We start from the raw sequence: 55,193 nt of genomic DNA, 5'->3' as shown, positions 1-55,193 counted from the left end.
TATGAAGGCCGCTCGCTGGTGATCATCGGCGGGTCAGGTACGGGCAAGTCCGTCACCATCAAGACGGCCCTGGGGCTGATCCGTCCTCTATCAGGCACGGTCGAGATTGACGGCGTCGCCGTTCAGGCCGGCCATGAAGATGATCCCGGCGTCGCCCAGATCGGCATGCTCTTTCAATCGGGCGCCCTGTTTGACTCCCTACCCGTCTGGAAGAACGTTGCGTTCCGCTTGCTGCATGCCGAGCATGTGGACGCCGATGAAGCGCGCACCCGCGCCATCGAGGCGCTCGAGCAGGTGGATCTGGACGCCCAGGTCGCCGATCAGCGGCCCGGCTCGCTCTCGGGCGGCATGTTAAAGCGCGCAGCGCTGGCCCGCGCCATCGTCGCGCGACCGAAAATCCTGTTCTTTGACGAGCCCACCACGGGTCTTGATCCCGTGACCGCAGACGTCATCAACAAGCTGATTGTGCGGCAGGTGAAAAATCTCGGCGCCACGGCGGTGTCGATCACCCATGACATGACCTCGATGCGCCATATCGCCGATGATGTGGCCATGGTCAAAGACGGCCAGATCCTGTGGCGCGGCGCGCTCGACGGCGTTGAAAGCTGCGCCAATGACGAGGTGTGCCGGTTCGTGCGGGGCGAAAGTTAAACCCCTGCCACTTGAATGACTCTCCGTATTAGGCGACTTTTTTGCGTCGGATTCAACGAGGCAAATATGAGCTACCTAATTACAGAGTTTCCCATCACCCCCATCGCGGACAAAGCCAGTTTCATGGCCGAAGCTGTAAGGTGGATAAGGGGAATGAAAGGGAGTCAAATTCTAGATAAATACAACACATTCGAAAAAGGTGACGATTACACTCATGTAGAAAATGAGAACGGGGAATCCCTTACCTTTAGAATAACAGAAAAAGGGCACAGCACCATGATTGGCTTTGTTCACTCAAGGCCAGATGATGAAAAAAGAATATGGAGGACGGAGTCCGTTTTAACCACATCACCCAGCGAAGAGGGCTTTGATGTAATAACCATTAAAAGCCAATGCTTAGCAGCAGGCCATGGCGCAATTCTTCAAACTCCGAATAAACCATATTTCATTAAAAACATAATAGTCGAAGGATGGCCCCTAAAAGACAAACTGCTTGCAATTCAAGACTTACCCCATTATCTCAAAGATGAAAAGCCATCAATCGAATTAGCAACTAAAATAATAAATGGTAGCGCTTCCAACTCCTTACCTGTTGTATATATTTCATCAATCAGGAACAAAGTACTAAACTCGAAACAAATTGAAAACTTGGCTTTTAAACTAGGTGGCATTGCGCATGTTGTAGTTGAACCCTCAACCGCTTTCTCATCGGAACTACAAGCAGCAACTAAATCTACCAACCCATACATGGGAACGATAGGCCTCTGCGCGCCCACTTCTGGGATTGTTGCTAAATTTTATCTAGGCGGCTTCATTACAAACTCGAACCAACTTCTAGAAATTGTCCAAAACCAAGCTATAAAACTAAGAAGCAATACTCCACTCCAGTATCCAGACTGGAACACTCTTCAAGAAACGTCTCTCAAATCCAAAACACCAGAAAAAAGCGGGGACTTGGAGGAGTACGTTAAACTACTCGAAGAAGAAAACTCTCAACTCAGAGACAGCAACAAAGACCTATTGAGCAGAACAAAGAGCCAAAGCTATACATATCACAGAAGCGAAAGATCACCTGACGTAAATCTTGATGCGCTCTCTTCTGTGGAATTGTACTCAGGCGAACTAGCTGACAGGATACACCACACCCTTAATTTGGCACTTAAGAATGCGGAATCCATAGGTATGGATGAAAGAACCGCATTATTCTGCAACATGTTTATGGAAACATACGAAAGAAACAATGAGCTAGACACACTTCGCGACAGGCTAAAAAAGTCCGTAAATGGAAACGGATACCCAAAAGAAATAATATCAACACTCAACGACTACAACTATACACTAGAGAGCGAAAAGAAACACATAAAATTAGCACCATCAATTATTCGCAATGGATTGGAAAGCATTACGCTCTCAAAAACCCCTAGCGATCACAGGTCTTTGTTGAATGCAGTTCGTGATATTGAGAAAGCTATGAAAATCAATAACATGAAGTAAGTTTTTACCCTCGCCAGTTTCTGGGAGCCCGCATGGCCCGTTCCGACACCGTCTATGTCTGCCAGTCCTGTGGCGGGGTTCACGCCAAATGGGCGGGGCGGTGTGATGCGTGCGGATCGTGGAACACGCTGGTGGAAGAAAGCGGCGCCAGCGCGCCTTTGGGGTCAAGCGCCAAAGCGCCCAGCCGGTCCACTCGCCGCTCGCGGCTGGAGTTGGTGGATCTGGGCAGCGCCACCGAAGACCCCAAACGCTTTGAAACCGGGTTGCGCGAGCTTGATCGCGTGGCGGGCGGCGGGCTGGTGCCCGGCTCGGCCGTGCTGGTGGGCGGTGATCCGGGGATCGGCAAATCCACGCTCCTGTTGCAAGCGGTCGCCCTTCTGGCCAAGGCAGGCGCGACAGCGGTTTACATCTCCGGCGAGGAAGCCGCCGATCAGGTGCGTCGCCGGGCCAGGCGCCTCGGCCTCGCCGACGCCCCGGTGGCGCTGGCGGCTGAAACCAGCCTTGAGGTCATCCTCGACGGGCTGAAAAAAGAAACACCCGACATCGCCGTCATCGATTCCGTGCAGACCTTGTGGTCGGACCAGCTGGCTGCGGCGCCCGGCACAGTGGCCCAGGTGCGCGCCTGCGCGCAGGAGCTGGTCCGGTTCGCCAAGAAGAAAAACACCATCATCATCCTGGTCGGTCACGTCACCAAGGACGGCCAGATCGCCGGCCCGCGCGTGGTCGAGCACATGGTGGACGCGGTGTTGTATTTTGAAGGCGAGCGCAGCCATCAGTTCCGTATCCTGCGCGCGGTGAAGAACCGGTTTGGCCCGACTGATGAAATCGGCGTGTTCGAGATGGTCGACGCTGGTTTGCAGGAAGTGGCCAACCCGTCCGCACTTTTTCTTGATGGACGCGGTGAAGCCGCCTCTGGCGCGGCCGTTTTCGCCGGCATGGAAGGCACGCGCCCGGTTCTGACGGAAATTCAGGCGCTTGTGGCCCCGGCGGCGTTTGGCACGCCACGACGTGCGGTTGTGGGCTGGGATTCAGGACGCCTCGCCATGGTGCTGGCGGTGCTTGAGGCGAGATGCGGCCTTGGATTCGGCGGGCGTGACGTTTATTTGAACGTCGCAGGCGGGTTGAAGATCAACGAACCCGCCGCAGATTTGGCGGTGGCTGCAGCCTTGATCTCTTCGTTCCTGGATACTCCCCTGCCCGCCGAGGGCGTGGCGTTTGGCGAGATTTCCCTGTCTGGCGATGTGCGCCCGGTCGGCCGCGCAGATGCGCGCCTGAAAGAAGCCGCAAAACTGGGATTTAACCGCGCGCTCGCCCCCGAAGGCGTTGAAGGCGCGGGCGTGAAGGTGGACAGCGTTTCCACTGTTCAGGCGCTTGTGCGCCGATTAGGCCAGGACGCCGTCTAGGGCGCACGAGAGAGGGACAAGATGAACGCAGCACTCGCCGGATTTGACCTCTTCGCCCTCGTCATCCTGTTTGCGTCTGGAATCATGGCGCTGATGCGCGGTTTCGTGCGCGAAGCGCTGACCGTGACCGCCCTTGTGGCCGCCGCGCTCGCCGCGCTGTGGACCCGGCCCGTCTTCGCGCCCCTGACCCAGTCGGTGATCGGATCGGCGCTGTTCGCCAACCTGATCTCAATGGGTGTTGTGTTCTTGCTGGTCTATCTGGCGGTCAGCTTCGTGACCGGGCCGTTGACCCATAACGTCAAACAAGGCGAGGACGTGCCGGTTCTGGACCGGGCTTTAGGGTTTGTCTTCGGCCTGGCGCGCGGCCTGGTGCTGCTGGGCCTTCTGGTTCTGGTGTTCAAGAACACCCTGCCCGGCGCCACGCCGAACTGGCTGACGGGCTCTCGCGTCTATCCGCTGGCCGAGGCCAGCGCCAATCTTTTGCAGTCGCTTGCCCCTGAATCCAGCTGGGTCAACGCCAAGAAGGCTGCAGACCAACCGCAACAGAGCGTTGACGAAGACCCCATCGGTCGGCTTATCGAGCGCACAAACGAGGACGAGGACGGATGAGCTTTCCCAGCCTGACCTATGATCCCGCCACCGACCGGCCGCAGGAAGAATGCGGCGTGTTCGGCGTGCGTCGCGTGGCCGATGCGTCGGTCCTGGCCGCCTTCGGCCTTCACGCCCTGCAGCACCGCGGGCAGGAAGCGTGCGGCATCACCAGCTATGACCGTGAAAAAGGCCGCTTCACCACCGAGCGCCATCTGGGGCTGGTGGGCGAGCATTTCACAGAACCCAAGCGGCTTGAGCGCCTGACCGGCGACATGGCGATCGGCCATGTGCGCTATTCCACTTCCGGCGGGTCGAGCATGCGCAATGTGCAGCCGCTCTACGCCGATGTGCGCGGCGGCGGCATCGCGCTGGCGCATAACGGCAATCTGACAAACGCCCGCATGCTGCGTGAAGAGCTGGTCGCCGGCGGCGCCATCTTCCAGTCCACCTCGGATTCCGAAGTGATCCTGCAGCTCGCCGCCCGCTCCAAACAACCGGACTCGGTCGAGCGTCTGATTTCCGCCTTCACCCAGATTGAAGGCGCCTTCGCCCTGGTGGCGATGACCAATGATCTCTTGATCGGCGCACGTGACCCGCTGGGCATTCGTCCGCTGGTGATGGGCGTGCTGGACGGCGCGACGATCTTCGCGTCAGAGACCTGCGCGCTGGACATGATCGGCGCGCGCTATATCCGCGATATTGAACCGGGTGAAGTGGTGATCGTCTCAGACGAAGGCCTCGAAACGCGGCGTTACGCCCCGGCGCGTCCGGCGAAGACCTGCGCGTTCGAATACATCTATTTCGCGCGTCCCGATTCCGTGATCGACGGCATTTCCGTCTATGAGGCGCGCAAGCGCATGGGCATTCGCCTGGCCCAGGAATGCCCCGCCGACATTGACGTCGTCGTGCCTGTGCCCGATTCGGGCATGGCCGCGGCCTTGGGGTTCTCGGAAGAACTCGGCAAGCCTTTTGATCTGGGGATCATTCGCGCCCACTTCGCCGGCCGGACTTTCATCCAGCCCACCCAGGCCAAGCGCGATCTGGGCGTGCGGCGCAAGCACTCCGCCAACGCCTCCGTCCTGCGCGGCAAGAGAGTGCTGTTGGTGGACGATTCCATCGTGCGTGGCACCACGTCGAAAAAGATCGTGCGCATGGTGCGCGAAGCCGGCGCCACGGAAGTGCATTTCCGCTCCGCCTGCCCGCCCATCACCCATCCCGACTTTTACGGCATCGACATGCCCATGCGCGAAGAGCTGATGGCGGCCAGCCATGAGCCCGACAAGATGATCGAGATGCTGGAATGTGATTCCCTGGGCTTCCTCTCGGTTGAAGGGCTTTATTGGGCCGTCCACGGCGAAGCGCGCAATCCTGAAAGCCCCCAGCTGGCTGACCATTATTTCACCGGGGATTACCCCACCCGCCTTGTGGACCAAAATCGCGCTGCGTCCTCCAAGGATGAACAACTCTCGCTTCTGGTTGACGCATGACCGATACAAAACCGCTTGCAGGCCACGTGGCGCTGGTGACTGGCGCCTCACGGGGGCTGGGCTACGCCATTGCATTGAAACTGGCTGAGGCTGGCGCTGAAATCATCGCCACCGCCCGCACCCAGGCCGGCCTGGAAGAGCTGGACGACGCCATCAAGGCCATGGGCGGCAAGGCCACCCTGGTCCCGCTTGATCTCAACTCGCCTGACGGCATTGAAAAGCTGGCCGAAGCGGTCGCGGGCCGCTGGAAAAAGCTCGACATCATGGTGGCGAATGCGGGCGTTCTGGGCAATTTGACCCCTGCCGCGCAAATCCCGTCCAAGGTGTGGAATGAGGTTCTGGCGACCAATCTGATCGCCCCGGCGCGCATGATCCGCGCCTTTGAAGGGCTTCTGAAGGCCTCTGACGCCGGCCGCGCCGTGTTCATGACCTCAGGCGTCGGCAGCCGCCGCGCCAAGGCCTATTGGGCCGCATATGGCGCGTCCAAGGCCGGGCTCGACAATCTGGTGCAGTCCTGGGCGATCGAGCTGACCGATACGCCGCTGCGCGCGAACTTGCTCGATCCCGGCGCGACGCGCACCCGCATGCGCGCCAAGGCGGCGCCGGGTGAAGATCCTGACACCTTGCCGACGCCTGACGAGATCGCGCCGAAAGTCGTGGAGCTGTGCCTGCCAAGCGAAACCCGCAATGGCGAGATCGTCAGCGCACAAGGCTAGGCCTTAGTCACCTGACAGCAGATACGAAAAAGGCGGCCTGCAGGCCGCCTTTTTTATTTGTCTTTGGCGTAGGGATTTTTCTGCCCCTTCACGATCAGGCGGATCGGCACGCCGGGCAGATCAAACGCCTCGCGCAGGCCATTCATCAGATAGCGTTTATAGCTGTCGGGCAATTGCGACGCCCGGCTGGCCATAAGCACAAACGTGGGCGGCCTCGCCTTGGTCTGGCTCAGATAGCGCGGCTTGACCCGGCGGCCGTCCACGGCGGGCGGCGGGTGGCGCTGAACCATTTCGGCGAGCCAGTCATTGAGATCGCGGGTTTTCACCTTCACGTCCCAGTTCTTGTGCAGCTCGGTGACGGCCGGCATGATCTTGTCGAGACCCCGACCTGATATCGAGGAAATCGGGATCAGCGGCGCGCCCTTGATCTGCGGCAGAAGACGTTCGAACTCTTCGCGCAATTCAACCAGCTTGGCCTGTTTGTCCTCGATCAGATCCCATTTGGTGATCAGAACGACCAGGCCCCGGCCCTCAGTCACCACCTTGTCGGCGATGGTCAGGTCCTGTTTTTCGAACGGGCGTTCGGCGTCCACCAGCAGCAAGACGATCTCGGCGAACTTGATGGCGCGCAGCGTATCCGCCGCGCTCATCCGCTCCAGCCGGTCATCCACCTTGCCGCGTTTTCGAAGCCCCGCCGTATCGTGCAGGCGCACGCGGCGGCCATCCCATTCCCATTGCACCGCGATCGCGTCGCGGGTCAGTCCCGCTTCGGGGCCAGTGATGAGACGGTCTTCACCAATCAGGGCGTTGATGAGCGTGGATTTGCCCACATTCGGGCGACCAGCGACCGCCAGACGCAAAGGCGCGCCCTCTTCATCCTCTTCACCCGTCAGGCCTTGCGCTTCCAGTTCCGACCGGATGCGCGCGCGCACTTGTTTCAGGGCGCCGGTCAGACGGCTGTACAGATCGCCCATGCCTTCGCCGTGCGCAGCGGAAATGGGCACAGGCTCTTCCATGCCCAGCTTCCACGCTTCCATGGCGCCGTATTCGCCCTTGGAGCCTTCGCATTTGTTGACGGCGAGGATGACCGGGATGTGGTGGCGGCGCAGAATATCGGCGAAGCGCTCATCCATGGCCGTGACGCCTTCGCGTCCATCGATCAGGAAGATGCAGACATCGGCTTCATCCAAGGCGGCTTCGGTCTGGGCGCGCATGCGCGCTTCAATACCGGCCTTGTTATCTTCATAGCCGGCGGTGTCCACCAGACGCAGTTCGAGGTCGCCGATACGGCCACGCGCTTCGCGCCGGTCACGCGTAACGCCCGGACGATCGTCCACAATCGCCAGCGGTTTGCCGGCGAGACGATTAAACAGCGTGGACTTGCCCACATTGGGCCGTCCCACAATGGCGAGGGCAGGCAGGGTCGATTTCAAAGAATGGCTCCAGAGCCCCCTGAAATCAGCGTAAAGCGATCAGGCGGCCTTCATCGGTCAGCACGAGCACCGTTTCATCTGCGATCACAGGCGCAATGTAAACCGAATCTCCCAGATCGCGATCACCCGTTTGTTCGCCGGTGGCCGGGTCATAGAACCGCAAATCACCCTCAGACGACGCCACCACAAGGCGGCCGCCCGCCAGAATCGGCCCCGCCCAGGAGACGCGATTCTTGCGTTTGCGCTCATTGCGGAACTGCTGCAGCTGGGTCAGCCAGCGCACAGCGCCGGTATTGCGCTCAATCGCGACCAGCTCGGCGTTGACGGTGGTCAGGAACAGAAAATCGCCTGCGATAGTCGGTGCGTTCAAGCCCCCCGCCGGCTGCTCCCAGATGCGCTCGCCGCTGCGAATGTCGAACGCCGCCATCGAGCCTGAATGGCTCATGGCGTAAACCGCATCGCCCAGAATGACCGGGCTCGCAGCGATGTCGTTGATGGTGGAGAGCGGGGTCAGGCCGCCCGCACGGGTCAGGGAATCTGACCACAGCACGGTGCCGTTCTGCGCCCGAAGCGCCACGAGCTCGCCCGATGAATACGGGGCGATGACCACTTCACCCAGCACAGCCGGGCTCGGCGAAGTCAGGATGCGCGCGGTTTCAGCGATGGAGCGGTGGGTCCACAACACATCGCCCGTGCTCGCATCCAGCGCCAGCAATTCGTTGTCATCGGTCGACACGAACACGCGGCCATCCGCCACGGTGGGCGAGGAATGAAACGGGGTGAGCGAATGGGCGCGCCAGATTTCGTCGCCGGTCGCAGCGTCCAGCGCCACAAAGAAACCGCCGCCCGAATGGGCGTAAACCCGGCCGCTGTCAAAAGACAGGCCGCCACCAAAGGTCAGAACCTGATCGCCGCCCCGGAAGAAAGGCAGAAAGCCGTCGCCTTGCGCTTCATGCAGGCTGGGGTCGTCCAGACGCGTGCGCCAGATCTCTTCCCCGTCCGACAGGTTCAGCGCGGAGATGCGACCGCTGGCGTCGATCACATAGGTCACGCCGTCAGACACGACCGGGCGGGCATTGATGCGGGCGTTGCGGCTGGAGCCGGCGCCGATGCGAGAGCGCCAGACAATATTGAGATCGCCGCTGGCCTGGGTGTGCTGCATGGCGTGGGTCGGATAGCCGTCCGCCTGGGGCCAGGCCGTATTCACATAGGCGCGCGGCAGGGACACGACGCCCGCCTCATCCACGCGCAGCGTGTCGCCCAGCTCCAGCACAGACCGGCGTTCGGTCTCGGGCGGCGCATTGGGGTCATCGGTCTCTTCGCCCTGGAAAGGGTTCAGATTGCTCAGACGTTCGCCGGCTCCGCAGCCGGTCAGCACAAGGCTGGCGGCCATCAGGGCGTAAAGCGGCAGGGTGCGAGACAGGGTCACTGCCCGTCCTCCTCTTGCTCGGCGGTCTGACCCGCAGTCTCAGCCGGGACTTGCGCCGGCTCTTCAACGTCCGCAGCAGGCTCGGCTGCGGGTTGCTCGGTCATCTGGGCGGGCGCAGCGACAGGCGCGCGCTGATTGAGATAGGACTGCGCTTCCACCACGCGCTGGCTCATGCCTTCAGGCATATCCAGAGCGATGGACAGCAATTGATAGCGCTGGCGCGCATCATCCCAGCGTTCATCCCGCAAGGCTGCGGCGGCCATAAGCTCACGCGCCAGCAGCCCGACGGGCGCAGCGCCCTCGGTCAATGGCTCGAGCCGGTTGGCGAGATCGTCATAGGACAGAGCGTCAAACTGGGCCAGAGCCGCCTGATAGCGCGCCAGATCGCGGATCATCGGCTCAGGACTGATCTCGCCCGCCTGAGTGAACAGGCGCGCCGCCTCTTCACGATCGCCCTGGGAGAGCGCAATGTCGCCACGACGCATCAGCGCCAGGGTTTCATACCCACGCGGCGCAGACTCAGCGAGCGCCTGGAACTGGCTGTCGGCCTGGATGACATCGCCGGCCTCATACAGCTCCGCCGCCGCCTGGAAGGCGTCAGAAGCGCTGTCAGCGCGCTGCTTGGTCGACCATTCAATAAATTGATACGTCCCCACGCCCAGCACGATCGCGGCGACTCCGCCGCCAATCCACGGGCCCCATTTCTTGAGAAGGGCTTTGTACCGTTCCTGGCGCAGCTCTTCTTCAACTTCGTCGAAAACGTCGACCACCGGGGCGCTCCACTTATTTTAAATCTCTGTGCGGCGGACCCTAGCCGCGTGCATCGCGGCGGGCAATACGTGCTTGCGGTATCAGCGCTTCTTGGCGCCGTAGACATGATCGGGGCCCGGAAAGGCGCGCGACCGGACTTCGCTGGCGTAGTCCTTGAACGCCGCCTCGGCAAGCTCGCGTAAATTGCCGTATTTCTTGACGAATTTTGGCGCCCAATCGAACAGGCCTAACATGTCTTGCATCACCAGCACCTGACCATCGCATGCCGAAGAGGCGCCGATGCCGATGGTGGGGACAGACACCATCTGCGTCACCTCACGCGCCACATCCTCGGCGACGCCCTCCACCACCATGGCGAAGGCGCCCGCCTCGTCCATGGCGCGCGCTTCAGCCAGCACCTTGGCGCGGCTGTCGTCATCGCGGCCCTTGGCCTTGAAGCCGCCATCGGCCAGCGCCGCCTGGGGCCGCAGTCCCACATGCGCCACCACCGGAACGGCCCGATCCACCAGATAGCGTACGGTTTCCGCCATCTGCACGCTGGTTTCGAGCTTCACGGCGCCGGCGCCCGTCTCTTGCAAGACGCGCACGCAATTGGCGAAGGCCTGTTCCTTGGACTGTTCATAGCTGCCAAACGGCATGTCCACGACGACCAGCGCCTGTTTGGAGCCGCGCATCACCGCCTGACCGTGCAAGATCATCATCTCAAGCGTCACCGAAATGGTGTTGGGCAGGCCATGGACCACCATGCCCACCGAATCGCCCACCAGAATCAAATCCGTGTGCGGATCCATCACGGCGGCCATCGGCGCATCGTAGGCGGTCAGGGAGACGATGGGCTCATCGCCCTTGCGGGCGCTAATATCGGGCGGGGTGAGCCGCTTGATCGGCGCCTGGGTTTGAGCGGACATGGCGGGACTCCCTAGCAATCAGAGCCCGGCAGACTATCGCGCTTTCGCGGGCGCACAAGCGGCGCGTCTTCACCCTGTCGTGCGCGCGTCAGAGATAGCTGCGTGCGCCGGGCAGCACCCAGGCGAAGCCCAGCGCTACGAGCGCCAGGATCGCCGTCACGAATGCTTCTGGGCCGAAGAATCCGAGCGCCTGTCCCATCACGCCCGTCACCTGCTCAGACGGAACAAGCCCGACCAGGTTCTCCAGCTGGCTGCCGGCGACCGCCGAGCCTGTCGCACCCGCGCCGCCCAGCGCCAGAAAGCGCATCCGGTCAGGATTGGCGAGGCGTTTGGAGACATGCTCCACAAAGACCGGGTCGTCCTGCGGCGGCGCCACTTCGGCGAACATCGCCGACAGCTCCGCATCAAAGGCGTCGTCGTTCAGATGATCAAGTTCGTCCGTCATGCCGCCGCCTCCTTGCGCTCGAACCAGGCTTTCAGCTTACCCTTGCCGCGATTAACATGGCTCTTCACCGTGCCCAGCGGAAGGCCTGTCACCTCCGCCGCGTCAGAATGCGACAACCCTGACGCATAACATAAGACGACACAGACCCGCTCTTCCTCGCCCAGGGTGGCGAGCGCCCGGTCAAGATCCACCCGTGCGCCGCCATCAGAGGGCGCCTGGTGGGTCTCCATGGGCTGGGCCTTGAGCTTTTCCATCGTCTTGTCGATCGCTTTGCGCTTGCGTGCGCTCATCAGGAATTCGGTATAGGCGATCCGGCACAGCCAGGCCTTGAATGATCCTGCGCCTGAATAGGCGGAAATCTTGTTATAGGCCTTGATGAACGTCTCTTGCGCCAGATCGTCGGCCAGGGCGGCGTTGCGGCATAAGCGCATCAGCACGGCCCGCACAGCGGATTGGTGGCGGGTGACCAGAGAGGAAAACGCCCTCTGGTCCTTGCCCGCGATCACCATCGCTATCAGTTCGCCGTCGCTGGGCGTCATGCCGCTGCTCCCCCTCCCAAGACTGGATCAGTCTTGGTCTTTCTTGCGAGAGAACAGGCCGAACAGCATCAGAACCAGGCCGATGAATCCCGGGAAAGCCGAGATAGCCAGCATAATCGCAAACACCTCATCATCGGCTGTCGTCGTCTGGATCGTCCAGCCCATCACCACCAGGGCCGCCGCCACCGCGATCAAGATCGCACCGGCTTTCAGATCGCCGCCCTTGGGCTTTTCCTGTACGCCCAGCGCCTTGATGGTCTCAGGGCTGAGTTCCTGACCGCTACGCACCGCTTCGCGCACCGTCTCCAGCACGGCTTTACGCCGTGACGCCGATCCGATCACATTCAAGGCGACAATCGCCACGACCATGCCGAAAAGGCCCAGCGGAACCAGAACGTCTTCCATAATCAACCTCCAGATTTGGGACGCGCTCAAGGCGTCCTGTACCGCTTAGATGCCGGGTGCGGTGCGATTGGATGCAAACTCGACGACGGCGACGCCAAAAAGCTGCATGTGGAAATAAGCGATCAATGCGGACGCCAGCAAGCCAAGAAGCACAGCGGTGAGATCCGCCCATAACTGACCGGGCCGGGCGAAATGTCCACCGCTCCAATAGCCCTCGACCAGCAAGATCGCAGACCAGACAGCGAAAGCGCCGAATAAAACGATCGAGGCGAGCTCGCCATTGGCCAGAAGATGCGACCCCGACCAAAGGAAAACGCCCAGCGTCATCGGATGACGCGTGATCGAGCGGATATGGCTGGGCAGATAGGTCGCGATGATCAAAATGAGCGACAACGGCACCGCCACCAGCGCCAGCGTCCGCGTCCAGGCCGGCGGCCACCAGATATTGACCGAAGGGTGGGCCAGAATCTGACCATAGATGATCAAAGTCAGCCCGATCGTGCTGAGCACGGAATAGAAGATCGCAAACAGCGCTTCGCCGGTCACTTTGACCACCAGCGCCTTGATCCCCAAAACCCGCGTCAAATGCACGCCGATGAAAAACACCAGGCCTGTGATCAGCACGCCCATAAACCGCCCTCCCCTTGAGCAGCGCGAACCCTAAACCGACTCTGTCCTTGCTGGCGAGTGGCCTTCACCGTCTGCAGCGCTAAGTCCAAGTGTCCCGTGTCGGACAAACACCAGACTGGGGCATAGATCCGGAGGCCCTCATGACCGATCTCTTGCGCTTCTTGCTTCGCCACGCTGTTCTGGGCATGGCGATCGGCATCGCCTTCACGGCGGTGCTTCTGGTTCTCGATGTGGGTCATCTCAGACGTCTGACTGAAGGCAGTGTGAGCGGAACCGGTGTCCGGCTCCTGCTGGCTTTCTTCATCGGCTCCACCTTCGCCAGCCTGCAAATGGGAATCGCGGTGATGTACAACCCGCCTGGCGGCTCACAGTCAGACGATGACGATGACACGGCTGGCGAAGACTGATCGCCTTCCCCATCTGACTCATTCGTAATGCGCGCCTGCTGCGTGGACTGTTTCATGGCAAGGGTGCGATGCCCTATGGTGCGCGCAATCGAGCTATCATCCTTTGGGAGGGGATATCATGCGTTCACTTCTTCTCGCCGCCGCCAGCGGGCTGGCCCTCGCCGCCTGCAGCCAGCCGGCTGACACCACGACCAACACCGAATCTCAGACGGCGCCGCAAATGCAGGACGCGTCGATGACCGATCAGGCGCAAAGCGCCAATCCGCTGATCGCCGAGTGGGACGGCCCGTTCGGCGGCGTCCCCGCCTTTGACCAGATGGAGCTGTCCTATCTGCGCGACGCGCTGGAGACCGGCATGGACCGCTCTCGCGCCGAGATCGAGACGATCGCGAACAATCCCGACGCGCCGACCTTTGAAAACACCATCGTCGCCATGGAGCGCACCGGCTCCACGCTGGACCGTGTCTTCACCTATTACGGCATCTGGTCGTCCAATATGAGCTCGCCGGAATTTCGCGAGATCCAGCGTGAGATGGCCCCGGTCCTCTCTGCCTTCTCCTCGGAAATCACCCAGAACGAAGCGCTGTTCGAGCGTATCCGCGCCGTCTATGAAGGCGAAGAAATGGCGACGCTGCGCCCTGACCAGCAGCGCCTTGTCCAGCTCACCTATGACAGCTTCGCCCGCAATGGCGCGACGCTCGAGGGCGCTGAAGCCGAGCGCTACGCCGCGATCCAGTCGCGCCTGGCCGAGCTGCACACCCGCTTCGCCAACAATGTGCTGGCGGACGAAGAAAACTATGTCACCTATCTGAGCGACGACCAGCTGTCGGGCCTGCCGGACAGCTTCGTCACCGCCGCCGCCAATCTCGCCGCTCAGCGCGATCGTGACGGCGAGTACGCCGTCCTGAACACGCGGTCCTCCATGGATCCGTTCCTGACCTATTCAGATGAACGCGATCTGCGTGAAGAGGTCTGGCGCACCTATTACAATCGCGGCGACAATGGCGACGAATTCGACAACAACGCCATCATCGCCGAAATCCTGCAGCTGCGTGACGAGCGCGTCGAGCTTCTAGGCTATGACAATTACGCTCAATGGCGTCTGGAAAACCGCATGGCGGGCAATCCGGAAAACGCGCTGGAGCTGATGGAGACCGTCTGGCCGGCCGCCATCGCGCGCGTCGAGGAAGAAGTCGCCCAGATGCAGGCGCTCGCCGATGAGCGCGGCGACGACATCACCATCGAGCCGTGGGATTACCGCTACTACATGGAAAAGGTGCGTCAGGCCGAATACGACCTGAACTCCGAGGAAGTGAAGCAGTACTTCAACATCGAGAACCTGCGCGAAGCCATGTTCATGGTGTCGGGCGAGCTGTTCGGCTTCCAGTTTGAGGAAATCACCGACGGCTCCGTGCCGGTCTTCCACCCCGATGTGCGCGTCTGGGACGTGACCGATAACGAAAGCGGCGATCATATCGGCCTGTGGTATCTCGACCCGTATGCTCGTCAGGGCAAGCGCTCGGGCGCCTGGGCGACCAGCTATCGCGGTCACACCACCTTTGACGGCCAGGAAACCGTGCTGTCGTCCAACAACTCAAACTTCATCCAGGGCGCGCCCGGCGAGCCTGTGCTGATCAGCTTTGACGACGCGACGACCTTCTTCCACGAGATGGGGCACGCGCTGCATTCGCTGTCCTCGAATGTCGCCTACCCGTCTTTGAATGGCGGCGTGCGCGACTACACCGAGTTCCAGTCCCAGCTTCTTGAGCGTTGGGTGCTGACCGAGCCGGTGATCGAGAACTATCTGCGCCACGCCGAAACCGGCGAGCCGATGCCCGACGACCTGGTGGCTCGCATCCGCGCCGCCTCGACCTTCAACCAGGGCTTTGCGACCACCGAGTATCTCGCCTCGGCGCTGGTGGACATGTACTTCCACACCGCCGACCCTGAAGGCATTGATCCGGATGCGTTCGAGCGTGAAACGCTGGAGCGTCTGGGCATGCCCGACGAGCTGCCCATGCGTCACCGCACCCCGCACTTTGGCCACATCTTCTCCGGTGAAGGCTATTCGGCGGGCTATTACGGCTATATGTGGGCGGACGTTCTGACCTCTGACGCCACCGAAGCCTTCATCGAAGCCCCGGGCGGCTTCTATGATGCCGAGATGGCCGAACGCATGGTTCAGTACCTGTTCGCACCGCGCAACTCGATTGATCCGGCCGAGGCCTATCGCCAGTTCCGCGGCCGCGACGCCACTGTCGAGCCGTTGATGCGCGACCGGGGCTTCCCGGTGCCGGGCGAAGAGGAATAGACCTCTCCCCTTACGACCAAACAAGGCGGGCGGCTCGATGAGCCGCCCGTTTTGCATTCAGGGCTCAAAAAGGCAGTTCAGTCATATCGGGCAGCGGGGCCGTGATCTGTGCGCCATTCACACCTTCGCCCGCCATGAAGGCGTGCATGACGGCATGCACGTCAGGCGTCGTCATGTAGAGGTTGTGGCCGGCGTTCTCGACGATCACCCAGTCCAAATCGCTCATGCCGGCCAACGCCGCGCGCTGACTGTCCGGATAGGTGCGGCCGTCCAGCGTGCCGGACAGCAGCAGGATCGGCGTATCGCCCACTGGCGCGGCGCGGAAATCGTCGCCCAGATCCAGCCCGTCCCAGAGGCGGTTCAGCTGCGGCATGGGAAAGTTCAGATAGGCGCCCAGAAGCGCCGTTTGCGCTTCCGCCTCCACCTGCGCCAGACGCGCCTCAGTGATCCCGGACGCCAGGTCCATCGCAGTCGACATCGGGCTCAGGCTGATCGGCGCGCCCAGATCATAAAACCGTCCGATCAGGGCCGCTGCGAGGTTTGCGCTGCCCGCCTGATCCAGCTCGGCATACATCGCCAGTGCGATGGCGGCTGAACCCGGATCCGCGATCAGACCCGAGGTCATTTGCTGCAGGTCGCGGCGTTGCAAAAGATACGGGCGTGGCCCGCCTTCACGGTCAGCGACTTCGATCATCACAGGCTCGACCTCCAGACGCGCATGCACGCGCCGCATCATGCCAGCGACATCCGGATAGGCGGCTGCGGCTGCGGGTTGCGCATTCACGGCCCGCTGCAGCCTTTCGATGTAAGCCTCTGTCTGGAATGGAAGTTTGACGGTCTGGTCCAGCCCTTCGGCGCTGGCGAGGATTGCGCGATCGATCTCGTCAGGAATGGATTTGAGCGCCGCCATGGCCAGATGCGTGCCATAGGAAATGCCCCACAGCGTCATCTCATCGGCGCCCAGATGCGCACGCAAATCCGACAAATCCGCCACGCTCTGCTCGGTGGTGTAGCCCTCGATCGACACGCCCTGCGTGCGCCAGAAATCCCGGCACTCCAGAGCGGCTTGCCGGTAGGCGTCCGCATACTCCGCGTCGGTGGTTGGTTCAGTCTCAGACACCGCGACACTGGACACGCATTGCGGCAGATCATTGCGCGACAGCCCTGTGCCGCGCTGGTCAAAGGCGATGACGTCGCCATGGCGGCGCATCTGCATGAACAGATCAAAACGCTGACGGCGCGCGGTGCCCGTGCCGGACCCGCCCGGCCCGCCGGCGAGATATACGATGGGCGGACCGTTTGCGCCCTCCAGCGCCGGGAACCGCACATAGCCGATTTCAATCATCCGACTGTTCGGATCATTACGGTTTTCCGGCGCCTCGAACGCGCCTTGATACGCCTCGACGCTCTCGCCTGCATTGCTGGTGAAGGTGATGAGGTCTTCCGCCTGAGCGGCGCCTGTCAGCGCCAGAGTGGAGACGATTGCAAACAAGCCTGACCGCATGTGTTTCTCCTTTATGCCATCATCCCGCTCTTGCGGCGGGGCAAGGAGCATGGTTGGTCTAAACAGCGCCCTGCGTCAGGCGCGCTTCGGTCAGTGGCGCGGCCTGATCGGTGAACGGCGCCCGGTGGAGAGCCCAGTTGAAGACCCAAGCGCACACCCTGCTCCACCTTGCATTGGCGCTGCTGATTTGGCTCGCCGTACCGATTGGCGCACACGCTCGCCAGGCCATCAATCTCAGCGGCCTTCCCATGGTCGTCTGCCCTGTCGAGGCTCAACACCCCTCACCACCGGCTTTTGACGCGTCCAGATGCGAGCCCGGACAGTTTTACGCGCTTGATCCGCAAGGCCGGGACCTCTGGGCGCGTCTCACTTTCACGGTGGATCAGGATTGGATCGACACATCCGGGCCCAAAGGCGTCTTCATCTCGGGCCTTGCGGCCAGCGAATTGTATCTGAACGGGGTGATGATCGGCGCCAATGGCCAGCCAGGCGCAGACCGGGCGTCTGAAGTCCCTGGCCGCATCGATTTCGCCGCCCACGCCCCGCGCGATCTGTTTGTTGCAGGCGAGAACACGCTGGATCTGCGCCTGTCCGGCCATCACGGCTTTCTGACCCTGACAGCGCCGATGCAGGGCCTGTTTCTGGACGAGTATGGCTCACCCACCGCTGGTCTTCTGAGCTATTACTGGCCCGGCCTGATCATGCTTGGCGTGTTCATTCTGGGGGTGATGGTGTTTCTGGCCATGGCCGCGCGGTCAGAAGACCGCGAAGCGCCGATCATCTTGGCGGTTATGAGCGCCAGCCTGGGCGCGCAGCTCCTGATCGAGACGTCCCGCGGCCTCGTCTCCTATCCCTACCCGCTGCATGATGCGCGGTTGATCGGCATTGTTCTGGGCGCTTATCTCTTCTCGCTCAGCCTGATCGCCTATGGCTTGAAAGAGTTCTCCTCCCTCAATCTCAAGCGCCGCCTGTCAGGACTGGCCGGCGCCGCTCTGGTGCTGCTCGCGCCGGTCGCTCTGGCTCGCGGCTTTGACGGCAAAACCTGGGCCACGCTCGCTTTGACGTTTGGCCTCGTTGCGTTCGGCGCGGCATATGCGGCCCTGAAGGGAAAGCGTGACGCCTGGCCCTACGCCGCCGGGTTCAGCGTCGCCATGATCCTGGCGGTCTTCACCCAGAGCCGGTTCATCGACTTGCACCTGTACTGGCTGGGGGCGTTGTTCCTGATCGCGCTGTTTATCCGGCAGGCGCTGAGCCTGATCCGCGAACAGGCGCGCCGCCGCGCCGAAACCCGCCGGGCCGAAGCGCTGGACGCCGCTCTGGCTTTGGCGCAACAAGCGTCCGAGCCCGCTGTGCTGACGCTCGAAAGCGCGGGCCGCACCGATTATGTGCGCACCGAAGAGATCATTCGCATTCAGGGCGCCGGCGATTATGTAGACGTGGTGTTCGCCGATGGCCGCACCGTGCTCTACACGCTGACGCTCACGGCGCTAGAAGGCAAACTCCCTGCGGCCTTCTTGCGCGTGCACCGCTCTCATATCGTCAACACCGCCCATGTAGAGCGGCTGGAGCGCGAACCGGGCGGCGGCGGACATCTGGTGCTGACCACCGGCGCCCAGGCGCCGGTCAGCCGCCGGATCATGCCCAAGGTCAGAAGCGCGCTGTCACAAACCAGCTTGACGTCCGCCACCGCACGCTGACCGGAACCAATGCCGGGCCCTGACGTTAGCTGTACTCACGCTGGCAATGAACGGTCTGACATGGTGATGCTCGCCGCCTTTCTAGTGGGTTTAATCACGGGCGCACGGACCTTTCTCGCGCTCGCCTTGATAAGTGGCTATGCCCTGTTTATCGCGCCAAAGGTCGTGATTGCGCCTTTTAGCTGGCTGGGCAACCTGTGGGCGTTCGCCCCCCTCGCCGTCCTGGCCGCGCTTGAACTCTGGGCCGACAAACGCCCGCAAACGCCGTCCAGAACGCAAACGCCCGGCCTGATCGCCCGGCTCGCCGCTGGCGCTCTGGCGGGCGCAGCGCTTGGCGGCCTGTGGGCGATGCTCGTCGGCGTCATCGGCGCGGCCGCCGGCACATATGGCTGCGCCCATTTGCGGGGATGGGCGTCGAAATGTCTGGGCACTGACCTGCGCGCCGCTCTGACCGAAGATCTGCTCGCCGCTTCAGGCGCACTGCTGGTTCTCGCCTGCCTTGTCTGAGTCGAGCTGGTTGAACGCCTGATCCGCCCCCTTACTTCTAACCGCACACCCCCGATAGGAGCTCCCCCATGAATATCCTGATGGTCCTGACCTCACACGATCAGCTCGGCGACACCGGCGAGAAGACCGGTTTCTGGCTCGAAGAATTCGCCGCGCCCTATTACGCGTTCAAGGATGGCGGCGCGACCCTCACCCTCGCCTCTCCCAAGGGCGGCCAGCCGCCATTGGACCCCAAGAGCGACAGCGAAGACGCCCAGACCGAAGACACTCAACGCTTCAAGGCCGACGAAGACACGCAGAAGGCCCTCGCGAACACCGTGAAGCTCTCAACGGTCAACTCAGATGATTTTGACGCCGTCTTCTATCCCGGCGGCCACGGCCCGATGTGGGATCTGACCAATGATGAAGACAGCGTCGCGCTGATCGAGGCGTTCTGGAAATCCGACAAGCCGGTCGCGGCGGTCTGCCATGCTCCGAGCGTTCTTCTGAACGCCAAGGACGAGCATGGCCATCCGCTGGTGAAGGGCCGCAAAGTCTCCGGCTTCACCAATTCAGAAGAAGAGGCTGTGGGCCTGACCAATGTCGTCCCGCACTTGTTGGAAGACGCCCTGAAGGAAAAAGGTGGCGATTATCACAAGGGGGAGGACTGGGCGCCGTTCGCGGTGTCTGACCACCGCCTGATCACCGGCCAGAACCCGGCCTCGTCCAAACCGGTCGCCGAAGCCCTGATGGCTCAGCTCAAGATCGGCTAGACATCCGTTCCACGAACGAGAAAGCCCCCGGCGACAGTGTTCGTTCGGGGGCTTTTTAAGCGCTCAACCGCGAGGCGCGCGGCCGCCCGTGGCGACGCCGGAGACCAGAAAAGCCAGCGCAAGCACGCCCAGAATAGCCGCCACGACGTAAAACTCCGCGTCATAGCTGCCCAGCGCGCCGGTATAGCCCAGGATCGCGAACACCCCCGACAGACCGGCGAACAGCGTCACCAGAAAGCCTGTGGCGCCCGTCGCCCGCGGCGGCGTGCCGTCATACTCCGCGCGCGGCGCATCCATGTCGGTGAGCAAGGCCTCAGGCGGCTCCTGACCGGAGGCGGCATAGGTTTTGAGAAGTTCGAGCCGGGCCTGTGTGTTCTTGAACCGCATCAGGCTGCTCCACCCGGCGGCGATAAAGAAGCCGAGCGGAAACAGAAGCCACCAATACGCGCTGAAGAGTGTGACGAAGCTATCCATGAATCAGGTCTCCTGTGCCTGACGCGCCATTCAGCGGCGCGCCGTGTTCGTCACTCTCAAGGAGTGATCTGAGGCACAGCATGATCCAGAAACGACGACTTAGTCAGGGAAGCCTGTCATGTCTGGATGGTGACATCTGTCATCATCCAGACGCGGCGCACGCCGCCTCATTTGCGCAGCTTTAGTAATGCGGCGGCTTTTCATTGCCGGGCGCGGGCAGGCCCGCCTCCAGCTCGGCGATCCGGCCATCCGACTGGCTCAGCCGGGTTTTCAGCGCCTCGATCTCCTGGGTCTGACGGGTCAAAACCTCAGACAGATCATCGAGCATCTGCTGCTGCTCGGCGACGTGGATCTCTAGCTGGTCGAGACGGTCAGAACTCATCACACGCTTCCTGGCGTTTCGATCACAAGCACGCGCGCCGCGCCTTGCGGGTGGGCGACATGGGCGTCCCCTGACTGGGCGTGAAACACATCGCCCTCGTCCATCGGCAGGACAGAGATCTCACCGGCGGCGTTCTTGACGTGCATGTCGAGCTTGCCTTTAAGCAGGACAAACACTTCAGGCCCGTCATTGACGTGCCATTTATAGGGCTGGTCGGTCCAGTGCATCCGCACCGTCGCCGCATCAAAGCGCTCAATGTCCAAGGCGGCCCAGGCGCGGTCGCCCGTATAGCTCTCTGGCTTGATCAGTCTCATCTGCGGCTCCGGTCAGATTGACCGCCCTATTCCCACTCAATCGTGCCGGGCGGCTTGGAGGTGACGTCATAGACGACCCGGTTCACGCCGCGCACTTCATTGATGATGCGGGTCGCGACACGGCCCAGGAAGTCATGATCGAAGGGGAAATAATCCGCCGTCATGCCGTCGGTCGAATTCACCGCGCGCAGGGCCAGCACATTGTCATAGGTGCGGGCATCGCCCATCACGCCGACCGTTTGCACGGGCAGCAGCACGGCGAAGGCTTGCCAGATTGAATCGTACAGCCCCGCCTTGCGGATTTCCTCGATATAGATCGCATCGGCCTTGCGCAGGATGTCGGCCTTGTCCTTGGTCACTTCGCCCGGAATACGGATGGCGAGGCCCGGCCCCGGGAAGGGGTGACGACCGATAAAGCTTTCCGGCAGGCCCAGCTCGCGACCCAGCGCGCGGACCTCGTCCTTGAACAATTCGCGCAGCGGTTCGACGAGCTTCATGTTCATGCGCTCGGGCAGACCGCCCACATTATGGTGCGACTTGATGGTCACCGACGGGCCGCCGTCAAAGCTCACAGACTCGATCACGTCCGGATAAAGCGTGCCCTGGGCGAGGAAGTCTGCGCCGCCCACGCCTTTGGCCTTGTCTTCAAAGACGTCGATGAAGAGCTTGCCGATGGTCTTGCGCTTTTTCTCCGGATCGCTTTCGCCCGCCAGCGCCGACAAGAAGCGCTCTTCCTCGTCGGCGGCCACCAGCGGAATGTTGTAGTGCTCGCGGAACAGCGAGACGACCTGATCGGCCTCGCCGGTGCGCATCAGGCCGGTATCGACGAACACGCAGGTCAGCTGATCGCCAATGGCTTCGTGGATGAGCACGGCGGCGACCGAGCTGTCCACGCCGCCCGACAAACCACAGATCACCCGGCCCGAGCCGACCTGTTCGCGGATCTTGGCTATGGCCTCTTCCTTGAAAGCGGCCATGGTCCAGTCGCCCTTCAGCCCCGCAATATTGTGGGTGAAGTTCCTGAGGATCAGCGCGCCGCGCGGGGTGTTGACCACTTCAGGGTGGAACTGCACGCCGTAAAAGCGCCGGCCCTCATCAGCGATGGCGGCGAAAGGGGCGTTCTCGCTGGCGGCGATAGGGTGAAAGCCCTGCGGGATCGCGTTGACGCGGTCGCCATGGCTCATCCAGACGCGTTCGAGATGGCCCACTGCGCCCAGACCTTCAAACAGCGGGCTGTCGGCGACGATCTCGATATCGGCGCGGCCGAACTCGCGTTCTTCCGCCGCTTCCACGCTGCCGCCGAGCTGGGCGCACATGGTCTGCTCGCCATAGCAAATGCCCAGCACTGGCAGACCGCGTTCAAAAACACTTTGCGTCGCGCGCGGCGTGCCTTCGCCGTGGACGGAATTGGGACCGCCCGACAGGATGATCGCCTGGGGCGCATAGGCGTCCAAGAAGGCGTCATCGACGCGGTTGAAGGGGTGGACCTCGCAATACACGCCGCTTTCGCGGAGCCGGCGAGCGATCAGCTGGGTGACCTGACTGCCAAAGTCGATCACCAGCACTTTTTCATGATGGGCCTGAATCTCGGTCATGGCTGCGCATAGCGCAGACGGACGCATTTCGCCAGAGGGTATCCGCACGCCTGGGTCACATCCGGACGCAAATGGTTTTCCTCACACTCCGAGCGCGCTATGTTGGCACCATGATTCAACGGTTCGCCGCCTCCCTGCCCCATATTCTGACCGCGATGATTTTCATCGCGTGCTGGAGTGTGCAGGTCTGCGCCCAACCGATTGCCCCCGCCGCCGGCCATGGACACGCTCATGGCGCTGGGCACGCGCAAAGCGCCTCTGATCATCATCAGATGAGCGGTCACGCCCATCACGCCGCCGCCCAAGATCAGGCCGATCCCCATTGCGACGAGAATGCGCTGTGCGGCGCGGCGCTGGTGCTCAGCGATGCGCCCCAGATCGACGCCCCGGCGGTCTTGCCGACCGCGCCGCGCCCCGACCTTGCGCAGTTGCGCCGCACGGCCGTCCAGGCGCCCGTCTATGATCCGCTGCGGCCCAGACCGCCGCCGCGCCCAACCCCTGTCCAGCTTCATTCGGTCCAGCTCAACTAGGACGCCAGACACGCTGATCCGCGCCTTGCGCGGGCTTCGCCCTGTTTGACGAACCCTGTTGAAAGACCGAAATCATGCTCACAAGACGATCCTGGCTGACCGGCGCTGGCGCGCTGGCGGCCGCCAGCCTGACCCCGAACTGGGCCTATGGCGCCCGTGCGCTCACGCAGCGCGCCCCCGACGCCCTGACCGGCACGCAGTTCAATCTGGATATCGCCCGCACGCCCTTCCGCGTGGAGGGTCGCCGCGACACCGCGCTCACGGTGAACGGCACCGTGCCTGCGCCGCTCTTGCGCTGGCGCGAGGGCGACGAGGTGACGCTCAACGTCACCAATCATCTGGACGTGGACAGCTCCATCCACTGGCATGGCATTTTGCTGCCCTTCCAGATGGACGGCGTGCCCGGCGTGAGCTTCCCCGGCATTCGCCCTGGCGGGACCTTCACCTACCGCTTCCGCCTGCGCCAGTCGGGCACTTACTGGTATCACAGCCATTCAGGCCTGCAGGAGCAGGAAGGGCTTTATGGCCCGATCATCGTCGACCCGGCCCATCATGATCCGGTCGGCTATGACCGCGAGCATGTTTTGGTGTTGAGCGATTGGACGTTCATGTCGCCCGAGGCACTGTTCAACCGGCTGAAAACCAATCCTGAGAGCCTCAATTACAATCACCGCACTTTGGGTGATCTGGTCCGCGACATGGGCGAAGACGGTGCGCGCGCTGCGCTGTCTGACCGCGCCATGTGGGGTCAGATGCGCATGAAACCCACCGACATTTCAGATGTGGGCGGCGAGACCTATACCTATCTGATCAATGGCCAGGGACCGGGCAGCAACTGGACGGGCCTGTTTGAGCCCGGCGAGCGGGTGCGCCTGCGCATCATCAACGCCTCGGCCATGACGATCTTCAATCTGCGCATTCCGGGCCTGCCCCTGCAGGTGGTTCAATCGGACGGGCAGAACGTGGCGCCGGTCGAGACCGACGAGCTGCAGATCGGCGTGGCGGAAACCTATGACGTGGTGGTCACCCCGCGCGAAGATCGCGCCTTCACCATCATGGCGGAAAGCATTGAGCGCCTGGGATACGCCCGCGCCACATTGGCGCCGCGCGAAGGCATGACGGCTGAGGTTCCCGAGCTGCGCCCCACCCCGCTTCTGACCATGCGCGATATGGGCATGGATCACGGCGCCATGGGCCATGGCGGCATGGATCATGGGTCAATGGCTCAGGGCCAGATGGACCATGGCGCTATGAACCATAGTGAAATGAACCACGGTTCGATGGATCACGGGTCGATGGGCCATGGCTCCATGGATCATTCCGAGCATTCCGGGCAATCCGCCATGGCGATGGAGGACAGCGCGCCTGTCACCCACAACCATGTCGAAGGCCCCGGCGTCGCCAATCTCAACAGGGCGCCGATCAGTCGTTTGGATGAACCGGGGATCGGGCTTGAGGATGTGTACCATCGCGTCCTCACCTATTCCCAGCTGCGCAGCCTTGACCGCAATCCGGATGTGCGCGCGCCGGAGCGTGAGATGCAGATCCATCTCACCTCCAACATGGAGCGCTATATGTGGTCGTTTGACGGGGTGCGCTTCACCGAGATCGACGCGCCCATCGTCTTCCATGAGAACGAGCGCCTGCGGGTCACTTTGGTGAACGACACCATGATGCCCCACCCCATCCACCTTCACGGCATGTTCTTCGAGCTGGTGAACGGCGGCGGTGATCACAAGCCGCGCAAGCACACCGTGATCGTCAAACCGGGCGAGCGTTTGGCCTTTGACGTCACCGCTGACGAGCCGGGAGACTGGGCCTTCCACTGTCACCTGCTCTACCACATGCATGCGGGGATGATGCAGGTGGTCTCGGTGCGCCCCGGCCCCATGGATCATTCCGCTCATTCAGGCCATCAAGGCCATGAGGATCACCATCAGCCGGAACCCGCGCCGATGGACCATTCCAGCCATTCTGGCCATGGCGGCGGTCATCACGGCCATCACGCCCCTGCGCTAGAGCCTGAACCGGCGCCCGCCCACCCTAACCATCACTCTGGTCATCATGGCGGAGGCGCATCATGATCCGCTCCTTGCTTCTGGGTGCGACCTGCGCCCTGATCGCCGCACCGGCTTTCGCGCAAAGCCATGAGGGCGACCACGCCGAACCGCTGTGGAACGCCGCGGACCAATATTTCGACGCAGACGTGATGGCGCAGGCGCGTCATGACGTGCTGCACCATTCCGGCGCCACCCAGCATTCCATGGTGATGATCGACCGCTTTGAATGGCAGGACGCGGATGGAGAAACCGCCCTCAAATGGGAGGGCGGCGTGTGGACCGGCGGCGACATCAATCGCCTCGTGATGAATGTCAAAGGCGCCTATCTGCCTGACGAGGACAGCTTTGAGGGCGGCGAGGTCGAGCTTTTATACAGCCGAGCCGCCACCCGTTATTTCAACGTCCAGAGCGGTCTGCGTCATGAATTCGGCCCGGACGAGACGCAAGCCGCGATCGGGGTCGAAGGCCTCGCGCCCTATTGGTTTGAGGTGAACGCCCATGCCTATCTGGGCGGGGATTCCGGCGCCGCGATCGAGGCGGAGGTAGAGTACGAGATCCTCTTCTCCCAGCGCCTGATCCTGCAGCCGGTCATCGAGACTCGGTTTGCGTTCGGTGACGCCCCCTCGCTCGATCAGGGCACGGGCTTCACCGATGTCGAGGCCGGTTTGCGACTGCGCTATGAGATCCGCCGCCAGTTCGCCCCCTATGTGGGCGTCAGCTGGGAGCGCAAGCTGGGCGAAACGGCCACCATAGCCCGATCCCTGGGCGAAGAGGTGGAAGAAACCGCCCTCCTCGCCGGTGTGCGCCTCTGGTTCTAACGCAAAAGGCCCCGGCACTGCCGGGGCCTTTTTCTTGAGCGATCAGCCCCTAAGCTGAACGCTCCATCACGCAGACATAAAACCCGTCCGTGCCGGTGCGATGCGGGGAGAGCTGGATGGCGCCGAAGCGGCCTTCAAGGGCTTTCAGGCGCTCCTGCGCGCCCTCGGCGAGGCGGCCGGACTGGGCCATGGCGTCGCTTGTGGGTACCGGCGTGAAGTCAGAGTGCGCGTCGAGGAAGGCCGCGACCCGGTCCTCATTTTCTTCGGGCAGGATCGAACAGGTCACATAGACCAGCCGCCCGCCCGGTTTGACGAAGCGCCAGGCCTTGGACAGCACCTCGTCCTGTTCAGACTGGCGGCGCTTGAACGCCTCTTCCTTCAGCCGCCATTTGCTGTCGGGACGACGCCGCCAGGTGCCTGCGCCTGAGCACGGCGCATCCATGAAGACGCAATCAAGCTTGCCCTCGAGATCGCCCAGCGTTTCCGCTTCCTTGCCGTCGCGCACCTGCACATTGCGCGCGCCCGAGCGTTGCAGGCGCGGCCAGATCGCGCGCAGGCGGCGGCCGTCATAATCCCAGGCGTAAAGCTGGCCGGTGTTTTCCATCAGCGCCGACAGAGCCAAAGTCTTGCCGCCCGCCCCAGCGCAATAATCAAGCACCTGCCCGCCCTTGATGTCGCCTGCGGCCAGAGCCGCCAGTTGCGAGCCAATATCCTGCACTTCCACCCAGCCCTTGCCGAACGCGGGGATGCTGTCCGCCCCCGGCGCCTTGGCGCGCGGATCGGTTTCGGGAATGCGCAAGCCATCGAGGATCAGGTCGGAGACTTCGATAGTCTTGATTTTGGGGGCGACCGCGCCGAACGCCTTTTCCGGCTCGGCTTTCAGGCGGTTCACGCGCAGATCCACCGGCGCCCGGCCCGCCATGGCCTGGCCTTCCAATTCTGCCGTGTCGCCGTAGGCGCGCTCAAAGCTCGGTCCGAGCCATTCGGGCACATCCGCGCGCACATGAAGCGGGGCGTCTGTATCAAGGCCCTTGGAGAGCGCCTCGATTTCGGCCTCCGTCAGAGGGTCCGGCGCATGTTCATCGCCTTCAAACACCGCACCAATGGCGGTCGCGTCCATATCCCAGGCATAGGCTAGCGCCCCAAGCACCAGCGCGCGCGGCGTGTCCTCGCCCATCACATGGCGCAACGCGCCGCGGCGACGCAGCGCGTCCAGCACCAGTCCTGATATCCAGGCGCGATCCCCCGATCCGGCGAAGCGATGCGCCTTGCCCCAGTCGCGCAGGGCGTCCTTCACCGGTTGGTGCCGGTTCATCACCATATCAAGCACGTCAATGGCGCCGGCGATCCGTCCTGCGTCGCGCATGGGAAAGGTCTTTCTTTTCTTTTCGCCCCTCGGGCGTGAATTATTCCGCCATTCGGCGGGCGCGCTTTGCGCTTGCGGAGCAAAGCTCCGTGTTGTTTTGCCCTTCGGGCTGATATTCCGCCATACGGCGGGCGCGCTTTGCGCTTTGGGAGCAAAGCTCCAGTGGGCTGATCTGAGAGGGTGTTAGGCTCTGCAGTCAAAATCAATAAGCGCCCGAAAATCGGCGTCAGCTCATCTCGCCCTCTGATACACAGTCTGCATGTTGTTTTCACGCCCTTCCGACACCGCGCTTTATGACGCCCTTCTGAACCGGGACCCGAACTGGGACGGCCAGATGTTCGTCGGCGTCACTTCCACCGGGATTTTCTGCCGGCTTAGCTGCCCGGCCAGAAAGCCCAAGCCGGAAAACTGCCGGTTCCATGAAACCGCAGCCGAGTGCCTGAGCGCAGGCTTTCGTCCCTGCAAGCGCTGCAAACCGCTCGAGCATGGCATGGAGCCTTTGGTCGCCGATCTGAGCGCACGCCTGAACGCCGAGCCCGGACGACGCTGGCGCGAAGACGATCTGACGGCCCTAGGCTTGGACCCCTCCACCGTGCGCCGCGCCTTTAAACGTCAGCTGGGCGTGACCTTTCTGGAGCTGGCGCGCCTGCGCCGCCTGCAGGAAGGCTTTACGGCCCTGGGCGGCGGCGAGCGGGTGATAGACGCCCAACTGACAGCCAATTACGTCTCCGCCAGCGGGTTTCGGTCCGCCGTCAGCAAGCTGTTGGGCCTCGCGCCCGGCGCGTTCCGCGATGACGCTTTGCTGCGCTGCGCGCCGATCTCAACGCCGCTGGGGCCGATGATCGCCATCGCAGACGATCACGCCCTGCACCTGTTGGAATTCATGGACCGCAAGGCCCTGCCCTCAGAGCTTAAACGCCTGTCAGAGCGGATGCCCGGCGGGCTGGGTTTCGGACAAACAAAGCCACATGCCAGCATCGTCCGCGAGCTGGATGCGTATTTTGCGGGCGCCCTGTCTGCCTTTGAAACCCCTGTCACGCTGAACGGCGCTCACTTCGCGCAATCTGTCTGGCGCGCCCTACAGGATATCCCAATGGGACAGACGCGGAGCTACAGCCAGATTGCTGAGCATATGGGGCGCCCCTCCGCCGTGCGTGCGGTCGCGCGCGCCAATGGCGCCAACCAGCTCGCCCTGATCATCCCGTGTCACCGGGTGATCGGCGCCGACGGCTCCCTGACGGGATATGGCGGCGGCTTGCACAGAAAACGCGCTTTGCTCGATCTTGAACAACGCGCTTCCTGATTCAAAGGACCCCATCATGATCGAATCTTTCACGCGTCTGCATGCTGCAGGCGCACCCTTGGTGCTGCTCAACGCCTGGGATGCAGGTAGCGCACGCGCCATTGAACGCGCCGGCGCCCCGGCCATCGCCACATCGAGCTGGGCGGTCGCCGCCGCCCGAGGGTATGACGACGGAGAAGCCCTGCCCTTCGAAGAGTTGGAGGACGTCACCCGCCGGATCGCCAAATCCATCTCCGTCCCGCTGACCGTGGATATCGAGACCGGCTATTCTGATGACCCAGCCAAGGTCGCCGATAACGCTCTGCGCATCCGCAAAACGGGGGCCGTGGGCATCAATATCGAGGATCGCGACCCCAAGACCGCCAGCCCGGTGATGATCGAGGATTTCACCGCCAAGCTACGCGCCATCGTCCGCGCCCAGGAATCTAAAGGCGAAGCCTTGTTCATCAACGCGCGCAGCGAGGTGTTCTTTGACCCTGAGGACTCCACCCGCCCTGCCGAGCGCCTGGAGCATGCCATGGAGCGCGCCCATGCCTATGTGGACGCAGGCGCGAACGGGATCTTCTTCCCCGGCCTCACGGACCCCGATCTGGTGGCGAAGCTGGTGGAGGAAATCGGTGCGCCCATCAATGTGATGGTCCCCGATATCGAGCAGCTCAAGATCATGAAACAGGCCGGCGCCCGCCGCATCAGCTTTGGCCCGGCGCCGTATCTGTCGGCGATGGAGAGGCTGACCCAGTGCTCGCGCGAGGCGTTGACGCTCTGACCAAGAAAAACCCCCCGGCGTTTCCGCCGGGGGGTGTCTTCAGAACGCGACGCCCATCTAGGACGGCGTGGGATAATTCGGCGCTTCGCGGGTGATCGTCACGTCATGGACGTGGCTTTCTTTCAGGCCCGCGCTGGTGATGCGAACGAACTCGGCCTTCTCCTGGAATTCCTTGATCGTCTTGGCGCCGGTATAGCCCATGGCGGCGCGCAGGCCGCCCACCATCTGGTGCAGGATCGGCGCGACCGGGCCTTTGTAAGGCACCTGGCCTTCGATCCCTTCAGGCACCAGCTTCATCCGGTCGGTGACTTCCTTTTGGAAATACCGGTCGGCGGAGCCGCGCGCCATGGCGCCGACAGAGCCCATGCCGCGATAGGACTTATAAGCCCGGCCTTTATAGAGGAAGGTCTCGCCCGGCGCTTCTTCAGTGCCCGACAGCATGGAGCCCATCATCACGCAATCGGCGCCGGCTGCGATGGCCTTGGCGAGGTCGCCGGAATACTTGATCCCGCCGTCTGCGATGATGGAGCCGTCAAAGCCGTCCGCCGCGCGGCGGCAATCCATGATGGCGGTCAGCTGGGGCACGCCGACGCCGGCCACGATGCGCGTGGTGCAGATCGAGCCCGGCCCGATGCCCACTTTCACCGTGTCTGCGCCCACATCAAACAAGGCGCGCGCGCCGTCATAAGTGGCGACGTTACCGGCGACGACCTGGGTGGCGTTCGAGGCGGCCTTGATACGTTTGACTTGTTCAAGGACGGAGGCGGACATGCCGTGCGCGGTGTCGATGACGACCGTATCCACGCCTGCATCAATCAGCGCCTGAGCGCGCTCAAATCCGGCGTCGCCCACAGTGGAGGCGGCGGCGACGCGCAGGCGACCGTGTTCGTCCTTGGCGGCGTTGGGATAGGCTTCGGCCTTGACCATGTCCTTGACCGTCATCAGGCCGACGCAATGGCCCTCATCGTCGACAACCAGCAGCCGCTCAATGCGGTGCTTGTGCAACAGACGCCGCGCTTCGGCCTGATCCACGCCGGGTTTGACCGTCACCAGGTTCTCATGCGTCATCAGCGACGCCACAGACTGGTTCAAGTCATCGGCGAAGCGGACATCGCGATTGGTGATGATCCCGACCAGCTTGCCGTTCACGCCCTCTCCACCTTCCACGACCGGAATGCCGGAGATCTTGTGATGGTTCATCAGAGCCAGGAGCTCGGCCAGCGTCGAGTTGGGCGAGATGGTGATCGGGTTGACCACCATGCCGCTCTCATAACGTTTGACGCGGCGGACTTCTTCAGCCTGCTCTTCGATCGTCAGATTTCGGTGGATGACGCCAAGACCGCCATCCTGGGCCATGGCGATCGCCAGACCGGCTTCGGTCACCGTATCCATGGCGGCCGACAGAATGGGAATGTTCAGGGTGATCGACGGCGTAAGCCGTGTTCGCACCAAAGCGTCAGCGGGCAAAACCTCAGACGAACCGGGCTGCAAGAGCACGTCGTCAAAGGTAAGCCCCTCGCGAATCTGCATGGGGAGGCCTCCTTGTCTCTTGCGGGGCCGCTTTAGCAGGTTTCAGAGTGAGCGCAAGGCTGTTTAACCGCGCGGGTCGACGGATTGCCCCGTTTAGCCTACATGGTTATGGTAAACCAACCTGTGCGCGTAATACGCGTATTCCCCTGACAGGTATAAGGAAATAATGCATGAGACTCGTTGCGGTGATTGATGACGACCCGGTCGAGATGACAATTCTGTCAGGCCTTGCCGAACATGTTCCCGGCTCGTTTCACTTTGATCATTACAATTCAGTGAATGCTTTTTGCGAAGACCCGAAAGCGTCCGATTACGATCTCGTCTTCCTCGACCGCCGTGTGCCCCCCCACAGTGATTACGTCGAGAGTCTTCCCGTGCTGGACGGCTGCGGATTTGACGGCATTGTGGTCATGCTGACCGCACGGCGACTTGGGCCAGGCAAACCCAAAAGCCGGTTGCGGCTGCTCGGACCTTACGAGAAGCTCGACATCCAGGACCCGGACGTCATGGAATACCTGCTGAACGGTCGTCCGGCGCCCGGTCTTTAGGCCTTGGCGCTAACCGGTTCAGGCCCTGCCCAGCTGTCGCGGACCTCGCGGTACAGCGGATCAGGCTGGATATTGAGACGCTGACGCGCCTCCTCCAGCGGCAGGGGCAGCAGTTCGGTCAGATCCGTGACAACCATGTCCGTGCTCTCGCGCGCCATCTTGCGCGCATTCGCCATCATGCGGCCCACAGGCCATTGCCAGATCTCCGAGCGGATGCGCAGGCCCGCGAACATGCCCAGCAAGCGCGATCCCCGCGTACCGTTCTGATTGCCGTTATAAGTAAGCAGCAGAGCCTCTCCCAGCGGATCGCGACCATAACCGGTGAGCACATGGTGCAGGTCATGGGCGAGATGGAAGGTATAGGTCATCGCCGCAAATTCGGGATACTCGCGCTCGAGCTGGGCATAAAGATCAGGCGCGTTCTCCACAGCGGCCACATGCACGCCCAGCGGGTCGAGATTTTCGGTATCAAGATAATGCAGATACGCCGCAGCGAAGGTTCCGCGACCATAGGATTTCAAGGTCTCGCGATCGAGCAGCTTTTCGGCAAAGCGCGTGCGGTCCTCGATCTGGCTGCGCCCGAACTCGGAATTGACGAAACGACCGAGAATTCCGCCCATGCTCTGCGCGTTCACGGCGCGGAAGAACTCGAACACATAGCGCGTGTCATCGCGATCGCCGACCAGCCCCCAGAACGCGTTCCAGGCGCGAATCGGGTTGAACGGTTCCCACGGAAAGGGTGGGCAGGCTGCGTGCTGCTCGGTCATGACTGTCCTCCCGGCGGTCTTGCTCATGCCGCTCTGAATGGGAGTATCCACAATTGAATGGAAACGCCAAGTTAAAAGTGAACAGCGTTTACTGCCGAGGCGAGACGCTCACGCCTCAGGTCGAAACCCGGTGGCGATCAAAAAGGTTTCAGCGCTCTCCGACCGGCTTGCGGGCGGTTTGTAATGGCGCACCTTTTCAAAACGGGTCTTCAAAAGATCCAGCAATTCGCCCGTGGCGCCGCCTTGGAACACTTTTGCGACGAATCCGCCGCCCGGCTTGAGCACGTCCAGCGCGAAATACGCCGCCGCCTCCACCAGCGCCACAATGCGCAAATGGTCTGTGGATTTGTGTCCGGTCGTCCATGGCGCCAGATCCGAGATCACCAGATCGGCCGGCCCGCCCAAAGCGTCCTTGAGGGTGTCTTCGGCGCCCTCTTCGGTGAAATCGAGTTCCAGCTGGATTGCGCCCGTGATCGGTTCGACCTCCAGCAGGTCGATGCCCGCCACATGCGCCGCCCCGCGCTTGAGCGCGACCTGGGTCCAGCCGCCTGGCGCCGACCCAAGATCAGCCACCCGCATGCCCGGCTTGATCAAGCCGAACTTGTCATCGAGCTCGATCAGCTTGTAGGCCGCGCGGGAGCGATAGCCATCTTGCTTGGCGCGCGCCACATAAGGGTCGTTGAGCTGGCGTTCGAGCCAGAGCTTGGACGAGTATTTTCGGCCGCGTGCGGTTTTCACCCGCGTGCGGAACTGTTTGGCCGAGCGTGCGTCACCGCCCGCTGTGACGGGGCCGGACCGGCGGCGACGGCGTTCAGGTTCGCCTTCGCCGTTATCGTCATCCTTGCTCATGGCCGTCTCTCTTTTCTGTCTCGGACGCCTGGCTCTGGGCTTCATGGGAGTCGGCGCGCTTGCCTGAGCCCCGCCGACCCCGCCTGCGTTTAGGACGCATCAGGTTAAGCAGCATGCCCTCACGCAAACCGCGATCACCGACCCGGACCTTCTCGGTGGGCCAGGCTTCCATCACGGCTTCGTATATGGCGCAACCCGCCAGCACCAGATCTGCTCGGTCATGACCGATGCAGCCTTCACGCGCGCGCCCGTTGCGATCCTGGCTCGCCAGACGCTGGCAGGCGATATGCGCGTCTTCGGCCGTCATCCACATCCCGTCCACCTTGTCACGCATATAGCGCGTCAGGTTCAGATGAACGCCGGCGACCGAGGTCACCGTCCCGGACGTGCCCACCATGTGCGCACGCCCGTCATCAAAAATGGGCCGTAACCGGCGGGCCCCCTTGGGCGCCTTGAGATGTTTGACCGCGAACGCCTTCATCTTGGCGTACCAGTCCGCCCGCGCCTCGGCGCCGCCTGTTTTCGGCTCAGGAAAGCGCTCGGACAGCGTAACCACGCCCAAAGGCATGGACGACCAGCCGCGCAGCGGCGGACGACCGCCGCTGTCATAGCCGCCGCGATTGCGCCATTCCTCAAGGTCGACCCAGCACAGCTCGGTGGAGCCGCCCCCGATATCGACCACCACGGCGGCGTCCATGGCTTCATCCAGCAGGTCCAGACTGCCTTGCACCGCCAGGCGCGCCTCTTCTTCCGGGCCGATGATCTCCATCTCCAGGCCGGTCTTCGCCTTGACCCGCTCGACGAAATTCTCGCCGTTATGGGCCCGACGACACGCTTCCGTGGCTATGGCGCGCAATTTAGTCACATTGCGCCGTTTGATCCGCTCCGCGCAGACCGCCAACGCCTCAACCGCACGCTCCATGGCGGCTTCAGACAATTCGCCGGACGCGGTGATGCCCTCGCCCAGACGGACGATGCGCGAATAGGCGTCGACCACACGGAAACCCTCCCGCGTGCGCCGCGCCAGAAGCATGCGGCAATTGTTCGTGCCCAGATCGATAGCCCCGTAGATCGGGTCTTGGCGGGCGGATTTCCGGCCTCGATTCGGGCGCTGGCGCGCAGGCGCGGAGCCAGCGGCGTCCTTCGCCATGATGTTCGTCCTCATCGCGCCCGCAAAGGCCTGCAGCGCGCCGATCAAGCGGCGCAAGCCGACAAACCGGCCGCGGGCGATACTTCAGTTTGACGTTAAGGATAGCTCGCCTTTCACGCTTGTGAAAGCACCGAACCCGGCTCTTGCAGCGTCAGGCACTGGAATTGCATACCATGACAGCTACATATGACGGCCCGAATTGAGGAGTGTCCGCCTTGCGTGAGGCCAAATTCACAATCGGCGACGTGGTGCGCCATCGCCTCTTCCCGTTCCGGGGGGTGATTTTTGACGTGGATCCGGTGTTCGCGAACACCGAGGAATGGTGGCTGTCCATTCCTGAATCCATGCGGCCCGACAAAGATCAGCCCTTCTATCATCTGCTCGCTGAAAACGAAGACGGCCATTACGAGGCCTATGTCTCTGAAGGCAATTTGTTGCCCGACGCCGAAAACGGTGCGGTCACCCATCCTGACACGACCGATATTTTCGAAGGCTTTGACGGCCAGCGCTATGCGCTGAAATCCGGCGGGTTGATGCAGAACTAGCAAACACGAAAACGCCCGGATCATTGATCCGGGCGTTTTGATAGTATCGGCGAAGCTGACGTCGTCTCTAGCCCTCGTAGCGCACCACGGTCTGCTCGATGGCGCCGAAGATGGACTTGCCGTCCCTGTCGAGCATCTCGATGCGCACCGTGTCGCCCGGCGTCATGAACGGGGTTTTGGGCGCGCCGTCATAGATCGTTTCGATCATGCGGATCTCGGCGATGCAGGAATACCCCTTGCCCCCTTCCGCCACCGGCTTGCCGGGGCCGTCATCAAGCTTGTTGGAGATGGTGCCCGAGCCGATGATGGAGCCTGCCGACAGCGGACGGGTCTTGGCGGCGTGGGCGACCAGCTGGGCGAAATCGAACGTCATGTCGACGGCGCATTCCGGTTCGCCGAATTTCGATCCGTTCAGCCAGGACTGCAGCGGCAAGTGGACCTTGCGGCCGTCCCAGGCGCCGCCCAGCTCGTCAGGGGTGACGGCCACCGGAGAGAACGCGCTCGGCGGCTTGGACTGAAAGAAACCAAAGCCCTTGGCCAGCTCGCCCGGAATCAGTCCGCGGAACGACACGTCATTGACCAGCATGACCAGGCGGATTTCCTTCGCCGCCTCATCCGCGCTGAGGCCTGACGGGCCGTCGCCGGTGATGACGGCGACTTCCGCTTCAAAGTCACAGCCCCAGCTATCATCGCCCAACGGGATATCCTGACGGGGGGCGAGGAACTTGTCAGAGCCGCCCTGATACATCAACGGATCGGTCCAGAAGCTGTCCGGCAGCTCGGCCCCGCGCGCCTTGCGCACCAGTTCCACATGGTTGACGTAGGCCGAGCCGTCCGCCCACTGGAACGCCCGCGGCAGCGGCGACAGGGCGTCACGCTCATGGAAGCGCTCGCGCGGAATGGATTCGCGCTCCAGCTCGTCAGCCAGGCTGCGCAGCGCCGGTTCGCTCGTCTCCCAGTCATCGAGCGCCGCCTGCAAGGTAGGCGCGATGTGGCTGGCGTCCGCGCACCAGGCGAGATCTCTGGAGACCACCACCAGGCGACCATCGCGTTTTCCATTATTCAGCGTGGCGAGTTTCATGGCTCTTTCCTCTGCAAATGTCGTTGCCGGACGCGCGGTCAGCCCAGAAGGGCGGGCGCGACGGGGATGTCAGTGGGGGTGTCAGTGTGGAGTCCGTAGCTCCACTCGATGATGCGGTCGAGATCGGGCCCGAGCGAACGGGCGATCTGGTCGTTTTGGTCAGCCCGGCTGGATGAGGCGAAGTCCTGCTCCGGAGCCTTGGCGTTTCGCTTCATTTTTGGACCATCCGCGGCCTGTGAAACCTGATCGTCGGACAAACCCAGCTCCAGAAAATCGGAGACGTGCTTCAGAACCGGTTCGGGGTCGGCAATGAAGGCGTCCCCGTCCAGCCAGGCGACGCGTCCCGCCCCTGAGCCGCGCGACAGGGCGTTCATCTCTGCAATCTGCATGTGCCAGACCAGAGCCGCCACCTGAAGATCCGTCAAGCGCATCCGATCCACCTCGCTGATCGGCAAGGCCCGTCCATCCATGGCGAAAACGGTGTACATGAAGCGGGCGAAGGCGCGCCCGGCCTCACCTTTCTTGACGATCGACACGATGAAGGCCCGCAGGGAAGACGTCAGCAAGATCGCCTTACTCGATGGACAGGCCGCCATCACATCGCCCATCAAGTTGTTGGCGAGATTGGTGGGCTTGATCACCGCGCGCTCTCCCGGCGCATAGCCGCGCCCGATCCAGTTGAGCGCCGCCGGCAAGATGCTGGTCACCGTCTGTCCCTGCCGTTTGAGATTGGCGAGGGTCATCAACATGTCCGGCTCTCGCACGCCCAGCGCCAGACCGTCATGGTCCAGAACGCCCGCAAGCAGGGTCGAACAACAAAACGCACTGTGCCAGATGAAGGCCGGCGGCGTGCTTTGAGGCGCATGGCTGACGAGATTCTGCACCGTCACAGACGCGAGCTCGTCCTCGGTCCGGCGCCATCTCTGATCCAGAAACGGGGCCTCGCTCAACCGGCTCCGCTCGGCGCGGACGAAAATCGCCTCCGCGCCGGTCGGGTCAAACCGGTCCAGCCGCCAGGCCGGGTCCAGATACACATCAGATGACGCCATGGACGCTATTTCGCTTTCGGCTTCCAGCTGTTCACATAATCAAGATTTTCAACGCGTGATGCGCCCTCGCCCACATCCAGCGGGTCGCGGGTGTCGATCATCACGGCGTATTCGTCGGTCGCCGGCTTTTTCTGTTCCAGCATGTTGGCCAGCGCCTTGGGATGCGGGCCGTGAGTGAAGCCCGCCGGGTGGAAGGTCATCATGCCCGCATCGATATTGTCGCGGCTGAAGAAGTCGCCGGCATGGTAGAACAGCACTTCATCATAATCGTCATTGTTGTGGAAGAACGGCACTTTCAAAGCGCCCGGATCGGTCTCGAACGGACGCGGGGCGAAGGTGCAGATCACGAAACGATCCGACAGGAAGGTGGTGTGGGCGCTCGGCGGCAGATGATAGCGATGGCTCATCAAAGGCCGGATATGGCGCACATTCAGACGCACCGGGTGCAGCTCGCCATGCCAGCCCACCGCATCAAGCGGGTTGTAGGGATAGGTGATGGTGGAGACCTGGCCGCGCTTCTTGATCAGCACCTTCCACTCATGGTCCTCATCCGCCTGCTGCGCCTTGAAGGCGTCATCCATGGCGGGCACGTCGAACATGGCCGGATCGAACACGGCGTGCGGGCCCACAAGCCCCTTGTCCGGCAAGGTGTAGTGGGTGTTGGTGGCCTCAACCATCAGCACCAGCGTCGGCTCTGACGGCGACAGGCGCCACAGCGTGCCGCGCGGCAGAACGATGTAGTCGCCCGCCTCGTAGTCCAAATGTCCGAAATCGCAGAACAGCGAGCCCGCGCCGCGGTGGATGAACAAGAGCTGGTCGCCATCAGCGTTGCGCGCCAGCGTGGTCATCGGTTCCGACAGCGACCAGAAGCGGATATCGGTGGCGGCGTTGAACAGGACGGAGGCGGACTCCCACGGCGTATTCTGAGGCGTGCCCAGCTTGTTGAGATCAAAGGCGCGCGGTTGCAGCGGACCTTCAAAATCCACCCAGCCCGTGGGCGGACGCTTGTGATGCAGGAAAGCGGCGGGGCCGAAAAACCCCTCCTTGCTCATCTCCCGCTCATAGGTGCCCTCGGGCATATCGGCATGGGCCTGGCGCGAGGCATTGCCTTCAACGCGCGATGCGTAAATCCACTTGCGAGCCATGAGGCGCTCCCTGACTGGCGAAACCGTTACCGAGCAAGATAGTTACATTTGCAACTAATTAAAAGCCGCGCGGCGGACCTGAATCCATGGAAAGAGTGCAAAAGCGATCTGCCCGCCGAGACCGAGCGCACCAGCAAGCGTCATCCAACGCTGCAGCTGATCTGACATCGTGCGCTCGAAAGCCAGAGCCCCAAGACTGAATTCCGCAACCATCAAGCACGAGAAGGCGACGCCTCCCATGGCCAACGCCGCCTGAAGGGTCGATACGCGCAGCTGGCGGACCCAGAAGCCTGAGACCAGCCAGCACGCCAATAGCATCACAGGCAATTCGATCAGTACTGCGCTGAACTCACCCAGCGCAGGCTCAACAAGCAAGACCCGCACACTTCCCAGCACAAAGCCGAGCGCGAAAACGACCGCGAAATAAGCGAGACCGGCAAGCGCGGCCCGCTTCATCGCGCTTAGTCCTCATCGCCATAAATTGACACGACAGGCTCGTCGCCTGGCGTCCAGCTGGCGCGGTACATGCCTGGCGTATTGAAGCTCCAGATCGGCTCGCCATGACCCAGCATGACGACGCCGCCATCACCGCCCATCGCGGTGAGCGCATCCTGGATCACGGCGTCAGCGGCTTGCTGTCCGCCCTCCTCGCCCAGCATCTCCAGCTGTGTGCAGATGCGCGCGGCGACATTCAGCCGGATGAAGTATTCGCCGGTTCCGGTGGCCGAGACGCCGCACTCGGGTGTGGCGTAGGTGCCGGCGCCGATGATCGGGCTGTCCCCCACCCGGCCCCAGCGCTTGGCGGTCGTGCCGCCCGTCGAGGTGCCGGCCACGACCTCACCAGACTGATCGCGCGCCACAACACCCACCGTGCCAAAGGCGTGCTCGCGCTCCATCAGGTCGAGCGCGCCTTCGCGAATGGGTTCCGGTTCCGGCGCGCCTTCAGGGCGCGGCGGAACGGGCAGGCCCATGCGGCGCACAGCGCGCACCATCGAGGCCCAGCGCCGCTCGGTGAAGAAATACGAATTGTCCACCAGCTCGAGCCCCTGATCGGCGGCGAAGGCTTCCGCGCCCGGGCTCTGCAGCATCACATGGGGGCTGTTTTCCAGCACCGCCCGCGCCAGGCTGATCGGATGGCGCACGGTCGTGACGCCCGACACGGCGCCGGCCTGCATGTCCGAGCCGCGCATAATGGACGCATCAAGCTCGTTTCGCCCTTCGGCGGTGAACACCGCGCCGACGCCGGAATTGAATTTGGGATCGTCCTCAAGCGTATGGATGACCGCTTCGACCACATCCATGGCTGAAGCGCCGTCCGCCAGCATGTCGCCACCTAACCGGATGGCGGCGTCCAGGGCGTCGCGATAGGCGGCCTCGGTCTCAGCGTCCATGTCGCCGCGCTCGATCACCCCGGCGCCCCCATGCAGGACGATCGACCAGTCTTGCTCTTGAGCCAGTGCGGCTCCGTTCGCCAGAACCATCGCACACACGCCAAAAACCAAACGCCGCATTTCACTCTCCCCGAAATAGTATTTCCGTGAGAGGACCAGCTTGCGCGCGCCTTGGCAAGGACGCAGTCACGCTCGGAAGCGCAGGCCGAAAATATGAAAGGCGAGGTCCCCCAACCTCGCCTTTCTCCGCACGTCTGAACTGCTGCAGTCTAGCTCAGTCGTGGCTGGGACAGCATGCCCACGCGCCCGAGCGCATATTGGGCCTTTTCACCGAACATGCCCGTCCGGGAAGCGAGGCGATTGAGCTTTTGCGCGGTATCCTTGCACAGAGCGCGGGCGTGATCAGCCGACCATTCACCCACATCTGCGGATCCCACCGCTTCCTCAACGAGATTCAACGGGTGCATCCGCTCTTCAGCATCATAAAGGGTCGCTGTCAGAGATGTCGGCGCGGAAAAGCCCATCAGATAGGCTGGCGCGCCCATAGCGCCTTCAAGAATGCCGGACAGATCCGGGTGCGCGTAAGCGGATACGCCGGCGCGCCGGAGCAAAATCTCGCCCGGACGCGGCTCACAGCCCGGCGCGGGTTGATGCAGACCGTTATCGGCCATGATAGGGCCGCCGGGATGTAGCTGGACATGAACGATAGACCAGTTCGCCGCGCGGGCTTCGGACAGGATAGAGGCGCTGACCTGAGCAACACGTTCACCTTCAGGATCCGTCCAGGGACGACCTTCGGCGACAAACTCCATCTGCAGGTCCAGGCATACCAGTACAGGAACTCCCAGGCTCATTTTGCTGTCTCCGTCTCTTTGTTGGCCGGCGCGGTTTTGGCTCCGCGTCCAGGCTCCCTCCCCTGTAACGGTGAAGCGCCACGCTTCACCGACTTGTCCAAGGGGCCGGGTTTGTCCCAATCCCCTTCGGGCCGATCCAGGATCAACGGATCGGTATCAATGTGAAGCGCTTTGGGATGGGGGTCCGGACGCCCCTCCATTTCCGCATACGCCCTATCTGAAAATACGAAGACGCCGCGATGCTCGCGGTGGATAAAGCCATAACGCTTCCAGTACGGGATCAGATGCTCCTGCACATGGCCCACGAATTTGCGGTAGCCCTTGCGACGGATCAGATCGATCGCATCCTTCATCATCTGGCGCGCAACACGGCCTGACCGATGCCCGTTGCGCACGCAGACGCGCTCGATCTTGGCGAAGTCGGCGAACCAGCGAACCCGCAGACAGCCCAGCGGTTCGCCACCAGCCTCAGCCAGCAAATGTGTGGCGCCCGCAAGGTCATTGCCGTCAAATTCCTCGTCGTAGGGGCAGTCCTGCTCGGACATGTAAACAAGCGCACGAACCACCGAGATCCGCTGCATATCGTCCATGGTTCGCGCAACGCGCACGATCACAGGCGGTTCAAATTCCTCTACACGCGTTCCGTCCATAGCCCCCTCCAAACCCTAAGTTTTGTTGGCATCCGCAGCCTGGGGCACCCACCCCAGCCAGGCTGCGCCCGCCGATGGCGCATCAAGTGCGGCGGTCATCATGCGGCCCTCCCGGCTCATCGGCCGGGCGAACAGGGCGACATGCGGAAACGCCTTGCGGCGTGCTTCAGTGACAGCGCGCACTACGGCGCGTTTATCGGCTTCGCTGACGCCCGCCAGGCACCAGACGTAAATCGCAGACGCGCGCTCATCGGGCGCAGTCAGCTGATCAAGCTCAGGCTGATCCGGCGACAAGCGCCCGTACATCAGCGCTTCAAACCCCACAGGGTTAAGAAACAACAGGGCGATGAAGCCGCTGGCCTCGCCCGCTTCATTGCGCCGGATGAAAAAGCAACGCTCGGTGCGCGCCTGACAGGCCAGCACGATTTCGGGGGACGCCAGGGCGCCGCCCAGCGCGGTCTCTGCAACTGTGGAGGCGTCTGCAACGTCGAGAGGCTCTTCAGAAGATGTAAAGCCATGGCGCGCAAAAATGCGGATCAGTTCAGCGGTTGCTGGCGCATCTGGCCCTACAAGCCGGTGTTGCTTATCCTGATCGCGCATATAGCCCCTCATCCAATAAGACGGATGGTACCGGTTCCGATCCCTTATCGGCTTCAGCGAAGTCGACATGCCCCCTATTCATCCGCAAAGCGGACCCGCTCATGACCACTAAGCCGCAATTGTTTGACTGGGACGATCTGCGTATTTTTCATGCGCTGGTGTCCTCTGGATCCATGAGCAGCGCTGCGCGCAAGCTCGGCATCGGACAGCCAACCGTGAGTCGGCGTCTGGAGCAGCTTGAAACCCGCATCGGCGCGCGTCTGGTGACTCGCGGCGCAGACGGTGTGGAGCTGACCGATATCGGCGAGCGCATCTGGGCGCAGGTCCAGATCATGCAAAATACGGCCGGCGATATTGAGCGCATCGCCCACCAGGCGGACCGGGCGGACGCCGGCACGGTGCATCTGGCGGCGCCCGAAGGCGTGGCCGGATACTGGATCGCGCGCCAACTCCCAAGCTTTGTCGAAGCCAATCCGCTGATCAATCTGGAGATCAACACCCGCGTGGATGGCGAGATGGCGCTCGATCAGAGCGATATCAGCCTGCAGATGACGGAATCCAAACGGATGAGCCATGTGGCGACGGAGCTGGCGACGCTGCATTACGTGCCCTTCGCGGCGCGCGCTTATCTCGACACCTATGGCGCGCCCAAAAGCGTCGCAGACGTGCTCAATCACCGCATTGCGGATCTGGTGAGCTATCGCGAGCAGCAAACCCATTGGCCAAAGGAAGCCAGCGCCATCAAACAGATGATGAACCCGTCCCTGACGACGGATAATTCACTGGCGCTGGTTGAGGCGGTGCGCGCGGGCACGGCCATCTCGATGATCCCCACCTACGCCGCCAAGGTCCAGCCCGACCTGGTCCATGTGGATCTGGGGCTGGAAGTGCCGATCACGCTTTGGATGGTCTATCATCCCGACCAGCGCCGCGTGACGCGCGTGCGCAAGGTTCTGGACTGGCTGCGCGAGATTTTCGACGGCTCGCTTTATCCTTGGTTCCGCAAGGATTACCTGCCGCCCAATACGTTCTCGGATGTGGATGTGGTGCATGTGCGCGGCGAACGCCCACGCCCCCGTGCGCTGGACTAGGCGCGCGGCCCGGTATGCGCGATGGCAAGGCGGAGCCCCGCCCAGATCGCGCTCGCAATGACGCTGGCATAGAGCAAGAACACCAGATCGGGTTGGTAGAGCGCCAAACCGGTTAGCGTCGTACCAAAGAGGTTAGGCACGCCCCTTAACAGCACGACCGCCAGTACGCCCGCCATCACCAGCGGGAACCAGAGGCTGATCATTCCGCCCAGGCCGGACTTGGCGCGCAAACCGTCGCGCAGCACAAAAGCGACAATACTGGCCGCCAGATAGACAAGCGGCATCAGCGCGAAAAGCAGGTATAACGATTTGGGCCCCCAGTTGGCGCCAGCGTCGGCATAGGGCTCGCCCAGCGCCCGATTGGTCACGCCATAAAGCAGCGGATAGACCTCACCAAAGCCCATACCACCCGACGCATTGACCAGCACGACCACCCCGCGCTGCTGTGCCGGTTCCAGAACCGCGATCGCCTCAAAGCCCGGCGTCAGCCCGCTATGCAGCGCATAGCCGCCCTCAGGGTCCAGCGCCCAGCCCAGACCGTAATAGGGCGAAGCATCGCTGGCCGGTCGCAGCATCATCGCCTTGCCTGCAGACGAGATCACATCATCGCGCCCGTTCAGCATCATTTGCAGGTAGTGCGCCATGTCCACGGCGCTGGAGACAATGCCCCCGGAGGGCGCGGTCACGCTACTCCCCCAACTTGCCTCAACCGGACGCCGCCCGAAGAACCAGGGTTGATGCCCGGTCGCCAGACCACCAACCGGCTCACCGGTCAGGACATGTGTGTTCGTCATTTCCAACGGAGATAGTATGTGCGCTGAGACATACTCGGCATAAGCCTCACCGCTAACCGCTTCGATCACCGCGCCGAGGATCTGGTAATTGGCGTTGGAATAGGCCCATGCGCCGGCGGCTTGGGCAGGGCCATCAGCGGCGAGCTGAGACACCCGTTCAGCGAGGCTCTGATCGTGATGCGCCGCATTGCCCTGAACCGTCGAATAGCCACTGGTATGGCCGAGCAGCTGACGCAAAGTAATCGGCGTTTGCGTCTCAAAGTCGGGAAGGTGGAGGGCGACCTCGTCTTCAAGTGTCAGGGCGCCGCCTTCCTTGAGCTGCATGATTGCAAGCGCGGTAAAGCTCTTTGTGATCGAGCCGACCTGAAACAGGGCCTGCGGCGTCACAGATGCGTCTTCGCCCCGCCGCAGAACACCGGACGCGCCCGTAATGACGCCCCCTTCATCCACGAGCGCATAGGCAAGACCGGGCGCATTCGAGCGCGCCATCTGCTGGTCGAGAAAAGCGTCAACGTTGTCGGCAGCTTGCGCCATAGCGCTCGTCGCCAGAGTGAAGACCGCCATTAGAGAAGTCAGAATAAGCCGCATGAAGTCCCCCATCCGGGGGCATAGTGCACCGTGTCGCCTCAAGGACAAACACGAGGGCGCCGCATATGAAAAAGCTCCCGAACGACTGAACGTTCGGGAGCTTGATCCATGCCGTACTCTCGTCGGCCTTACGGCGTCAGGACGACCTTGCCCTTCACGCGGCGCTCGAGAAGGTCTTCAAACGCCTTGGCGTAGTCTTCAAGCTTATAGCTGGCGGAGACTTGCGGCTTGATCTTGCCCGCCTCGTAGAAATCAAAGATTTCCTTGAGGTTTTGCGCATTTGCGCGCGGGTTCTGCCCGGCCCAGGCGCCCCAGAAAACACCTTGGATGTTGCGACTATTCAAAAGCGCGAGATTGAGCGGGATCTTCGGGATCGGGCCGGACGCAAAGCCGATCACCAGATAGCGCCCGTTCCAGCCCGTCGCGCGCAGCGCAGGCTCGGCGAAGTCGCCGCCGACCGGGTCATAGACCACGTCCACGCCCTTGCCGCCGCTCAATTCCTTGGCGCGAACTTTCAGGTCTTCGGTGGTGTAATTGATCGTCTCGTCCGCGCCATTGTCGCGGCAGAACTGCAGCTTCTCTTCAGAACTCGCCGCCGCGATCACCGTGGCGCCCATGGCCTTGGCGAGCTGGACCGTGGCGATGCCGACGCCGCCCGCGGCGCCCAGCACCAGGATCGTCTCGCCCTCTTTGAGCTGCGCCCGATCTTTCAGCGCGTGATAGCTGGTGCCGTAAATCGTGGTCAGCGCCGCGCCTTCTTCATAGCTCATGCTCTCTGGCATGGGCACGACCTGGCTGAAATGCACCGGCACTTTCTCGGCGAAAGCGCCCAGCATGGTCGCCGCGATCACCCGGTCGCCGTCCTTGACGCCCTGCACCTTGTCGCCCAGCGCGGAGATGACTCCCGCCGCCTCCATGCCCGGCACGAAAGGGGTCGGCGGCTTCATTTGGTAATTGCCCTCGACCAGCAAGATGTCGGGGAAGTTTACGCCCGCCGCCTTGACGTCGAGCATCACCATGCCCTCGCCCAGAGGCGGCTCGGGCGCCTCCTCCACGGTGAGGTTTTTGTAAGGTGCGAAATCCTTGCAGATCAATGCGCGCATGAACGGCTCCTCCCTGACTCGTCTGTCTGTTTGAGGGCACGATAGAGCAGCAAACGCGTGGCGCAAGCAACTCCTTAACCGCTAAAGCGCCTGCGCTTTCCGAATCTCTACGTATGGCGCAGTGTGACGACTGCCGACAGGCTGCATCCCTATAGAGAACCGAGCAGAAAGGCCGCTCCATGAGCCCCAAAGATATTCAGGCGCCGCAAGCCTTCGCTCCGTCCGTGCAGCTCAATCTCAACATACGTGGGCTGGGCCTGTCCGCGACGCTGGCGATCAACGAACGCTCCGCGGCCTTGATGAAGCAGGGCCGCAAGGTGTCAAGGCTGGGTTTGGGCCAATCTCCCTTCCCCGTGCCCGACATCATGCAAAAGGCGCTTCGCGACAACGCCTTCCAGAAGGATTATCTGCCGGTTCAGGGGCTGTACGGCCTGCGTGAGAGCATTTGCCGCTATCTGGAGCGCACCCAGGGGCTCGATTTTGACCCCGAAGACATTCTGGTGGGACCCGGCTCCAAAGAACTGATGTTCTTGCTTCAGCTGGTCTATTACGGCGATCTCCTGATCCCCACCCCGTCCTGGGTCAGCTATGCGCCTCAGGCCCAGATCATCGGCCGCCCGATCCGCTGGCTGCCCACGGCGCCCGACACCGGGCTCGGCGTCACGCCGGAAGTGCTGAGTGCTGCATGTGAGGCGGATCCGGACCGCCCGCGCCTTCTGATCCTGAACTCTCCAGGCAATCCCACCGGCACCGCCTATACGCCTGATCAGATGCTCGGCATCGCGGAAGCCGCACGCGAGCACCGCTTGCTACTGTTGTCAGACGAGATTTATGGCGGCGTGCAGTTTGACGGCAAACACCATTCCGCCGCCCGCTATTATCGCGGCGGCACGATCATTTCCGACGGCATTTCCAAATGGGCGGGCGCCGGCGGCTGGCGGCTTGGCTTTTTCGCTTTCCCCAAGTCCCTGAGCTGGCTCAAGGACGCCATGGCCACGGCGGCGAGCGAGACCTACACCTCGGTCTCAGCCCCGATCCAGCACGCGGCCAAGCTCGCCTTTGAAGGCGGGCCGGAGATGGAATTGTATCTCACCCGGTCCCGGCAGGTGTTGTCCGCGCTTGCTGAGTTCGTCACCGCAGAGCTGACTGGCGCCGGTGCGCAGGTCAATCCGATCCGCGGCGGGTTCTACGCCTTTCCCAATTTTGATCCGCTGCGCAGCGCCCTCAATGCGCGCGGGATCACAACCAGCAGCCAGCTGTGTGAAGCGCTCTTGGAAGACACCGGCGTCGCCACCCTGCCCGGCTCGGCGTTCGGACGTCCCGAGAGCGAGCTGTCGCTGCGGCTGGCGTTTGTGGATTTTGACGGGGAACTGGCGCTAAGGGCCCTGTCAGAGGGCGAAACGCTCGACGAAGCCTTCCTGAACCGGCATTGTTCGCGGGTGATCGAGGGGATCAAAGCCATGGCGCATTGGGCGCGCGGCTGACCCTTACGCGCGGGACCGTCATGGACATTGACTGGAATGCGGTGATGGCCGCCGAGGGGTTTTCCACCTGGATCCGCATCATGATCTGGGTCTGGGTCGCGTGCGTGATCTGGCTTTTCGTGGTGCTGTTGCGCGGCGGCTTCACAGACATGACCGAAGTGATCACTTCACGCTACGCCACGGCGGGCGAACGTTCGCGCATGATGATGCGCCTGCCGACCCGGTTTTTACTGCTGGTGGTCGCCGCCCTGTTCGGCGGCGCCAGCTTCGCCATTCCGCTCTTTATACAAGGTGCGGTGGTGTTGTTCTTCTGGCGGCAGGCCACGGGCGGATAAACAAACCCCGCCTCCGGAAGGAGACGGGGTCCATCATTTTCAGTCATTTTTCGGCTTACGCCGCGCCGGCGTTTCGCTTCGGCAGGACCCAGTCGGGGCGCGGGAAATGGCAGGTATAGCCATTGGGATAGCGCTCGAGATAATCCTGGTGGAAATCTTCCGCCTCCCAGAACTCACCGGCAGGGACGACTTGCGTCACCACCTGGCCCGGCCACAAACCCGACGCGTTCACGTCCGCAATCGTATCCTCAGCGACCGCTTTTTGCGTTTCGCTCAGATAGAAGATGGCTGACCGGTACTGGTCGCCGATATCATTGCCCTGACGGTCCAGCGTCGTGGGATCATGGATCTGGAAGAACAGCTCCAGCATCTCGCGATAGCTGGTCACGCTCGGATCAAACACGATTTCGATGGATTCTGCGTGGCCGGTCCGGCCGGTCTTCACCGTCTCATAAGTGGGATTATCAGTCTTGCCGCCGCTATAGCCCACGCGTGTGGAGATCACGCCGGGCCGACGCCGGATCAGGTCCTGCATGCCCCAGAAACAGCCGCCCGCCAGAAGGGCGCGTTCAGTGGTCTCAACCATTATAGGGCCTCCTTACGGCCAGCTTTCACAAAATCGATATACTCGCCATAGCCCTCCGCCTCCATCTCTTCGAGCGGAATAAAGCGCAGCGCGGCGGAGTTGATGCAGTAGCGCAAGCCGCCCGCCTCTTCCGGACCGTCCGGAAAGACATGGCCCAGATGGCTGTCGGCATGAGTGGAGCGCACTTCGGTGCGGACCATGCCGTGACTGTCATCGCGCAGCTCATCGAGCGCCTCTGGCGTGATGGGCCGGGTGAAGCTGGGCCAGCCGCAGCCGGATTCATATTTGTCCGCGGACGCAAACAGGGGTTCGCCCGACACGATATCCACGAAGATCCCGTCACGTTTTTCGTCCAGCAATTCGCCAGTGAATGGGCGCTCTGTGCCGCTCTCTTGCGTGACATGGCGCTGCTCAGGCGTCAGCCGGGCCAGCGCGTCAGGCGTGCGGGCCCATTTGGGGTCAGTCGTCATCACGATCTCCTCAGCCTCTCACACGGATATGGGGCGCATCAGAGCGCCCGCCAGCGTCCTCTCATCAATGTGAGGCGGCGGGCTCATCAGACAAGAGGCGATGGAGGCGAGGTTACAGAGCGCCGATGGCTTCCCAGGGAAACTCCACCCATTCATCGGCCGGCGTCTGAAGCCCGATGACGACGCCTGGCGCGCCGCCGGTCTTGTCCACCAGCGCCGCCACGATGGCGTCGGGATAGCGCGCGCGGATCGCTTCAAGCGTCCGGCCGGAATCAATGATGTCATCGATCACGATGGCGGCGCTGTCCGGCGCCGCGCCATAGGCTTGTATCCGGCCCTGCGCGCCCTCCACGCCATCGGCATAGGACATCAGCCCCAGAGACGTCATCTTGCGCAAGCCCAGCCGGTGCGCCACCAGCGCGGCGGGGATCAACCCGCCGCGCGCCACGCCCACCAGCATTGTGTCGGGATCAATCGGACCGTGCCGCTCGATCAGCTGATCGGCGATGCTGGCGGACAAGGTTTCGATATCGGTCCAGCTGAGCTTGTGCATGGGGCGTCCCTTTTCATTCTGATGCAGCGGCTTGATCGAGCCGGTCCAGCGCCGCCTGAGCATTGGAACACCAATAGCAGTCCTGTGTGCTTTGGCCCAAGGTCAAAGCCTGACTGTAATGCTGGCGCGCCCGCTCATTCTGCCCGATCTGCTCATAGGCGTGAGCCAGGCTGTCCTGCAAATTGCCGTTCTGAGGGTGCAGCTCAGCATTCAGCGTCAGAAGGCCCAGCCCCCACGCCACCTCTCTGCGCTCGATAGACAGCAAACCCGTCCGGTTCAGCACCCAGGGCGGTGGAACAGGATCGCCTGATCGCGCGGCCAGATAGGCGGGCAAGAGGTCAATGTCTTCCGGCGTGTGATCCGCCATGAAAGTGTGCACCAGCCGCACAGGTCCGCCATGCACCGGATCAGGCTCATAACGCGGATCATCCGTCATGCGCGCGATCTCATACCCCATGCGGCCGACACTGCCGCGCGCCGCATTGGTCATATGAAGGATCAAGGTGTCGGTGCGTGGCCCGTATTCAATGCTGACGAAGAAGACGCCATTACTGCCGGAATGGCTGATCCAGGGCTCACCGGAGGGCCGCACTCCGACAACCCAGCCATAGCTGTAATGGGTGAAACTCGGCGGATAGGGATCATCAAGCGCCATCAAAGGCGCGTATATCAGAGCCAGCGAATCCGGGTTGAGGACCTCGCCTGCATGGAGCGCCGCCATCCAGCGATGCATATCTGAAGGGGTTGAATAGAGCCCGCCATTGCCCAGCAACCGATAGGAGACGGGCTCAGTCCGCCAGCGGTCCAGATAAAACAAGCCCCGATCGGCACGATCCGGATCGGCATGAAAATCATCATATCCGCGCGCCGCGTTTTGGGCGGACCAATCCATCAAGCGATACCCGGTCTGCGTCAGCCCGGCTGGCTCCAGAACCAGCCGACGCAAGGCGGTTTCATACCCCTCCTCCGTGGCGCGCTCGATCACGATAGCCAGCAGGGAATAGCCAGCGTTCGTATAGTCATAACTGCTGCCCGGCGATCGGTTGAGCGGACTGGCCCAGAGCGGCGCCAGGAAGTCAGCTTCAGATTTGAAAGGATCTGAATCGCGCCCGTCGAACGCCCCGTTATCATCTGACAGCCCCGAACTATGGGTCAGCAGCTGATGGATGGTGATGCCCGCCTTGTCCTCAGGCGCTTCGGGAAAGAAACGCGCCAGCGGATCCTCAAGCCTCAACACGCCCTCCTCGACCAGGCGCAGTATGGCCGCCGCCGTGAATTGCTTGGTCATGGACCCAATGTCGAACAGGGTGTCTTCGTGATACGCAGCGCCTGAACGCCGGTCTGAGACGCCGTGATAGCCCTGATAGACCGGCACGCCGCCCTGGTAGACCCACAACACGCCGGGAGTCGCGCCCTCGGCCATGGACGCTTGCACATACGACTCGATCCGCGCCGACACGGGCGCAGGGGCGTAGGGCGCAGACCAACACGGCGCCGTTGCAAACAGCGCGCACGCAACACTTAGCCATTTCCACACGGACATGGCGACCTCCATAAATTTCATGATGTCAGAGACGAAAAAGAGCTTGGCTATTTCCAGCGAAAGCTGACGAAGAAACAGCCCAATGCGCCCAGCAAGAACATGACCGCCGGCGCCAGGAACCAGCGCAGCGGCGACGGCGTGATCACCAGCTCAGAATCCACGGGCCGGAAAAACCGTTGTCCGCCCTCCACACGCTCCAGATAGCCGTTTGCATGCATGTCCTGGGTGACCCGCACTTGCGGATCGGCCCGCTCCATCATGGCGATCTGCAAGGCGCGGGCGGCGGCCTCTTCGGGCCGGTCTTCGCCAAGATCCGGCCGCAGGGTGCTATCCAGAATGGAATAGACGTTCATGTCTTCACCCGGCGCAATCACGCCCGGCGACGTATAATGGTAGACGGTGTGTTCGTCGTCCTCAGCCAGGCTGAAAAGCCCCAAAGAGGCCCCGCCCAGAAACACGCTGACCACGCCCGCCGCCAGCCAGCTGCGCGCCAGGCGCGTGCTGCGCGTCTGGAGCGTGATGATGGCGGAGCGAACCTGGGCCACCTCGCGCAGATCTTTCAGGCTTTGCGCATCCAGGGACTGGGCCACAGCTTCGGCGTCAAACCCATAGGCCGCCGCCAAGCGCTCGAAGACGTCTTGTGACGGGAAGGACTTCCCCGTCTCCAGCTTGGACAGATAGGACTGTTCGATCTCGGCCTTGGCCGCCGCTTCGGGCTGGGTCCAGCCCTTCTGTTCTCGTTGGGCTCTCAGATACTCGCCGAATGTCATAACCGTCTCCGCTCAATGCGTACGCCAACCGTACGTCCTTGAGCGCAGTCTTGGAAAGTCGGGGCGCGACTGACAGATGAATATCAGCGCCTAAACCATGAATATTGGGGCGGTTTGAAGCATACCGCCTCACCCTGACGCAAAACGCGGCCCTCCATGACAGAAGGACCGCGCCTTTTCATCCGTCAGATGTGCGTCGCCCTATTCGTTGTCGAAGCCGAAATCGGTCAGGCCGCCGGCCGTCGTGACCGCGAAGCGGCGCATGCGGACGGTGTTCGCCAGCACTGCGGCGTCGGCGCGGATGCGGAAGCTGAGATCACCGCGACTGAAACTGCCGCAATCCACGAAATCGGCGGCTCCGATGACATACTCGTTCCGTCCCGCGCGATTGGAGCGAAGGGTGATGGAGCAATCTGTATAGGCGCCGGTGTACTGACCATTGCCACCCGCAGCATTGGCGATCGCCACCTCAATGGAGTCAGGCAGTCCGCCATTGATACCCGTGATACGGAACACGCCTTTCGTGCCCGCCTGAGCGTCGCCCACCCATTCAAACGGTCCGAACACCACTTCTTCGCGCCCGCCGGAAATGGCGGTCGGGCTCGTGCCTTGCCCGGTCTCGGCGTCAAACCCGAAATCGGTGATATCGCCCTCAGCGCCGAAAGCGATGCGCCGAATCTTGATCCGGCTCGCCATGTTCGCCAGAGAGGCCTGAACCCTGAAGGTCAGATCCCCCCGGCCGAAGGCTCCGCAATCAGCGAGGTCTTCACGCAAGATCAGATAGTCGTTCGCGCCCGCACGCTGAGGCCGGATCGCCAAAGTACAATCGGCGGTCGTGCCCGAATAGCCATTGGCCGTGGCGTTGGCGATGGAGACGTCTATGCGGGTCACCGCGCCATTCGCGATGCCGGCGATGCGGAACTGGTTGGACGTCGCCGCCGTGCTGTCGCCCGTCCATTCAAACGGCCCCACGCTAACTTGGCCCACGCCGCCGCCAATGCTCGCCGGGACCACGCCGGCGCTGGATTGAGCGTCGATATGAAAATCAGTCAGCGAGCCGCTGGCCTGACGGATCAGGCGCTGCATGCGCATATTGTCGATATCGCCCGGCGAATAATTGACGCGGCTATCATCTGCGGTCACCCGGAAGGTGAGATCCGCACGTCCGAAAGCGCCACAATCAGCCAGGTCCTCAGGCAAGATCAGGAAATCATTCTCGCTGCGCCGAGCGGACCGGATGGTCAGACGGCAATCAGAAAACGAACCCGTGTATCCTGGCTGGGACGCATTCGCGATCGCCACATCAAGGGTCAGGGAATCCCCTTGCAGCACCGGCGTCAGACGAAACTCGCTGCGCAGGGCGCCGTTGGCGTCATAGGTCCATTCAAACGGGCCATATTCAGCCTGGACGGTGGCTTGCGGCGCAGAAGTGTCGCTCTCCAGAATGGATTGCGCATCCGCCGCCCGCTCAAAAGTCGCGTTTGAAGCTCCTGCCACGGACTGAACCCGAACGCCGGACGTTCCGCTGGTCGCCTGCCCCTGACCGCCCGAAGGATCAAACGCGGCGTCCGTGATGCCGCCGCTGGAATTGAACAGGAAGCGACGCATGCGCAGATTGCCCGCATCCGCGGTGTCCACGGTCACGTCAATATACAGGTCGCCGCGATCAAACCGGGCGCAATCAACGAAGTCCGACCCGCCGATAATGTACTCATTGCCCGAATAACGGTTGGCTCGAACGCTGAAATCACAGCGTATGGACGCGTCGCTCACAGACTGTCCTGCAGCATCGCCCCAGCGCTCGATATCCGCGCTGACCGCGCTGGGCATGGCGGTGTTCAGGCCGACCACGCGGAAAATGCTGGACGTGCCCTGATCAACGTCGTTGACCCATTCAAACGGCCCAAAGCGGACGGTTTCCTGGTTCGCATTGAGCGCAGTCGCTACGAAGGCCGTCGCTTTCATCCGGATTTGCGTGATTGAGCTTGCGCCATCGACGCCCAGCGCCAACTCGCCAAAATAAAATCCGCTGTTGAGGCCGCTACCATTGATGCTCAGACGCAGCTGCCCGGCTCCATTCCCCGACAAGGTGAGCGCCGTAGTCGACACAGGTGCGCCAGACGGCGTTCCCGATCCGGAAAAGAACTCCGTCGTCAGCCAACTGGGCTTGGAAATGACACGAACGGTGCGTGATTGAGAACTCGCATTGCTCAACGCACGAACATCGGTGTTGAACGACGAAACCGCACTGGTGGTGTTGCGGGCGTCATAACGGGTGAGATCATCAAGACTGACAGAGTTCACCACGCCAGCGCCATTGCGCAGGAATTCATAGGCCGCGTCGACCTGTATGCGCGCATGAACGCGCTCGGTGGCAACATCCATAACCGGGACGCCTGTGACCTTGAGCGCTTCCAGAAAATCAGCAACGCTGGCGTTCGGGTAAGCGTCACGTAGCAGCGCAATCGCGCCGGCCACATGCGGGGTGGCCATGGAGGTGCCATTTGAAGAGGAGAACCAGTGACAGAATCCCTCAGAATTCGGCGTTGCGTTATTGATGACGCAGTTCTGCCCCGCTGCGGGCTCTTCAGAACCAAAAGCGGCGAAAATGTCTACGCCTGGCGCCAGAAGGTCCAGATAGTCCGCATCATTTGAGAAAGACGGCACATCATCGCTATCGTCCACTGCACCGACGGAAATGGCGCTGCGAATACAGGCCGGAGAGCTCAATCCGTTCGCGAATCCGTCATTGCCGGCGGCGACGACCACAGCGATTCCAGCGTCGTTGAGCGCCCCCATTGCGCGATCATATGAGCTGCTTGTGCAGGGAGACGCATTCGCCGTCGAGCCGCCCAGGCTCATATTCACCGCACCCAGATTGAGCGTGTCGCGATTGAGATAAAGCCAGTCCAGGGCCGCAATCTGATCAGACGTGTAAGAGCGCACGCAGGCCCCCTCGAGAGGTTCCCCATCCTCGACGCACTCAGCAGGTTCAAACCGGCTGAAAACATTGACCGCGATGATGCTGGCGCTGCGCGCTACGCCCGACACCCTGCGGCCCGAGGAGAGGTTCAGCTCACGCCCAGCCACGGTTGAAGCCACGTGCGTGCCATGAAAGCAGCCGTCAATTCCGGTCTCAGAATCAAAATCATCTTCAACGCAGGCATCCCCCGCCTCGGCGGAGGTCAAGTCGGTCTGGACATCCTGCCCGTTCGGGCAGAATGACGAGGACTCACCGGTGATGGTGGTGTTGTAACACGCGCTGGCGGTGATGGCGGGGCCGATCATGGGATGATCTTTCTCCACCCCAGTGTCCAGAACCGCGACAGCAACACCGTTGCCAGTATAGCCTTGAAGCCAGACGGCCTTGGCGCCGATCTGGGCCACCGAAAAATTTGTCATCGGGCGCATGGGGGTGTTGTCATAAACGTGCGCCACATCGGGATTCGCACGCAGCGCCGCGATTTCCCGAGCATTGGCCATGATGGTAAAGCCTGGCGTCAGCTCAAAGGCTTCATACCCCTCGACCGCGTCTTGCCGCCCAAGGCTTTCAGCGTTGCGCGCAAACATGCGTCCGGTCACGGCGCGGCGCATATCGTCAATCTGTTGACGCATCATCTGACCGGCGAACCCCGGCTCGGCCGCCAGCAAGGTCTCATCCTGTGAGACGTTCAGAATGACGATGACCGATGTGCGTTCGCCCGATTGCAGTCGGCTCATCGCACGGGCGCTGACCGCCCCGTCCAGCGCCTGGACACCCGCTCCGGTCTCCGCCGTCTGGGCCAAAACAGGCGCCGTTACAGAGAGGCAAGCGCCCAAACCCAGGCATGCTGTGATCAAAAGGGTCTTATGAAAGGTCATTCAATCAAGCCTCTAGCCGTCTGACCGAGCGCCCATCGGGCGTGCGGGAACATCTTCTTGAAAGGCGCGAACCGCATCGTGCCGGGCCAGGCGCCGGGCTTCATCTGGTGTCAGCCTCATTTCAAAAGCATAGGCCGAAATAAAACTCTGGCCATAACGCGGCAGGTC

Annotated in this window: 56 protein-coding genes (2 of these 56 only partly in view); 21 read left to right on the top strand and 35 right to left on the bottom strand. The window is 62.2% G+C overall.

The window, feature by feature from the left end; genetic code table 11:
• The 6 genes from ACQ66J_RS12870 to ACQ66J_RS12845 form a co-directional block, all read left to right on the top strand.
• Nucleotides 1-651, top strand: partial view of an ABC transporter ATP-binding protein gene (locus ACQ66J_RS12870; protein ID WP_430431943.1) — the 3' portion only. Its footprint begins 90 nt before the window's first position; the window shows 651 of its 741 coding nt (coding positions 91-741); the start codon falls outside the window, past its left edge; the stop codon is at nt 649-651.
• Nucleotides 652-717: 66 nt separating this feature from the next.
• On the top strand, nt 718-2,145 hold the full coding sequence (locus ACQ66J_RS12865) for a hypothetical protein (RefSeq protein WP_430431942.1): 1,428 nt from the start codon (nt 718-720) through the stop codon (nt 2,143-2,145).
• Between the two features lie 32 nt (nt 2,146-2,177).
• A complete protein-coding gene (radA, locus tag ACQ66J_RS12860) occupies nt 2,178-3,548 on the top strand; it encodes a DNA repair protein RadA (protein ID WP_430431941.1) in 1,371 nt (456 codons plus the stop codon).
• A 21-nt stretch (nt 3,549-3,569) separates the two neighbouring features.
• Nucleotides 3,570-4,157: a CvpA family protein gene (locus ACQ66J_RS12855; protein ID WP_375549331.1), complete on the top strand. Its 588-nt coding sequence runs from the start codon at nt 3,570-3,572 to the stop codon at nt 4,155-4,157.
• Nucleotides 4,154-5,626 (top strand): amidophosphoribosyltransferase, encoded by a 1,473-nt coding sequence (gene purF, locus ACQ66J_RS12850; RefSeq protein ID WP_430431940.1) that lies wholly within the window; start codon nt 4,154-4,156, stop codon nt 5,624-5,626. The genes ACQ66J_RS12855 and purF overlap by 4 nt, the downstream gene beginning before the upstream one ends.
• Nucleotides 5,623-6,342 (top strand): SDR family NAD(P)-dependent oxidoreductase, encoded by a 720-nt coding sequence (locus ACQ66J_RS12845; protein WP_375549333.1) that lies wholly within the window; start codon nt 5,623-5,625, stop codon nt 6,340-6,342. Before purF ends, ACQ66J_RS12845 begins: the two co-directional genes overlap by 4 nt.
• A 53-nt stretch (nt 6,343-6,395) precedes the next feature.
• Here ACQ66J_RS12845 and der read toward each other — a convergent pair whose 3' ends face one another.
• From der to ACQ66J_RS12805, 8 genes are all read right to left on the bottom strand, one after another.
• A complete protein-coding gene (der, locus tag ACQ66J_RS12840; RefSeq protein ID WP_430431939.1) occupies nt 6,396-7,775 on the bottom strand; it encodes a ribosome biogenesis GTPase Der in 1,380 nt (459 codons plus the stop codon).
• A 25-nt stretch (nt 7,776-7,800) separates the two neighbouring features.
• On the bottom strand, nt 7,801-9,204 hold the full coding sequence (locus ACQ66J_RS12835) for a PQQ-binding-like beta-propeller repeat protein (RefSeq protein WP_375549335.1): 1,404 nt from the start codon (nt 9,202-9,204) through the stop codon (nt 7,801-7,803).
• The gene (locus ACQ66J_RS12830) at nt 9,201-9,974 is read right to left on the bottom strand and encodes a tetratricopeptide repeat protein (RefSeq protein ID WP_375549336.1); all 774 of its coding nucleotides are present in this window, start codon (nt 9,972-9,974) and stop codon (nt 9,201-9,203) included. The genes ACQ66J_RS12835 and ACQ66J_RS12830 overlap by 4 nt, the downstream gene beginning before the upstream one ends.
• An 81-nt stretch (nt 9,975-10,055) precedes the next feature.
• Nucleotides 10,056-10,883 (bottom strand): 3-methyl-2-oxobutanoate hydroxymethyltransferase, encoded by an 828-nt coding sequence (gene panB / locus ACQ66J_RS12825; protein ID WP_430431938.1) that lies wholly within the window; start codon nt 10,881-10,883, stop codon nt 10,056-10,058.
• Nucleotides 10,884-10,971: 88 nt separating this feature from the next.
• The gene (locus tag ACQ66J_RS12820) at nt 10,972-11,328 is read right to left on the bottom strand and encodes a hypothetical protein (protein ID WP_430431937.1); all 357 of its coding nucleotides are present in this window, start codon (nt 11,326-11,328) and stop codon (nt 10,972-10,974) included.
• Entirely contained in the window at nt 11,325-11,867 is a 543-nt protein-coding gene (locus ACQ66J_RS12815; RefSeq protein ID WP_375549339.1) for an RNA polymerase sigma factor, read from the bottom strand. Before ACQ66J_RS12815 ends, ACQ66J_RS12820 begins: the two co-directional genes overlap by 4 nt.
• Before the next feature lie 27 nt (nt 11,868-11,894).
• Nucleotides 11,895-12,272, bottom strand: coding sequence for a DUF6249 domain-containing protein (locus ACQ66J_RS12810; protein ID WP_430431936.1), 378 nt, complete (start codon nt 12,270-12,272; stop codon nt 11,895-11,897).
• Between the two features lie 45 nt (nt 12,273-12,317).
• Complete coding sequence (locus ACQ66J_RS12805) at nt 12,318-12,902, bottom strand: NnrU family protein (protein ID WP_430431935.1); 585 nt, start codon at nt 12,900-12,902, stop codon at nt 12,318-12,320.
• A 140-nt stretch (nt 12,903-13,042) separates the two neighbouring features.
• On the opposite strand from ACQ66J_RS12805, the gene ACQ66J_RS12800 reads away from it, so the two are divergent.
• Complete coding sequence (locus ACQ66J_RS12800) at nt 13,043-13,309, top strand: hypothetical protein (RefSeq protein ID WP_430431934.1); 267 nt, start codon at nt 13,043-13,045, stop codon at nt 13,307-13,309.
• A gap of 118 nt (nt 13,310-13,427) precedes the next feature.
• Complete coding sequence (locus tag ACQ66J_RS12795; RefSeq protein ID WP_430431933.1) at nt 13,428-15,620, top strand: M3 family metallopeptidase; 2,193 nt, start codon at nt 13,428-13,430, stop codon at nt 15,618-15,620.
• A gap of 64 nt (nt 15,621-15,684) precedes the next feature.
• Here the strand turns inward: ACQ66J_RS12795 and ACQ66J_RS12790 are convergent, their stop codons facing one another.
• Entirely contained in the window at nt 15,685-17,124 is a 1,440-nt protein-coding gene (locus ACQ66J_RS12790) for an alpha/beta fold hydrolase (RefSeq protein WP_430431932.1), read from the bottom strand.
• A gap of 137 nt (nt 17,125-17,261) precedes the next feature.
• Between ACQ66J_RS12790 and ACQ66J_RS12785 the strand changes: the two genes are divergently transcribed.
• The 3 genes from ACQ66J_RS12785 to ACQ66J_RS12775 all read left to right on the top strand — a co-directional run bounded on the left by ACQ66J_RS12785 (nt 17,262) and on the right by ACQ66J_RS12775 (nt 20,080).
• Nucleotides 17,262-18,821 carry a LytTR family transcriptional regulator DNA-binding domain-containing protein gene (locus ACQ66J_RS12785; RefSeq protein ID WP_430431931.1) on the top strand — a complete coding sequence of 520 codons (1,560 nt, stop codon included), beginning with the start codon at nt 17,262-17,264 and terminating at the stop codon, nt 18,819-18,821.
• Nucleotides 18,822-18,881: 60 nt separating this feature from the next.
• Nucleotides 18,882-19,328 (top strand): DUF4126 family protein, encoded by a 447-nt coding sequence (locus tag ACQ66J_RS12780; RefSeq protein WP_430431930.1) that lies wholly within the window; start codon nt 18,882-18,884, stop codon nt 19,326-19,328.
• Between the two features lie 68 nt (nt 19,329-19,396).
• On the top strand, nt 19,397-20,080 hold the full coding sequence (locus ACQ66J_RS12775; protein WP_430431929.1) for a type 1 glutamine amidotransferase domain-containing protein: 684 nt from the start codon (nt 19,397-19,399) through the stop codon (nt 20,078-20,080).
• A gap of 63 nt (nt 20,081-20,143) precedes the next feature.
• On the opposite strand, the gene ACQ66J_RS12770 is transcribed toward ACQ66J_RS12775, so the two are convergent.
• The 4 genes from ACQ66J_RS12770 to guaA all read right to left on the bottom strand — a co-directional run bounded on the left by ACQ66J_RS12770 (nt 20,144) and on the right by guaA (nt 22,845).
• Complete coding sequence (locus ACQ66J_RS12770; protein WP_430431928.1) at nt 20,144-20,554, bottom strand: hypothetical protein; 411 nt, start codon at nt 20,552-20,554, stop codon at nt 20,144-20,146.
• Nucleotides 20,555-20,735: 181 nt separating this feature from the next.
• A complete protein-coding gene (locus ACQ66J_RS12765; protein WP_375549349.1) occupies nt 20,736-20,936 on the bottom strand; it encodes a SlyX family protein in 201 nt (66 codons plus the stop codon).
• Nucleotides 20,936-21,250 (bottom strand): cupin domain-containing protein, encoded by a 315-nt coding sequence (locus ACQ66J_RS12760; protein WP_430431927.1) that lies wholly within the window; start codon nt 21,248-21,250, stop codon nt 20,936-20,938. The genes ACQ66J_RS12765 and ACQ66J_RS12760 overlap by 1 nt, the downstream gene beginning before the upstream one ends.
• A gap of 26 nt (nt 21,251-21,276) precedes the next feature.
• Nucleotides 21,277-22,845: a glutamine-hydrolyzing GMP synthase gene (guaA, locus tag ACQ66J_RS12755; RefSeq protein WP_273146413.1), complete on the bottom strand. Its 1,569-nt coding sequence runs from the start codon at nt 22,843-22,845 to the stop codon at nt 21,277-21,279.
• Nucleotides 22,846-22,955: 110 nt separating this feature from the next.
• On the opposite strand from guaA, the gene ACQ66J_RS12750 reads away from it, so the two are divergent.
• The 3 genes from ACQ66J_RS12750 (at nt 22,956) to ACQ66J_RS12740 (ending at nt 26,253) form a co-directional block, all read left to right on the top strand.
• On the top strand, nt 22,956-23,375 hold the full coding sequence (locus tag ACQ66J_RS12750) for a hypothetical protein (protein ID WP_430431926.1): 420 nt from the start codon (nt 22,956-22,958) through the stop codon (nt 23,373-23,375).
• 74 nt (nt 23,376-23,449) lie between these two features.
• Nucleotides 23,450-25,459, top strand: coding sequence for a copper resistance system multicopper oxidase (locus ACQ66J_RS12745; RefSeq protein WP_430431925.1), 2,010 nt, complete (start codon nt 23,450-23,452; stop codon nt 25,457-25,459).
• Nucleotides 25,456-26,253 (top strand): copper resistance protein B, encoded by a 798-nt coding sequence (locus ACQ66J_RS12740; protein WP_430431924.1) that lies wholly within the window; start codon nt 25,456-25,458, stop codon nt 26,251-26,253. The genes ACQ66J_RS12745 and ACQ66J_RS12740 overlap by 4 nt, the downstream gene beginning before the upstream one ends.
• A gap of 49 nt (nt 26,254-26,302) precedes the next feature.
• Here the strand turns inward: ACQ66J_RS12740 and ACQ66J_RS12735 are convergent, their stop codons facing one another.
• Nucleotides 26,303-27,619 carry an RsmB/NOP family class I SAM-dependent RNA methyltransferase gene (locus tag ACQ66J_RS12735; RefSeq protein ID WP_430431923.1) on the bottom strand — a complete coding sequence of 439 codons (1,317 nt, stop codon included), beginning with the start codon at nt 27,617-27,619 and terminating at the stop codon, nt 26,303-26,305.
• 259 nt (nt 27,620-27,878) lie between these two features.
• Here ACQ66J_RS12735 and ACQ66J_RS12730 point away from each other — a divergent pair, with 259 nt between their 5' ends.
• On the top strand, nt 27,879-28,922 hold the full coding sequence (locus tag ACQ66J_RS12730; protein WP_430431922.1) for a bifunctional transcriptional activator/DNA repair enzyme AdaA: 1,044 nt from the start codon (nt 27,879-27,881) through the stop codon (nt 28,920-28,922).
• 16 nt (nt 28,923-28,938) lie between these two features.
• A complete protein-coding gene (locus ACQ66J_RS12725) occupies nt 28,939-29,688 on the top strand; it encodes an isocitrate lyase/PEP mutase family protein (RefSeq protein WP_430431921.1) in 750 nt (249 codons plus the stop codon).
• Nucleotides 29,689-29,745: 57 nt separating this feature from the next.
• Here ACQ66J_RS12725 and guaB read toward each other — a convergent pair whose 3' ends face one another.
• Nucleotides 29,746-31,218, bottom strand: a complete 1,473-nt coding sequence (gene guaB, locus ACQ66J_RS12720) for an IMP dehydrogenase (RefSeq protein ID WP_375549358.1) — start codon at nt 31,216-31,218, stop codon at nt 29,746-29,748.
• Nucleotides 31,219-31,388: 170 nt separating this feature from the next.
• On the opposite strand from guaB, the gene ACQ66J_RS12715 reads away from it, so the two are divergent.
• Entirely contained in the window at nt 31,389-31,766 is a 378-nt protein-coding gene (locus ACQ66J_RS12715; RefSeq protein WP_375549359.1) for a hypothetical protein, read from the top strand.
• Here the strand turns inward: ACQ66J_RS12715 and ACQ66J_RS12710 are convergent.
• The 3 genes from ACQ66J_RS12710 to ACQ66J_RS12700 form a co-directional block, all read right to left on the bottom strand.
• Nucleotides 31,763-32,533 (bottom strand): Coq4 family protein, encoded by a 771-nt coding sequence (locus ACQ66J_RS12710; RefSeq protein ID WP_430431920.1) that lies wholly within the window; start codon nt 32,531-32,533, stop codon nt 31,763-31,765. The two genes, ACQ66J_RS12715 and ACQ66J_RS12710, sit on opposite strands and share 4 nt — an antisense overlap.
• A 108-nt stretch (nt 32,534-32,641) precedes the next feature.
• Complete coding sequence (locus ACQ66J_RS12705) at nt 32,642-33,382, bottom strand: RlmE family RNA methyltransferase (RefSeq protein ID WP_375549361.1); 741 nt, start codon at nt 33,380-33,382, stop codon at nt 32,642-32,644.
• Nucleotides 33,369-34,532: a Ppx/GppA phosphatase family protein gene (locus ACQ66J_RS12700; RefSeq protein WP_430431919.1), complete on the bottom strand. Its 1,164-nt coding sequence runs from the start codon at nt 34,530-34,532 to the stop codon at nt 33,369-33,371. Before ACQ66J_RS12700 ends, ACQ66J_RS12705 begins: the two co-directional genes overlap by 14 nt.
• 215 nt (nt 34,533-34,747) lie before the next feature.
• Between ACQ66J_RS12700 and hspQ the strand changes: the two genes are divergently transcribed.
• Nucleotides 34,748-35,077, top strand: a complete 330-nt coding sequence (hspQ, locus tag ACQ66J_RS12695) for a heat shock protein HspQ (RefSeq protein WP_430431918.1) — start codon at nt 34,748-34,750, stop codon at nt 35,075-35,077.
• Nucleotides 35,078-35,144: 67 nt separating this feature from the next.
• Here the strand turns inward: hspQ and ACQ66J_RS12690 are convergent, their stop codons facing one another.
• The 8 genes from ACQ66J_RS12690 to ACQ66J_RS12655 all read right to left on the bottom strand — a co-directional run bounded on the left by ACQ66J_RS12690 (nt 35,145) and on the right by ACQ66J_RS12655 (nt 41,847).
• Nucleotides 35,145-36,158, bottom strand: coding sequence for a fumarylacetoacetate hydrolase family protein (locus tag ACQ66J_RS12690; RefSeq protein ID WP_430431917.1), 1,014 nt, complete (start codon nt 36,156-36,158; stop codon nt 35,145-35,147).
• A gap of 38 nt (nt 36,159-36,196) precedes the next feature.
• On the bottom strand, nt 36,197-37,207 hold the full coding sequence (locus ACQ66J_RS12685; RefSeq protein ID WP_430431916.1) for a hypothetical protein: 1,011 nt from the start codon (nt 37,205-37,207) through the stop codon (nt 36,197-36,199).
• A gap of 5 nt (nt 37,208-37,212) precedes the next feature.
• Entirely contained in the window at nt 37,213-38,352 is a 1,140-nt protein-coding gene (locus tag ACQ66J_RS12680) for a homogentisate 1,2-dioxygenase (RefSeq protein WP_375549366.1), read from the bottom strand.
• A gap of 54 nt (nt 38,353-38,406) precedes the next feature.
• Complete coding sequence (locus tag ACQ66J_RS12675) at nt 38,407-38,808, bottom strand: hypothetical protein (RefSeq protein ID WP_430431915.1); 402 nt, start codon at nt 38,806-38,808, stop codon at nt 38,407-38,409.
• A gap of 5 nt (nt 38,809-38,813) precedes the next feature.
• Nucleotides 38,814-39,863, bottom strand: a complete 1,050-nt coding sequence (locus tag ACQ66J_RS12670) for an isoaspartyl peptidase/L-asparaginase family protein (RefSeq protein ID WP_430431914.1) — start codon at nt 39,861-39,863, stop codon at nt 38,814-38,816.
• Between the two features lie 149 nt (nt 39,864-40,012).
• The gene (locus tag ACQ66J_RS12665) at nt 40,013-40,597 is read right to left on the bottom strand and encodes a cysteine hydrolase family protein (protein WP_430431913.1); all 585 of its coding nucleotides are present in this window, start codon (nt 40,595-40,597) and stop codon (nt 40,013-40,015) included.
• Complete coding sequence (locus ACQ66J_RS12660; protein ID WP_430431912.1) at nt 40,594-41,247, bottom strand: GNAT family N-acetyltransferase; 654 nt, start codon at nt 41,245-41,247, stop codon at nt 40,594-40,596. The genes ACQ66J_RS12665 and ACQ66J_RS12660 overlap by 4 nt, the downstream gene beginning before the upstream one ends.
• Nucleotides 41,248-41,262: 15 nt before the next feature.
• Nucleotides 41,263-41,847 carry a hypothetical protein gene (locus ACQ66J_RS12655; protein ID WP_430431911.1) on the bottom strand — a complete coding sequence of 195 codons (585 nt, stop codon included), beginning with the start codon at nt 41,845-41,847 and terminating at the stop codon, nt 41,263-41,265.
• Nucleotides 41,848-41,948: 101 nt separating this feature from the next.
• On the opposite strand from ACQ66J_RS12655, the gene ACQ66J_RS12650 reads away from it, so the two are divergent.
• The gene (locus tag ACQ66J_RS12650) at nt 41,949-42,938 is read left to right on the top strand and encodes a LysR family transcriptional regulator (RefSeq protein ID WP_430431910.1); all 990 of its coding nucleotides are present in this window, start codon (nt 41,949-41,951) and stop codon (nt 42,936-42,938) included.
• Here ACQ66J_RS12650 and ACQ66J_RS12645 read toward each other — a convergent pair.
• Both ACQ66J_RS12645 and ACQ66J_RS12640 read right to left on the bottom strand, forming a co-directional pair.
• Nucleotides 42,935-44,320, bottom strand: a complete 1,386-nt coding sequence (locus tag ACQ66J_RS12645; protein ID WP_430431909.1) for a serine hydrolase domain-containing protein — start codon at nt 44,318-44,320, stop codon at nt 42,935-42,937. The two genes, ACQ66J_RS12650 and ACQ66J_RS12645, sit on opposite strands and share 4 nt — an antisense overlap.
• A gap of 128 nt (nt 44,321-44,448) precedes the next feature.
• Nucleotides 44,449-45,423 carry an NADPH:quinone oxidoreductase family protein gene (locus tag ACQ66J_RS12640; protein WP_430431908.1) on the bottom strand — a complete coding sequence of 325 codons (975 nt, stop codon included), beginning with the start codon at nt 45,421-45,423 and terminating at the stop codon, nt 44,449-44,451.
• Nucleotides 45,424-45,602: 179 nt separating this feature from the next.
• Between ACQ66J_RS12640 and ACQ66J_RS12635 the strand changes: the two genes are divergently transcribed.
• Both ACQ66J_RS12635 and ACQ66J_RS12630 read left to right on the top strand, forming a co-directional pair.
• On the top strand, nt 45,603-46,907 hold the full coding sequence (locus ACQ66J_RS12635) for a pyridoxal phosphate-dependent aminotransferase (protein WP_430431907.1): 1,305 nt from the start codon (nt 45,603-45,605) through the stop codon (nt 46,905-46,907).
• Nucleotides 46,908-46,927: 20 nt separating this feature from the next.
• Nucleotides 46,928-47,242, top strand: a complete 315-nt coding sequence (locus ACQ66J_RS12630) for a hypothetical protein (RefSeq protein ID WP_022701943.1) — start codon at nt 46,928-46,930, stop codon at nt 47,240-47,242.
• Between the two features lie 55 nt (nt 47,243-47,297).
• Here ACQ66J_RS12630 and msrA read toward each other — a convergent pair whose 3' ends face one another.
• The 7 genes from msrA to ACQ66J_RS12595 all read right to left on the bottom strand — a co-directional run.
• Entirely contained in the window at nt 47,298-47,828 is a 531-nt protein-coding gene (gene msrA, locus ACQ66J_RS12625) for a peptide-methionine (S)-S-oxide reductase MsrA (protein WP_430431906.1), read from the bottom strand.
• The gene (gene msrB / locus ACQ66J_RS12620) at nt 47,828-48,298 is read right to left on the bottom strand and encodes a peptide-methionine (R)-S-oxide reductase MsrB (RefSeq protein ID WP_430431905.1); all 471 of its coding nucleotides are present in this window, start codon (nt 48,296-48,298) and stop codon (nt 47,828-47,830) included. The genes msrA and msrB overlap by 1 nt, the downstream gene beginning before the upstream one ends.
• A 112-nt stretch (nt 48,299-48,410) precedes the next feature.
• Nucleotides 48,411-48,851, bottom strand: coding sequence for a phosphoribosyltransferase (locus ACQ66J_RS12615; protein WP_430431904.1), 441 nt, complete (start codon nt 48,849-48,851; stop codon nt 48,411-48,413).
• A gap of 13 nt (nt 48,852-48,864) precedes the next feature.
• Complete coding sequence (locus ACQ66J_RS12610) at nt 48,865-50,394, bottom strand: serine hydrolase (RefSeq protein WP_430431903.1); 1,530 nt, start codon at nt 50,392-50,394, stop codon at nt 48,865-48,867.
• A gap of 47 nt (nt 50,395-50,441) precedes the next feature.
• Entirely contained in the window at nt 50,442-51,164 is a 723-nt protein-coding gene (locus ACQ66J_RS12605; protein ID WP_430431902.1) for a helix-turn-helix domain-containing protein, read from the bottom strand.
• 201 nt (nt 51,165-51,365) lie between these two features.
• The gene (locus ACQ66J_RS12600) at nt 51,366-55,025 is read right to left on the bottom strand and encodes a S8 family peptidase (protein ID WP_430431901.1); all 3,660 of its coding nucleotides are present in this window, start codon (nt 55,023-55,025) and stop codon (nt 51,366-51,368) included.
• A gap of 12 nt (nt 55,026-55,037) precedes the next feature.
• Nucleotides 55,038-55,193, bottom strand: partial view of a hypothetical protein gene (locus ACQ66J_RS12595; RefSeq protein WP_430431900.1) — the 3' portion only. 285 nt of this gene lie beyond the right edge of the window; the window shows 156 of its 441 coding nt (coding positions 286-441); the start codon falls outside the window, past its right edge; its stop codon occupies nt 55,038-55,040.

The sequence above is a fragment of the Oceanicaulis sp. genome (genome assembly GCF_965284345.1).
In the GTDB taxonomy this organism is placed as follows: Bacteria; Pseudomonadota; Alphaproteobacteria; order Caulobacterales; family Maricaulaceae; genus Oceanicaulis; species Oceanicaulis alexandrii_A.
This window is presented reverse-complemented; position numbering and strand designations above follow the sequence as displayed.

What these genes read in the sequence shown, in the direction of transcription:
- ACQ66J_RS12865 (WP_430431942.1), top strand. Translation starts at nt 718, where the DNA reads ATGAGCTACCTAATTACAGAGTTTCCCATCACCCCCATCGCGGACAAA.
- radA (WP_430431941.1), top strand. Translation starts at nt 2,178, where the DNA reads ATGGCCCGTTCCGACACCGTCTATGTCTGCCAGTCCTGTGGCGGGGTT.
- ACQ66J_RS12855 (WP_375549331.1), top strand. Translation starts at nt 3,570, where the DNA reads ATGAACGCAGCACTCGCCGGATTTGACCTCTTCGCCCTCGTCATCCTG.
- purF (WP_430431940.1), top strand. Translation starts at nt 4,154, where the DNA reads ATGAGCTTTCCCAGCCTGACCTATGATCCCGCCACCGACCGGCCGCAG.
- ACQ66J_RS12845 (WP_375549333.1), top strand. Translation starts at nt 5,623, where the DNA reads ATGACCGATACAAAACCGCTTGCAGGCCACGTGGCGCTGGTGACTGGC.
- panB (WP_430431938.1), bottom strand. Translation starts at nt 10,883, where the DNA reads ATGTCCGCTCAAACCCAGGCGCCGATCAAGCGGCTCACCCCGCCCGAT.
- ACQ66J_RS12820 (WP_430431937.1), bottom strand. Translation starts at nt 11,328, where the DNA reads ATGACGGACGAACTTGATCATCTGAACGACGACGCCTTTGATGCGGAG.
- ACQ66J_RS12815 (WP_375549339.1), bottom strand. Translation starts at nt 11,867, where the DNA reads ATGACGCCCAGCGACGGCGAACTGATAGCGATGGTGATCGCGGGCAAG.
- ACQ66J_RS12810 (WP_430431936.1), bottom strand. Translation starts at nt 12,272, where the DNA reads ATGGAAGACGTTCTGGTTCCGCTGGGCCTTTTCGGCATGGTCGTGGCG.
- ACQ66J_RS12805 (WP_430431935.1), bottom strand. Translation starts at nt 12,902, where the DNA reads ATGGGCGTGCTGATCACAGGCCTGGTGTTTTTCATCGGCGTGCATTTG.
- ACQ66J_RS12800 (WP_430431934.1), top strand. Translation starts at nt 13,043, where the DNA reads ATGACCGATCTCTTGCGCTTCTTGCTTCGCCACGCTGTTCTGGGCATG.
- ACQ66J_RS12795 (WP_430431933.1), top strand. Translation starts at nt 13,428, where the DNA reads ATGCGTTCACTTCTTCTCGCCGCCGCCAGCGGGCTGGCCCTCGCCGCC.
- ACQ66J_RS12790 (WP_430431932.1), bottom strand. Translation starts at nt 17,124, where the DNA reads ATGCGGTCAGGCTTGTTTGCAATCGTCTCCACTCTGGCGCTGACAGGC.
- ACQ66J_RS12780 (WP_430431930.1), top strand. Translation starts at nt 18,882, where the DNA reads ATGGTGATGCTCGCCGCCTTTCTAGTGGGTTTAATCACGGGCGCACGG.
- ACQ66J_RS12775 (WP_430431929.1), top strand. Translation starts at nt 19,397, where the DNA reads ATGAATATCCTGATGGTCCTGACCTCACACGATCAGCTCGGCGACACC.
- ACQ66J_RS12770 (WP_430431928.1), bottom strand. Translation starts at nt 20,554, where the DNA reads ATGGATAGCTTCGTCACACTCTTCAGCGCGTATTGGTGGCTTCTGTTT.
- ACQ66J_RS12765 (WP_375549349.1), bottom strand. Translation starts at nt 20,936, where the DNA reads ATGAGTTCTGACCGTCTCGACCAGCTAGAGATCCACGTCGCCGAGCAG.
- ACQ66J_RS12760 (WP_430431927.1), bottom strand. Translation starts at nt 21,250, where the DNA reads ATGAGACTGATCAAGCCAGAGAGCTATACGGGCGACCGCGCCTGGGCC.
- guaA (WP_273146413.1), bottom strand. Translation starts at nt 22,845, where the DNA reads ATGACCGAGATTCAGGCCCATCATGAAAAAGTGCTGGTGATCGACTTT.
- ACQ66J_RS12750 (WP_430431926.1), top strand. Translation starts at nt 22,956, where the DNA reads ATGATTCAACGGTTCGCCGCCTCCCTGCCCCATATTCTGACCGCGATG.
- ACQ66J_RS12745 (WP_430431925.1), top strand. Translation starts at nt 23,450, where the DNA reads ATGCTCACAAGACGATCCTGGCTGACCGGCGCTGGCGCGCTGGCGGCC.
- ACQ66J_RS12740 (WP_430431924.1), top strand. Translation starts at nt 25,456, where the DNA reads ATGATCCGCTCCTTGCTTCTGGGTGCGACCTGCGCCCTGATCGCCGCA.
- ACQ66J_RS12735 (WP_430431923.1), bottom strand. Translation starts at nt 27,619, where the DNA reads ATGCGCGACGCAGGACGGATCGCCGGCGCCATTGACGTGCTTGATATG.
- ACQ66J_RS12730 (WP_430431922.1), top strand. Translation starts at nt 27,879, where the DNA reads ATGTTGTTTTCACGCCCTTCCGACACCGCGCTTTATGACGCCCTTCTG.
- ACQ66J_RS12725 (WP_430431921.1), top strand. Translation starts at nt 28,939, where the DNA reads ATGATCGAATCTTTCACGCGTCTGCATGCTGCAGGCGCACCCTTGGTG.
- guaB (WP_375549358.1), bottom strand. Translation starts at nt 31,218, where the DNA reads ATGCAGATTCGCGAGGGGCTTACCTTTGACGACGTGCTCTTGCAGCCC.
- ACQ66J_RS12715 (WP_375549359.1), top strand. Translation starts at nt 31,389, where the DNA reads ATGAGACTCGTTGCGGTGATTGATGACGACCCGGTCGAGATGACAATT.
- ACQ66J_RS12710 (WP_430431920.1), bottom strand. Translation starts at nt 32,533, where the DNA reads ATGACCGAGCAGCACGCAGCCTGCCCACCCTTTCCGTGGGAACCGTTC.
- ACQ66J_RS12705 (WP_375549361.1), bottom strand. Translation starts at nt 33,382, where the DNA reads ATGAGCAAGGATGACGATAACGGCGAAGGCGAACCTGAACGCCGTCGC.
- ACQ66J_RS12700 (WP_430431919.1), bottom strand. Translation starts at nt 34,532, where the DNA reads ATGGCGAAGGACGCCGCTGGCTCCGCGCCTGCGCGCCAGCGCCCGAAT.
- ACQ66J_RS12690 (WP_430431917.1), bottom strand. Translation starts at nt 36,158, where the DNA reads ATGAAACTCGCCACGCTGAATAATGGAAAACGCGATGGTCGCCTGGTG.
- ACQ66J_RS12685 (WP_430431916.1), bottom strand. Translation starts at nt 37,207, where the DNA reads ATGGCGTCATCTGATGTGTATCTGGACCCGGCCTGGCGGCTGGACCGG.
- ACQ66J_RS12680 (WP_375549366.1), bottom strand. Translation starts at nt 38,352, where the DNA reads ATGGCTCGCAAGTGGATTTACGCATCGCGCGTTGAAGGCAATGCCTCG.
- ACQ66J_RS12675 (WP_430431915.1), bottom strand. Translation starts at nt 38,808, where the DNA reads ATGAAGCGGGCCGCGCTTGCCGGTCTCGCTTATTTCGCGGTCGTTTTC.
- ACQ66J_RS12670 (WP_430431914.1), bottom strand. Translation starts at nt 39,863, where the DNA reads ATGCGGCGTTTGGTTTTTGGCGTGTGTGCGATGGTTCTGGCGAACGGA.
- ACQ66J_RS12665 (WP_430431913.1), bottom strand. Translation starts at nt 40,597, where the DNA reads ATGAGCCTGGGAGTTCCTGTACTGGTATGCCTGGACCTGCAGATGGAG.
- ACQ66J_RS12660 (WP_430431912.1), bottom strand. Translation starts at nt 41,247, where the DNA reads ATGGACGGAACGCGTGTAGAGGAATTTGAACCGCCTGTGATCGTGCGC.
- ACQ66J_RS12655 (WP_430431911.1), bottom strand. Translation starts at nt 41,847, where the DNA reads ATGCGCGATCAGGATAAGCAACACCGGCTTGTAGGGCCAGATGCGCCA.
- ACQ66J_RS12650 (WP_430431910.1), top strand. Translation starts at nt 41,949, where the DNA reads ATGACCACTAAGCCGCAATTGTTTGACTGGGACGATCTGCGTATTTTT.
- ACQ66J_RS12645 (WP_430431909.1), bottom strand. Translation starts at nt 44,320, where the DNA reads ATGCGGCTTATTCTGACTTCTCTAATGGCGGTCTTCACTCTGGCGACG.
- ACQ66J_RS12640 (WP_430431908.1), bottom strand. Translation starts at nt 45,423, where the DNA reads ATGCGCGCATTGATCTGCAAGGATTTCGCACCTTACAAAAACCTCACC.
- ACQ66J_RS12635 (WP_430431907.1), top strand. Translation starts at nt 45,603, where the DNA reads ATGAGCCCCAAAGATATTCAGGCGCCGCAAGCCTTCGCTCCGTCCGTG.
- ACQ66J_RS12630 (WP_022701943.1), top strand. Translation starts at nt 46,928, where the DNA reads ATGGACATTGACTGGAATGCGGTGATGGCCGCCGAGGGGTTTTCCACC.
- msrA (WP_430431906.1), bottom strand. Translation starts at nt 47,828, where the DNA reads ATGGTTGAGACCACTGAACGCGCCCTTCTGGCGGGCGGCTGTTTCTGG.
- msrB (WP_430431905.1), bottom strand. Translation starts at nt 48,298, where the DNA reads ATGACGACTGACCCCAAATGGGCCCGCACGCCTGACGCGCTGGCCCGG.
- ACQ66J_RS12615 (WP_430431904.1), bottom strand. Translation starts at nt 48,851, where the DNA reads ATGCACAAGCTCAGCTGGACCGATATCGAAACCTTGTCCGCCAGCATC.
- ACQ66J_RS12610 (WP_430431903.1), bottom strand. Translation starts at nt 50,394, where the DNA reads ATGTCCGTGTGGAAATGGCTAAGTGTTGCGTGCGCGCTGTTTGCAACG.
- ACQ66J_RS12605 (WP_430431902.1), bottom strand. Translation starts at nt 51,164, where the DNA reads ATGACATTCGGCGAGTATCTGAGAGCCCAACGAGAACAGAAGGGCTGG.
- ACQ66J_RS12600 (WP_430431901.1), bottom strand. Translation starts at nt 55,025, where the DNA reads ATGACCTTTCATAAGACCCTTTTGATCACAGCATGCCTGGGTTTGGGC.